Source organism: Nostoc sp. ChiQUE02 (assembly GCF_034531305.2).
Taxonomy (GTDB): domain Bacteria; phylum Cyanobacteriota; class Cyanobacteriia; order Cyanobacteriales; family Nostocaceae; genus Nostoc.
Genome location: NZ_JAVRBN020000023.1, coordinates 57,672 through 115,342, shown reverse-complemented (window position 1 = coordinate 115,342; position 57,671 = coordinate 57,672). Strand labels below are relative to the sequence as shown.

Here is a 57,671-nt window from a genome sequence, read left to right as displayed (position 1 = left end):
GCAAAAAGCACTGCAAGTAGAAAAGGTGGGTATTCACGATAATTTCTTTGATCTAGGGGGACATTCCCTGATAGCTACTCAGGTAATTTCTCGATTGCAAGAAGCTTTTGGAACTTCGTTACCATTACGTTATATCTTTGAGTCACCGACAATTGCCCAGTTAAGTGAGGCAATTTTAGGTGAACTGGAAACTGGTTCAGGTTTGGCAGTACCGGCGATCGCACCCGTTTCCAGAGACGCAGACATACCCCTATCTTGGGCGCAAGAGCGTTTGTGGTTCGTGAATCAGTTAGAAGGCGAAAGCGGTGCGTACACAATAGATTTCACCTTGCGTTTGGTAGGGAATCTCAATGTCAAAGCTTTAGAAAAAGCCTTTGCAGAGATAGTACAACGCCATGAAGTTCTACGCACTCATTTTGAGATCAGAAATAATCAGCCAGTACAGGTAATAGATCCTAATATGACCATCACGTTACCAGTGGTCGATCTCCAGAATTTACCAGAACGCTGGAAACAAGTGGAGCAGCTGGCAACAGCAGAAGCCTGCAAACCATTCGATTTAGCTAATGGCCCTGTGCTGCGAGTCAAGATATGGCAAGTTGCAACTGATGAGCATGTATTGCTATTCGCAATCCACCATATTGCTGCTGATGGTTGGTCAATGGGTGTTTTAATCGGTGAACTGTCAGCCTATTACCGAGCCTTTTCAACAGGAAGTTCTGTTGAGCTACCAAAGTTACCCATCCAGTATGCCGACTTCGCTGTATGGCAGCGCCAATGGTTCACGAATCAGGTATTAGAGCGTCAGTTAAACTACTGGAAGCAACATTTAACGGGAGCGCCACCTCTATTAGAATTACCCACAGACCGCCCCCGCCCAGCCATACAGACTTTTAGAGGCGGTACAGAGCAGCTTAAACTAGATGCCTTGCTAACGCAGCAGTTGAAAAAGCTATCTCAAGAGTCTGGAAGCACGCTGTTTATGACACTGCTGGCAGGTTTTGTGGTGTTACTGTCTCGCTACAGTGGACAAACAGATTTGGTAGTTGGTTCACCGATCGCAAATCGCAACCGCACAGAAATCGAAGGGTTAATTGGGTTTTTTGTCAATAGTCTGGCACTGAGATTCGATCTATCCCAAGAACCGACCTTTGAAGCATTACTAGCGCAGGTGCGAACAGTTACCCAAAATGCCTACGACCATCAGGATTTACCCTTTGAGATGTTAGTGGAAGAGTTGCAACTTGAGCGAAACCTCGATCGCAACCCGTTAACCCAGGTGGTGTTTGCCCTCCAAAATGCTCCCACCTCCCCCTGGGATCTGCCTGATTTAAAGGTTGAAGGGATGCCTTCGGGACTTGACTCAGTTCGGCTTGACCTAGAAGTTTACTTGTGGGATGCACCAGAAGGTCTTGGGGGCTTTTGCTCTTACAACCGGGATTTATTTGATGCGGCAACAATTACCCGCATGATGCAACATTTCAAGACTTTACTTGCGGCAATAGTTGATAATCCACACCAGCCAGTGTCATTACTGCCGTTGCTCACCCAGCAAGAACGCCATCAATTATTAGTGGAGTGGAATGATACTCAAGCATACTATCCGCATCAGTGTATTCATCAGTTGTTTGAGTCACAGGTAGAGCGGACACCTGATGCAGTGGCGGTGGTATTTGAAAATCAACAACTCACCTACCACGAGTTGAATTGTCGTGCGAATCAGTTGGCGCAATACTTGCGGTCTGTGGGAGTGGGAGCAGATGTACTAGTTGGGTTGTGTGTAGAGCGATCGCTATTAATGGCGATCGGGCTTTTGGCAATTCTCAAGGCGGGTGGTGCTTACGTGCCTCTTGACCCGGAATATCCTCAAGACCGTCTGAGCTTTATGCTAGAAGACGCTCAAGTTTGGGTACTGCTAACCCAACAGCACCTTTTTGAGAAACTACCACAAAATAAAGCCAACACAGTCTTTTTAGATGAAATCTGGTCAGAAATTGCCCAAAATAGCCAGGAAAACTTTTCTAATGGGGTGACGGCTTCTCATCTAGCGAATGTGATTTACACGAGCGGTTCCACAGGCAAACCCAAAGGGGTGATGGTTGAACATAGCGGATTATGCAACCTAGCTCAAGCTCAAATTCAGACTTTTGGCGTGGATTCTGATAGTCGCGTTCTCCAGTTTGCCTCCTTCAGCTTTGATGCTTGCATCTCAGAAATCTTGATGAGTTGGGCATCAGGGGCAACTCTTTACCTGGGAACAAAAGACTCTCTCATGCCGGGTACGCCATTAATTGAACGATTACGCGATTATGATATTACCCATGTAACCTTACCACCATCAGCATTAGCAGTTTTGCCTATTGAAGAACTTCCAGCACTGCAAACAATAATTGTTGCTGGAGAAGCTTGTTCTGCTGAACTCATCAAACAATGGTCTACTGGGAGAAACTTCTTTAATGCTTACGGACCAACAGAAGCTAGCGTCTGCGCCACAGTTGCAAAATGTACTCTTGAAGACGAGAAAGTTACTATTGGTCGTCCAATTGCCAACAAACAAATCTACATTTTAGACTCGCATTTACAGCCAGTGCCTATTGGTGTACCAGGAGAACTGCACATTGGTGGTGTAGGGTTAGCAAGAGGCTATCTCAACCGTCTGCAATTGACACAAGAGAAATTCATCAACAATCCTCTTAGCTATGAACCAGATTCCCGACTTTACAAAACTGGGGACTTGGCGCGTTATCTAGCAGACAGTAATATTGAATACCTGGGACGCATCGACAATCAAGTAAAGGTGCGCGGCTTCCGTATAGAACTGGGTGAAATTGAAGCAGTTTTAAGCCAACATCCCTTGGTACAAGAAGGTGTCGTCGTTGCCATTGATAATACTGGTGATAAACAGTTAGCGGCTTACTTAGTGCCTGCTCTGAAAAACCAAGTATTACCTCAGCAGTTGGCTCAATGGCAGAGTGAGTACGTTACTGACTGGCAAACGCTCTATGAACAAGCTTATGGGCAACCTCAAGTAGCCACAGATGATCCCACATTTAATATCAGTGGTTGGAATAGTAGTTACACCAAACAAGCAATCCCAGCCCAAGAAATGCAGGAGTGGGTTGAGAGTACAGTAGACCGAATTCTGTCTCTATTACCGCAACGAGTATTAGAAATTGGTTGTGGTACAGGGTTGCTGCTATCTCGCGTTGCTCCCAACTGTCTTGAGTATTGGGGATGTGATTATTCCAGTGCCGCCATTCAGCACGTTGAGCAAATATGTAAAACGGTGTCAGGTCTAGACAATGTACGGCTACTACACCAAATGGCGGATAACTTTACTCTTATCCCCAAAGGAGAATTTGATACTGTAGTGATCAACTCAGTAGTGCAGTACTTCCCCAGTGTGGAGTATTTGTTGCAGGTACTTGAGGGAGCGATCGCAGCAATTGGCCAAAAGGGAACATTATTTGTGGGGGATGTTCGCAGCTTGCCTTTGCTCGAACCATACCATGCAGCCGTGCAGTTATCCCGCTCTCCTGAAGATAGAACTGTTGAGCAATGGCAGCAGCAGGTACATCAGAGTGTCGCTGCCGAAGAAGAATTGGTAATCGATCCGAGGTTCTTCATCGCCCTGCAAACACGTTTTCCGCAAATTACTTGGGTGGAGATTGTGCCCAAACGCGGTAACAGTCAAAATGAATTAACTCAATTCCGCTATGATGTCACCCTGCATTTAGCTACTGATGTCCAAACACTTGCACTGAGCGGAGCCGTTGGCGAAGCCTCTGCTTCAGCAGAAGTGACAGTAGTTCCTTGGTTAAATTGGCAACTAGATAAGCTCTCGTTGGCACAAATTCAAAATCAACTGCACAAAGAACAACCAGAACTTTTAGGAATTAGGGGCGTTCCTAATCAACGGGTGCAGCAAGCACTACAGATTTGGCAATGGTTGGAAAATTCCCCTAGTGTCGAAACAGTCGCGCAAATGCGGCAATTGCTAGCAAAACAGCCAGAAGTTGGGATCAATCCTGAAGAATTTTACCAGTTAGGGCAGCATTTGGGTTACACAGTCCACCTGAGTTGGTGGGGGAGTAGTCAAGATGGTGCATTCGATGTGGTATTGTGCCGCAATCAAGAACAAAAAGCGATTGCATTTTGGGATAATTCAGCCATTACTACCAAACCCTGGACTGACTACACTAACAATCCCCTATACGGTAAGTTAGTTCAGAAGCTAGTGCCACAAGTGCGGGAATTTATCCAACAAAAGCTACCCAACTATATGGTTCCGCAAGCTTTTGTCCTCCTCAATGCCCTACCTTTAACACCTAATGGTAAGGTGGATCGTCGCGCCCTACCAGCACCGGATACAGCTACTAGAAATCTTGCCACTGGCTTTGTTTCACCTCGCACACCAATTGAAGCTCAACTGGTGCAAATCTGGAGTGAAGTCTTGGGAACCGAACGCATTGGCATCAATGACAACTTCTTTGAACTTGGCGGACATTCTCTACTAGCAACCCAAGTAATATCTCGTTTGCGTAATATTTTCTCGGTGGAATTGTCCTTACAAAATTTCCTTGAGTACCCAACGGTAGCTAACTTAGCCCAAATCATTGAAGTAGTTTCCATAGCACAAGATGGTCAACTATCCATTACAAAAATGCAAGAAGATTACGAAGAAGGTGAACTATGAAAAGCTCTTTACTAAATAGATTTGTTTATTTGTGAAAAAACAACTCATGCAATTTAAACCTGATTAAACAACAACTGTGGGAAGCGGCAAATGAAAGTGGTAGAGTTTTTGTCTTATTTAAATAGTTTAGATATCAAAATTTGGCTGGAAGAGGAGAAGCTACGATATCATGCTCCCAAGGGAGCAATGACAATAGAAATTAAGCAAGAAATCGGAACAAAAAAACCTGAAATTCTCGCCTTTTTAAAAGAAGCGAAAACGCCCTTTAGCTCTGTTGAATCAGCCATTATTCCCGTCGCACGAGATAAGGATTTACCCCTCTCTTTTGCCCAGCAGAGGCTCTGGTTTTTGCACCAGCTTTCACCCGACAGTCATTCTTACAATATGCTGGAAGCTCTGCGGCTAGATGGCTCACCCAATATAGCTGCACTCTCGCAAAGCCTGAATGAACTCGTTCGCCGCCACGAAATCTTAAGAACCAGTTTCCCTACGGTAGACGGAAAACCTATCCAGCTAATTGCCCCTCCCACAGCCTTAAATTTGCCAATCCATGACTTGCAGGGGTTGTCAGCCGAGGAACAAACTGCTCACATTCGAGAAATGGCGAAGTCTATTGCGTCCCAGCCCTTTGATTTGGCTGTGGGGCCATTAATAGAATTTACCCTACTGCAACTGAGTGAACAGGAGTATGTACTGCTGTTGAAGATGCACCACATTATTTATGATGGCTGGTCTTTGAGCATCTTCTTTGGTGAATTATCTCAGTTATATACAGCTTTTGCTCAAGGATTGCCCTCCCCATTACCTGAATTACCCATCCAGTACGCCGACTTTGCCTTTTGGCAACGCCAGTGGCTAACTGGCGAAGTCCTCGATCGCCAACTCAATTATTGGCAAAAACAGTTAGCGGGTGTCCCTCCCGTATTAGAACTACCTAGCGATCGCCCCCGTCCCCCAGTCCAGTCTTTTCAAGGTGCAGTTGAATCTTTTCTACTAGATAGCGACCTCACACAACGCCTTAAGCAACTGAGTCAGGAGTCAGAGACAACTCTGTTTATGACCCTACTAGCAGCTTTTTTGGTCTTGCTCTCTCGTTATAGCGGTCAGTTAGATATTGTTGTTGGCTCACCCATCGCTAACCGCAACAGCAAGAGCGTCGAGCAGCTAATGGGATTTTTTGCCAACACCTTAGCATTAAGGGGCAATCTCTCTGGAAACCCCAGCTTTGCTGACTTTTTAGCGCAAGTGCGGCAAACCACGTTGTCAGCTTATGCCCACCAAGACTTACCCTTTGAAATGTTGGTGGAAAAATTACAGCCAGATCGAGATTTAAGTCGTAATCCCCTCGTACAGGTGCTGTTCTCCCTCCAGAATACCCCACAGTCTTCTAGCAATTTGCCAGGTTTAACTATCCAGAATATGTCCTTGCCAATTGATGTAAAAGTCAGATTTGACCTGGAAGTAAACTTCTGGGAGGTTCCCGGAGGTCTGGAAGGTGTTTGGTGCTATAACACTGATTTATTTGATGCCGCTACAATTACCCAAATCGGCCAACATTTTCAACCTTTAATTAAAGCAATTGTCGCCAATCCGAAAGCGCGAATTTCTGAATTACCACTGTTGAGTGCAGCAGAACGTCATCAATTGTTAGTCGAGTGGAACGACAATCAAACAGACTATTACCAGGATAAATGTATTCATCAGTTATTTGAAGAACAGGTAAAACGCACACCTGATGCAGTGGCAATTGTATTTGAAAATCAACAACTGACTTATGGTGAGTTAAATTGTCGCGCTAACCAGCTAGCTCATTACTTGCGCTCTTTAGGTGTGGAAGCAGATGTGCTAGTTGGGTTGTGTGTAGAGCGATCGCCAGAAATGATTGTGGGAATGTTGGGAATTCTCAAGGCGGGTGGAGCATATCTGCCACTTGACCCAGAATATCCGACTGAGCGCCTGAGTTTCATGTTAGAAGATGCTCAAGTTTCAGTGTTGCTGACTCAGCAATCACTCCAGGGCAAACTACCACAGCATCAAGCACAGCTTCACTTCGGCTCCGCTCAGTACAAAGTTTGTCTGGATACTGACTGGCATTTGATTGCTGAATGTAGCCATGATAATGCGATCGCACTTGTGCAACCGAATAACTTGGCTTATGTGATTTACACCTCTGGATCTACAGGACAGCCTAAAGGAGTTGAAGTTGTCCACCGTGCCGTTAATCGTCTTTTGTTTGGAGTAAATTACGTTCATCTAGATGGAACACAAAGATTTCTTCAGCTCGCCCCAATTTCGTTTGATGCTTCCACCTTTGAAATTTGGGGAGCTTTGTTGTATGGTGCTAGATGCATTCTTTTCCCAAGAAGTATTCCCACATCTAAAAATCTGGGCGATGAAATCCGCAAACATGGCATTACCATTTTATGGCTGACTGCTGCTTTGTTTAACTCCATCATTGATGATGATGAAAAAGCTCTGTCAGGAATTAAACAGTTACTAATTGGTGGCGAAGCACTTTCGGTTACTCACGTCCAGAAAGCTTTGGCATCTCTGCCATTTACGCAAATCATTAATGGATATGGGCCAACAGAAAGCACAACTTTTGCTTGTTGTTATCCTATCCCTAGACAAGTTGAGACAAATATAAAGTCAATCCCCATTGGAAGACCCATTGCCAACACCCAAATCTACATCTTAGACGAGTACCTGCAACCCGTTCCTGTAGGTGTACCAGGGGAATTACACATTGGTGGTGCGGGATTAGCACGAGGCTATCTCAACCGTCCAAAATTGACCAATGAGAAATTTATCCCCAATCCCTTTGAGGAGGAATCGCTTCGGCTCCACTCACCGGACGGAGGCACTAAATTATACAAAACTGGGGATAAGGCTCGGTACTTGAGCGATGGCAACATCCAATACTTAGGACGTATCGACAATCAGGTAAAAATTCGGGGCTTCCGCATCGAATTAGGAGAAATTGAAGCAGTACTGAGGCAACATACCGATGTACAAGTATCTTGCGTCATTGTCCGTGAAGATATCCCAGGTGAGAAGCGCTTAGTCGCCTACGTAGTGCTACAAAAAGAGCAGACTTGTACTGAGCGAAGTCGAAGTACACTTACACCAAGCGAACTGCGTCAGTTCCTCGCTGATAAACTACCTGCATACATGGTTCCTAATGCTTTTGTCATCCTGGAGTCCCTGCCCCTAACTCCTAATGGTAAAGTAGACCATCGGGCATTAAGAGCAATTACCAACATCAGTAACTGCAAAAAATTTGTCGAACCCCGTAACCAATTAGAACTGCAACTAGTACAAATCTGGTCAAACATTCTTAAGGTTGACAAAGTAGGAGTACAAGATAACTTTTTTGACCTTGGTGGTCATTCCCTTTTAGCTGCCTACTTAATGGATCAAATTCAGCAGCAGTTTGGGAAAAATTTGCCCTTAACAACTCTTTTTCAAAATCCAACTATTGAACAGTTGGCAACAATTGTCCAAAAAGAATCGGATGACTCTGATTCATCTTGTTTGGTAGCACTTCAGCCCAACGGTTCAAACTTACCTTTCTTCTGCGTTCCTGGCGCTCCTGGTAAGCCTTTCTACTTCTATCACTTAGGGCGTTATTTAGGGCTAGACCAACCGTTATATAGTTTTGAAAATAATCTTCACGAATTAAAGCCAAACCCCCGACTTGAAGATATAGCGAGTCATTATATTCAAGCCATGCAAGCTGTGCAACCGCAAGGGCCATACTTTTTGGGAGGGCATTCTTATGGAGGTAACGTAGTTTTTGAAATGGCCCAGCAGTTAGTTGCTCAGGGAGATGAGGTTGCTCTACTAGTCGTGATTGATGCATCTGCATCAACCTATAAAGATAAGCAATTCCTGGCTGATTACATTGATTGGGATGATGATATGTGGCTAGCTGAGGTGAGCAAAGGAATAAAACTTTTTTTAGATAAAAACGTTGATATTTCCTACGATACTCTCCAAACCTTGACTACGGAAGAGCAACTAAAATACCTTTTACACTATTTCAAAATGGCAAATATGTTGCCTCCTAATGCTCAAACTACGGAGCTTAAAAATCTCGTACAGGCTTATAAAACTAGTTGTTTGTGTCTAGTTGATTATCTACCAAAACAGATTTATCCAGGTAAACTGACGATTATACGGGCTAAAGAGGATATGCCAGAAGACCCTAATAATCATTTAAATACCGAGGATTCAGAGGACTTATCCTTGGGCTGGAGCGAGTTTTGTACTGAACCAGTAGATATCCATTTTGTACTAGGCAACCATATCACGATTATGGCTGAACCCCATGTCCAAGTTTTAGCCGAACATTTGAAAGATTGCATCAAGGAAGCAGGGAAATAGGGAATTGGAAATGGGGAATGGGGAATTGAAGAAATGACAAATGACAAATGACAAATGACAAATGACAAAAAATGTGAGGAATAATGGATAAAAGCGAATATATTAACCAATTTGACAGTTTAATTTTAAATCCGGGGACTAGAAAGATATTCGGACAAGAAGAGTTTTTTAATGTAGGTTATTGGTTCTCTGATACTCAAAATCAGCAGTCAGCCTGTTTTAACCTGATGGAAAAGCTTTTAACATTTATTGAGGAAAAGAAGGGTACTATTCTTGATGTTGGCTGCGGTTTGGGAGCAACTACCAGTTATCTACTCAAGTATTACTCCCCTGCTGATGTTTTTGGCATTAATATTTCCACCAAGCAACTCGAAAGAAGTACAGCTAATGCACCAGGCTGTAACTTAATTTGCATGGATGCCGTGCAGATGGAATTTGAAGATGATTTTTTCGATAACATTATATGTGTTGAAGCAGCATTTTACTTTGATACTAGGGAGAAGTTTTTCAAAGAGGCAGCCCGGGTATTGAAACCAGGAGGTAATCTGATTCTCTCTGATATTATCTTTGAAAATATACAGTATTTCGGTGATTGGATTGTTACCCCCAAAAATATTGTCAAAGATATTGAGGAGTATAAAAATTTCTACCAAGAGGCAGGATTACAACTTTTAGAAGTTGTAAATGTCACAGATGATTGTTGGAAAAACCATTACCGCTATCTAAAATCTTGGCTTTTAAAGGAATTAGCCGCTGGAGATATAGATGAAGAAGCTTATCAGTTAAATGTGGGTGCTATAGATGGTTTGCTCAATACTTCATCTATAGATTATTTGTTAGTTTCAGCAAAGAAGCCAGTCAAAGTTATTTGAAAAATAACAGTTTTTTTGATTTAAAAATAGATTGCATACTTTTTACTTTTATGGGCAAAACAATGTTTCAGTCGCTATCAGGCAAAAAAGTGGTGATTATTGGCATCAGTTCGGGGGTGGATCTGGCGATCGCTCAAAAAATGCTAGAGGTGGGGGCGAAGGTTATCCTTTGCCACTCATCCCAAGAGAAATTAACTGAGGCGACAGCGTTGATCTCTGGAGAGATTCAGGGCGAAACTGTTGATGTGGTGAACGAGGATTCAGTCAATGCTTTTTTTGAGCAGATCGGAAGCTTCGATCATTTGATTGTAACGGCTATGGGTGACAGAAATATGCCGCGATCGCTTTTAGCAGAAATGAACACACAAACGGCTCAAGGTGCGATAGAAAAATTCTGGGGAACGTTCTTTGCTGTCCGTGCATCGCTGAAAAATATCGCGGCTGACGGTTCTATTACCCTAACATCCAGCGTTACTATCTTTAAATCTTCAAAAATGGGAGGGATTTCTGCGATCGCCGCCGCAAATGGGGCAGTTGCAACTTTTGGGCGATCGTTAGCGTTAGAAATTGCACCGATTCGGGTCAATGTAATCGCTCCCGGATTAATAGAAGATACAAGTATTTGGAGCAGTCAAAGCGAGTCTGAACGCTCAGACTTAACCAAGTGGGCTGAAACATCCTTACCTGTCCAACATCTTGGTAAACCAGAAGAAGTGGCGCAAGCAGTGTTCAGTTTAATAACAAATCCCTACATAACAGGGGTTGTTTTGCCTGTGGATGGCGGTGTAACTTTGCTGTAATCACCATTTACTCAAATTATAAATTATGAAAAATAATTTTTTTTATTCAGCATTTAGGATTCATAATTTATTTGACGATCAGAGATTTCAGTTTATTTCTAAAATATGCCAAGCCAAGTTACTCAAGCTCAACCCCCAACAAGTATTTTTTCAGATTTGGCTCAATTCTGGAAAGATATAAAAGCGATCGCAGGCCCTTACTGGTATCCAACAGAGCCAGGGAAAAGAGCATTTCCAGATGTTCTCCGTGCTTGGGGAATGTTGATTATGCTGATATTACTAATAATCGCTCTTGTAGGTGTAACTGCTTTTAATAGTTACGTTGGTCGCTATTTGGTTGATACCCTTATTCAAGAAAAAGATTATTCTCAGTTCATTGAGATATTATCAGTCAATATTGTTGGGCTGGTCTTGGTAACTTTTTTAGTAGGGTTTTCTAAATTTGTCCGAAAAAAAATTGCTCTAGATTGGTACAAATGGCTAAATAATCAAACTTTAGATAAATATTTAAGCAATCGTGCTTATTATAAAATTAACTTTAGATCCGATGTAGATAACCCAGATCAGCGTTTATCTCAAGAAATTGAACCTGTAACTAGTAGCGCTTTGAATTTTTCAGCTACTTTCCTAGAAAAAGTACTGGAAATGGCAACTTTTCTAATAATTATGTGGTCAATTTCCCAACAGATTGCTCTTATTCTTGTTGGTTATACGATCGTAGGCAATTTGGTTGCTGTTTACTTAAATCAAAACTTAAATAAAATCAATCAAGAAGGGCTTGTATTTAAAGCTGAGTACAATTATGCTTTGAGTCATGTTCGAAATCATGCTGAATCAATAGCTTTTTTTCAGGGAGAAAAACAAGAATCAAATATAATTCAACGTCGATTTAATAATTTGATCAAAAATATAGAAAGTAAGATAAGTTGGGAAAGAGGTACAGAAATTTTTAGCCGAGGATATCAATCTGTTATCCAAATATTCCCATTTTTAGTACTTGCACCTCTATATATTAGAGATGAAATAGATTTTGGACAACTTGGACAAGCCGCTTTAGCTTCTAATATGTTTGCTATTGCTTTGGGCGAATTAATCACTGAATTTGGAACTTCAGGAAGATTTTCTACTTACGTCGATCGTTTAGCTGAGTTTTCAAATGCTTTAGGAGAAGTAACTAAAGAACCAGAGAATGTAAGTACTATTAAAACAATAGAAGAAAACCATCTTGCTTTTGAGCATGTCACATTACAAACTCCCAACTACGAGCAGGTGATCGTTGAAGATTTGTCGCTGTCTGTCAAAGCAGGAGAAGGTTTATTGATTGTTGGTCCGAGTGGTCGAGGTAAAAGTTCTCTGTTGAGAGCGATCGCTGGTTTGTGGAATGCAGGAACTGGTCGGCTGGTGCGACCTCCGTTAGAGCAAGTCTTATTCTTACCCCAGCGTCCTTATATAATTTTGGGAACTTTACGCGAACAGTTACTCTATCCTCAGACAACTCGCAAAATGAGCGATCGCGAACTAGAAGGAATTTTGCAACAAGTCAACCTACAAAACTTGCTTAGTCGAGTCAATGGTTTCGATACAGAAGTTCCTTGGGAGAACATATTATCGCTAGGAGAACAACAACGTTTGGCATTCGCACGGCTATTAGTTACTCATCCTAGCTTCACCATATTAGATGAAGCGACCAGTGCTTTAGATTTGAAGAATGAAGGAAATTTATATCAACAGTTACAAGAGGCAAAAACGACATTTATCAGTGTTGGACATCGAGAAAGTTTATTTAATTACCATCAATGGGTTTTAGAACTTTCACAAGATTCTAGTTGGCAACTTGTAACCGTACAAGATTACCAACGGCAAAAAACAACACAAATTGTCCCTGATCCTCCTCACAATGCTCAAATCGAAATAGATGATTTTTCTAAGAATCAATCTCAATCTCAACCAGAAATAGGGGTACTAAAATTCCCTAGTGAAGGGTTTTCTCATAAACAAATGCAGGCATTAACAGACTATTCTCTTGGAAGTATTAGAAGTAAAGCAAGCCTTGGTAAGTCCATTACTGCTAAGAACGGGTTTAATTACTACTACAACAAAGATCCCAAAGTTTTGAAATGGTTAAGAGTTTAGTGGTTACTTATGCTTTTTAGGTAACACAATTTCAATATTAGGCATAAAAAATGACAACAGTTTTTGTAGATAAACAAGAATTAGCTAAACAAATAGTCCAATTTATTGAGCAAAATGAAATTACCATTGCTGTCAAAAAACTCCGTCAAGAAGCAGCACACTCTTGTGAACTTCCTCCAGCTTGGTTACTCAAAACAGCAGATGCTTTAGAAAATAACGACTGGAGTATTTTGTCTGAAGACTTTATCAATATGGATTTTATTGGTAAAAATGGTTATTTCTTGATCGTCGCACCTTACCAAGTAAATCGACAATGCCAAAGCCAGATAGCTTTAAGTGCAATTTATGGCAAAATGCATGATAATTCTCAGCCATCTATTGAACAATTAGAAAATCTCAGTCGGGAAAAATTTGGAACATTGAGTCAAGCAATTCCTAGAAATCTTTCTTTTACTGAAATTGCTAGTTGTGGTAATACCAGTGGTGAAAGTGGTGAAGCTTTCATCGTCCCAAATGGATGGCCTTTTCCTAACAGTGTTTGTGGCCCAGCATTAAATAATGCTAGCCAGCAACAACGACGTTTTTTAGGTTCTAGCCGCCAATGCATCCAAAAAGTATTTGAATATGAAACAGCTAATTTACTATTAGGTCCTTTAGAAGACGAAATCAATGGTGAACGTTATCGCCATATCGACACTCAAGTTCATGAAGCAGGACATGCAAGTGGTTTGGGATTTGACTTTAAGGTAAAACACAACCTTTTCCAAAACTATTACTATGCTGGTGTAGAAGAATGGCGATCTGATAGTCTAGGATTTGAGTTTGCGGCTTGTATTTTACCTGCACAAGAAGCTGGGAAGTTGGTAGCTGTCAACTTCTGTATTCGCTTTGGCTTAGATGCTCACCGTTTAGGAGGCATAGAAAAAGATACCGATGTATATGCTAGCCTTATCAGCTTAGAATATCTTTTTCAAAATGATGCAATATATGTTACTAAAAATGGTCAATTAGCTTTACGTAATTTGAGTTATTCAGGTTTACTTCAAGCTGTAGAACTCCATCGGGCCCAAGCATTATCTCTGACTCGAAGAGAATTAAACCTTAAAAATCCTACAGGTATTTTTTATCTGTATAAAATCGATATTCATCCATCAACTCAATCAATTTTTCAGGGGCTAGTTATGGAACGCTGTCAAGGGATTTGGGCACAGTTACAATAATTTAATATTATTGCGATCGCAATAATATTGAAGACAACAGCCAATCCAAAATATAAAATACTTGCATTTTACGGAGGTGATATTCGTGGTATTATTCCAGCACTGATATTAACAAAAAAGGAAAAGCGGACACAAAAGGCAATTTTTAGTTTGTGCAATTTAATTACTGAAACAATTCTGGCACGCGAACTAAAGAAAATTTTGCATCCTGATTAGTCTTTTCGTGAACTATGTAAATATTTTAGGTAGCTAAAATGGACAAAAATGTTAAAATTTTAGGCCACATTATATAGATGTTAAGTGGGTTGAGTTGAGTTGAAATTTAAATGTAAGGAACTGGATCATGACTACTTCTAATCAGATTAAATCGGCGCTGTGGGAAAACAAGCAAGAGTATCCCCTAACTAGAGAATCTTTAAAAATGCTGCTTGAACACCGAATTCCTCTAATTCGGTTGAAAGATTTTGCAACGCCCGAAGAGTGTGAGATGTTATATGCTCAATCTCAATTGCTCAATTTTAATGCTTATCAAGATGTGAGTCCTAAAATTGAAAAAGTTGGTATCACAGTATTTGAATATAACAGCATTAGTAAAGGAGATTATTTTAAAGGAGTAGAACAAGCAACTAAATTAAGAGACTCCATTACGGCAGCCTCCTTCAATCCATTGGAGCGCATAATGGCAAAATTCCGAGAGTGTGGTGCGAATGTGCGAATTGCTTCGGAACCATTCTACGGTAGTTATTATGCAGGACTGATCAGAAAAATAGAGCATGGTACTCAACTTCATATAGATTTTGCGCCATTGGAACAATCGGGATGGGAAGTTTGTACAATTACTGCTCAACTTTCCTGGACTTTGTACTTAAAATTGTCTCCCAACAGTCATGGCAAAACGTGTATTTACGATCGCCAGTGGCAACCAGAAGATGAGCAACACAAGCTAGACTCCTACGGATATAGCGATAAAGTGCTTGCAGATGCAGATGCGATCGCTTTCCAGCCTTATGTCGGTGATGTATTGCTTTTCAATACAACAAACTTTCACTATGTTGAGCCAATGCATGGACAACGTGTAGCTTTTACTTCCATGATCGGATTACTTCCTAACGGTGAAATTATTTTCTGGTCTTGAAGTTGATAAGTAGGAGACAAAAGCTATTAAAGATAATTAATAATTTTGTCTACCTACTTATGATTGTTTCGCCTACTAAAGAAATCCTAATTTAGTATTGCTAACTATATTGAGAATAAAACCTTTGTAGGGTAGTTTTTAACTCGGTTTACCATGCAATTAATTGAATAGGATTCCTATAACTCGGTGAGACAATTGGCAATTTAGAAAATACAGTGAGGAAGTGATTCATGCCCTTAGCAGCTGTGATGACTGCACCGAACCAACCAGTTGAAGTGCAACAATTACCATACCCGATTCTGGAAAAGGGTGGAATCATTATTGAAACCTTATATTCTGAGGTTTGTGGAACTGATGTACATTTACTGCGTGGGCATTTAGAGGGAGTACCCTATCCAATTATTCCCGGTCACTTCTGTGTTGGTCGTGTGGTAGAAACAGGAGGGCAGGTTAGTGATGTCAATGGTAAATTAATTCAACCTGGAGCGATCGCCACTTTTTTAGATGTTCACGAAACCTGTTACAACTGCTGGTATTGTCTAGTAGCTAAAGCATCCACTCGCTGTCCCCAACGCAAAGTTTATGGTGTCACCTACTCCGCAAATGATGGCTTACTGGGCGGTTGGTCTGAACTAATTTACCTCAAACCAGGGGTTAAAGTTTTAACTTTACCCGAAGAAGTCACACCAAGACAATTTATTGCTGGGGGATGTGCTTTGCCAACTGCACTACACGCTATCGATCGAGCGCAGATTCAAATTGGTGATGTTGTTGTGGTGCAAGGTTGTGGCCCTGTGGGTTTGAGTGTGGCAATTCTAGCTTTGCTATCAGGTGCGGGCAAAGTAATTGTCATCGATAAATTTGAGAGCCGATTAGTAACTGCAAAATCCTTTGGAGTCGATGAAACTCTTGTAATTAAAGCTAACGATCCACGACAACATATTGAGCGGGTTTTGGAACTAACGCATGGACATGGTGCTGATGTGACTATTGAAGCTACAGGCATTCCCATTGCTGTCAAAGAGGGCTTGAATATGACGAGAAATGGAGGCCGCTATGTTATTGTCGGGCATTACACAAATACCGGTGAGATTCTCATCAATCCCCACTTAGAGATTAATCTCAAACATATTGATATTCGCGGAACTTGGGGAATTGATTTCAGCCATTTTTACAGAATGATTGAATTACTAAAACGTCATAGTGATTCCAGCAAAAATATTGCTTGGGAAAGCCTAATTAGTCGTTCATACACACTACAAGAAATTAATCAAGCGCTGGTAGATGTAGAAAAAGGCTCTGTATTAAAGGCTGTGATTGTTCCAAATCTATCTTGATAACAATAATAGATTAAACGACTTGTGTAATAGGGAGAAAATATGCTCGGAGATTTAGAAATTGCCTTTATCGGTGGTGGGACGATGGGTGAAATGATAATGACTAGATTGTTATCAACGAAGATTGTTTCAAAACCCGATCTAATTATTGTCAGCGATCCGCTTTCTGCGCGATGCCTTCATTTAGAAAAGGAATATGGAATCCGTACTACAACCAGCAATATAGAAGCGGTAAAAGGTGCATCCATTGTGATATTGGCGGTGAAGCCGCAGGTTTTAGGATCTGTTATGGCTATGCTGAAGGATAAAATTTCACCTGAAGCTTTAGTAATTAGTATTGTGGGTGGAGTAAGTATTGCATCTCTGTGCCAAGGGTTGAATCATCCTGCTGTTGTCCGTACAATGCCGAATATTGCAGTACAAGTTGGTCATGGGACTACAGTGTGGAGCGCATCATCAAGTGTAACAGAGATACAGCGATCGCACACCCAAGTTATTTTACAAGCATTAGGCAAGGAATTTGTTACCCAAAATGAACATTACCTTGATATGTCAACGGCGCTGAGTAGCGCGGGGACTGGATTTGTGTTTCTGTACATCGAAGCGATGATTGATGCTGGGGTTCAGATGGGTTTAACTCGCACACAAGCTCAAGAACTAACCTTGCATACAATTGCTGGCAGTGTAGAACTTATGTTTCAGACTGATGAACATCCAGCCGTCTTACGAAACAAAGTAACTAGTCCTGGGGGAGTCACTGCTGCTGGTCTTTACGAATTAGAAAAAGGTGGTATGCGAACTGTCATCTCTAATGCAGTGCTTGCTGCTTTAAGCCGCACTCAAAAAATAGGTGATATCAGTTAAAAAAGTCTGCTCAACTGCAAAGATAGTTCTGAGTTATAAAGTAGTTTTCTTTTGTATGAAGTAGAAAGCTACTAGTTTTGAGGCAGGGAGTAGGAATTAGAAACTCTTTATATCTGATTTTTAATCTGGCATTTTTTACCTCATTTACTTACAAATTGCTGTATGTAAGTACTGATCATAAGTTTCTTATTCGATACTTATTACTGATCATTAAGCACTAAATATTTCTAAATTTAATAAAAAAGTTAGGTTAATTTAAAAATATGCAAACCACAGTTGTTTAACAACTAATAAAAGGTTGCTTTTACTCTATAAATGTTTCTATTATTCCCTATTCTGACAACAGTTTAATTTACAAGAAATTATGAGCGAGAAAATTCCCATGCTAAAAACAATCAAGTGGCAAAAATTAAATGACTGTGAAATGAATAATCAAAATTTCGAAGCATTGCTGAGAAATGAGATTCCATCAATTCGTATCCCTAAATTTGCTTCAGATGAAGAATGTAACAAATTAGCTCTGGCAATTGAAAAAGTTGGCTTTGATTTTTATAGAAATGTGGAACCACCAATAGGAAGAATTGGAATTACCCAATTTGAATATAGAAACCGGGATAAATTGGGATATTTTGATGCGGTTAAAAAAGCCAATACAACTTATAATCAGGTAACTTCTTTATCTTTTGACCCGCTAAAACGCTTGGCAACAACTCTGCGCCAGAATGTCTCAAGTAAAGTCCAAATTGCTTATGAGGATGAAGCTTATGGGGATTATTTTGCCGGATTGATCCGTCAGATTAATATCGCCTTGTTACACATAGACTTTGCTGAATTAGATGCTCCAAATTGGGGAATAGGAAATGTTACCTCACAGCTAGTATGGAATCTCTATGTCAAAGCGCCTAGCCAAGGAGGTATCTGCAAAGTCTACAATCGACAATGGCAGCCCGATGATGAAAAATATAAAACTCCTGGTTCCTATGGCTACGATTCTTCTTTAGTAACTAACTCAGAAGTAAAACATAATATTCCACTTACAGGAGATTTAGTCATCTTCAACAGCCGTAATTTTCATGAAGTCTTACCAGGCATTGGAGAACGTATAACAATTAGCTCTTTTATTGGAAAAATGCCGGGAGGTGATTTAGTTTTTTGGTCGTAAAGGCAATTTATAAACCTGTAAAAGGGTGTAAAGGTAGCTATTGCTACTTTTAAGAATGGATGCCTTTTAATGGTAATACCCAGGACGTATTTTGATTGTTCTATATTGTTTGATGTAGCGCAGGTAAGAAAGCTTGCGCTCGAAATACCCAAATGATAAAATAAGTCGAGTTATATAATATTACTTGCTATTTATATAGTAATATATATTAGAGTTTGAATTTTTTGCTTTATATATTAGTTAAACTTGAATTTTTATTAATACACATAGTATACTATGGCTGAAAATTATCAAGATAGACTCGTATTCCAAGTAAGTAATGAAGAAGTAACTTTACTTGAAGCTGAAACAGATAAAATTATTTTTGAATTTTCTGGTAAGCAGTATTTAAAATACATTGGATGGAAACAAAAGGTGGAAAAGCGTATAGCTATACAGGAATTGGAAACAGGCAAAAGATTTTTTGACGGAGAAAAACTTAGTCAAAATAAATTATAGTAAAATTAGAAAACAATTAGAAACTGGACAAGTAGAAGTATACTATGGAGCGATAGAAGAAGGATATGTTTTTACCTTCTATCCTACTTCTGTAGTTAATATTGTTAAAATCAAAAATACTTTAACAGGAGACGAAATTGACCTCACAGACTATGATAGCTGGTAACGTGTAACAACAGTAATACATTAATATAATCGTGATTTTTAATACAATAATATTCATGATTCGGATTATACTCAGGCGTTTGGCATAAAATCTGGACTGTCATCACTTTGTTAAATAATCGTTCTCAAAGTCAAAAGTCAACTAGAGAGATTTATCTATGTCTACAGTACTTGCTTATCTTGAAGACACGTATAAATTCACTGATAATGCTCACATTGAGTATGTTGCCAATGATGAACGGGGTTCTTATTGTGTACTCGATAGCACTGTGTTTTATCCGCAGGGTGGTGGCCAGCCCTCAGATATAGGCACTATTGAAGCAAAAGGAGTTCAGCTTCCAATCGGTTTCGTAAGCTTTGTAGATGGAGATGTTCGTCATTATGGAGATTTTTCATCTGTATCTTTAGAAAAAGGCGAAGAGGTAAATTTATATGTTGATGAAGCCCATCGTATGCAAAATGCTAAGGCTCATACAGCTGGACATCTTATGTACACCATAATCGAATCCCTAGATAAAAATCTAATCGCAGTTAAAGGGTATCATTTTCCAGATGGTTCCTATGTAGAGTTTCAAGGAAGCCCTTCGTTTGAAAATACGGAGATATTTATTGCTGAAGTTAATACAAAAATTAGTGAAGCTTTAAATGAAGCTACCAGTGTAGAAGTTTCACTGATTACACCAGAAAAATTAGCACTACGTTGGTCTAACATACCCAATAATTTACCTCCAGGAAAACCTTTGAGAGTAGTGACAATTGACAATTTTCACCCAACTCCATGTGGAGGGACTCATTTAAAATCACTTAATGAATTAAAAAGTGTAATAGTTACTAAAGTAAAACGTCAAAAAGGAAATCTCAAGATCAGTTATAAATTTGAGTAGATTTAAACGTATCTCCTTAATAATTCGAGGTAGGCAATAATTCTGGTTGCCATGACCAACCTAAGGAATGAAAAGAAACTTGGAAGCTAGTAATAGTTTTTATTGAATTTACCTGATGTGCTTTTTCCGAAATCCTTTGTGAGTAAGCCTTTTGAGACTTAACGGCAAAAGTCAGAATCCTTTATGAGACTTAACGGGAAAAGTCAGGTTCTAAGATGTATGATAATTTCCCAAACGTCCATCTTCCATATAAATAATACGGTCAGCAATATCAAGAATGCGATTGTCGTGAGTAACCATCAAAACAGCACAACACTGTTCCCTAGCTAGGTGCTGCATAAGTTCTACTACATCTCGACCTGATTTACTATCTAAAGCAGCAGTGGGTTCATCAGCTAAAACCAGTTTGGGATGACTTACCAAAGCACGCGCAACTGCAACTCGCTGTTTTTGCCCACCAGATAAGTCGTCAGGATAGTAATTTATTCTATTTCCCAAGCCAACAGCTTCCAGCATAGTTTTGGATTTAGCTTGAGCTTGTTGATTGTCAAATTCTTTGTGCAACTCCAGCGACATCTGAACATTCTGGCAAGCAGTCAAAAATTGCAGCAAATTGTGAGCCTGAAAGATATAGCCAATATTGCGACGGATTTGTATTAATTGATTATGACTACCTTTATATAGTTCATTTCCTAAAACCTTGAGGCTTCCCTCTTGGACAGACCGCAAGGCTCCTATTAAGGTGAGAAAGGTTGTTTTACCTGAGCCTGATTGTCCCATCAAAATAACTACTTCACCAGGATAAATTGCTAAGTTTATATCAAATAACATTTGTTTACGCAATTGACCTTGACCAAAGTAATGATTGAGATTCCGAATAGCAATAATAGGATTTTCTAACATTTAAAAACTATAAATATATTTGATTTACTTAAAAAATATCTGCTGGGTCTGCGGTTCGCAACTTACGTACAGCAATTGCACCAGAAATAGAACACATTAAAATTGTCATAATAAAAACTAATATAGAACGGCTAGCACTCATAAACATTGGTAAAGAAGTAGCAGCCTTAGTTAATTCATATAAACCCAAAGAAATTTCCAACCCAGGAATGTAGCCCAAAATCGCTAAAATTAGAGCTTCTTGAAAAACAATATTTAATAAATAATTATCGGTAAATCCCATAGCCTTAAGGGTGGCATACTCGGCTAAGTGTTCGTTCACATCTGTAAAAAGAATTTGATAGACAATCACTATGCCAACAATAAATCCCATGCTTGTACCAAGTGCAAACATAAAGCCAATAGCTGTACTGGTGCGCCAATAATCTTCCTCAAAATTAATAAATCCTTGATAAGTAAGCAATCTTACATCTTTAGGAAGTTTTGCGGCTAGATTATCAATAACTTTTTGTTTATCAACGCCTGATTTAAGGTTGATTAAACCAATATTAATTTCTCCCCGACGGCGATTTTTAAATAAACGCAAAAAATTTTGATCGCTAGTAACTACAGTCTCATCAGCAGCAAATGAGGGACCGAGAGTAAACAAACCAACTGTTTTAATTCTATAGTTACTGATTTCTGTCACTACCTGTTTTTTACGCTCAAATTCAGCAGCAATTGAACCATACTCTGAGCGAGAAGAACGATCAAAAAGAACAGTATCAGGAAGTTTTAGCTTATTTAAATTTTGATTTACCTCTGGTATGGTAAAAATAGGTTTTTCTGGTTCAAAACCGACTACAAATATCGCTCGGTAATTGCCCTTAATAGGATTTTTCCATCCAGTTGAATGGGAAACAAGCAGACTATCGATTGGTAGATATTAACGGATTAAAAGTTGATGGAATCAAGCAACCTTTTTTTGTCAAGGCTATCTTTTCGCTACAACAAGAATTACCTGACTTAGTCGCTTATGTGATTGCTAAACCGGAAGTAAATTTAGATTTAAAAAATAAAAGTTTCCGGTTTGTGGGTGCGAAACCAGCCAAAAAATCACCGCAAAGAAAGAAGATTGGGCAATTAGGAACTACCGGTAACGATCTCAGTCTTGCTGCTGCAACAGATCCTTCGGGCAACGTTTTTATAACAGGATATACCACTGGGCCTTTGTTTGGAACTAATCAAAGTTCTACAGATGCCTGGGTAGCCAAATATGATAGTACAAAAAGATGAAACTTATAATTCCTGGTTAGCAAAGTTCGACACCCAAGGTAATAATAAGTGGATTCAACAGTTTGGTAGCAAAAATAATCTTGACTATCCTTCGGGTGTGACTGCTGATAACCGTGGTAAGGTTTATGTGACGGGATTTACTGATGGGTTACTGGGTGATGTGACTGGATTGGATAGTTCGGCTGTAGATGCTTGGGTGTCTCAATTTGATGCAAAGAAAGGAAGGCTGCTGAAGTTTATTGGTGATGATACTAATAATAGAATCAGCATTGCCGAACCTAATGCAATCTCCACCCTTGATGTTAGTAATGATATTGTTACTGATGAGAGATTACCAATAGGCGATAACATCATTAAGACTACTAAGGGAACCAATACAAACGTTAGTGTCGCAAGTTATGGCAAAATCGCTTCTAGCCTTGGCAAGATTTTCAACCCTAATATCAAAAACTCTTTTCCTAGAGTTTTAGCTAAGGAAATTGATAATGGTAATATAGCAATACCAAAAACATAGAAGTCTGAAAAGATAATGACGGAATTTTATCGGATTAGGATTGATTTTTGAAAAAACTCCGTACATCTGGAGAAAGATGAAATCAAAGGTAGTGTTTCGGATAAACCATTCAAACATCCATTTTAAGTAAGCAATGCTCCAGACAAAATTAGCCAGCAATAACGCCGTAAGGTTGTAGGTTTTGGTAATTAGGATGGGATTTAATTACAGCCGACGAGAGTCCTAACGTTGAAATAAAGGTGTCGAGCAGATGGTCATTGAGTGCCCATCGCTCGACACTCGCCATTGAAAAGACAAGGGATTTTTGACCCGACTGAACCCCTTTATGGCGTGGCTCCATTGAAGCGCTAAAACCATAGGGAGGCGCGGTAATTCTCCCAACTTTGAACTGAGGCGCATCATCGCATACCAGAGTTCGCACAGGATGTCCGTGATTTCAGCAGAAACAATTCTATTGCCCTGAATACCTTCAAACACCTATTTTATCGTAGACTAAGATTGCGATCGCCTATTCAATCTGAATCCCTCAAACCCATTCACAATAAACATTTACGTTTTGCGGATAAGTCTAATGTTTCCAGCATCGACACTTAATTCTTCAACAATGTCTTCTTGCACCAGCAAGTCAAAGTTCTGGCAATGTACCAATCGTTGTTGACTGCTATGGGAAACTTGTACACCCGTAAAATACTCAATATGACCAGGGGTGAGAATTTGTTGTACCGCCTGCTGTTGTTGTTGAACGTGTAGCTTGCCGCCGATTTGTACAGACTGGAGCAATCATTCTACCGCGTGGCTGATGCGTCATCGCCTGGGACTCAGAGTGGTGTTGATGGATCTGCTGGCTGGCGTTGAGATTAAAGGGGGACGAAGCAATGATTCAGGTTTTGGCATTCTCCAAACGCAACGTATCTCACGTTAAAGGTATCTTCAATCTGAACATTCCCCTTGAGTGGCAATTTTTTTGTAACGAACTTATGCAAAGCTGTAAAAGAAAAATGCTTTGTTAAACATTATCTATGAATATCCATAAAGTCTCTACTACTCCGTTCAGTGACCAAAAACCAGGTACTTCTGGGCTGCGGAAAGCAGTTAGAGTTTTTCAGCAGCCCCACTACCTGGAAAATTTTATTCAATCCATCTTCGATTCTGTGGGGGACTTGCGCGGACAAACCTTAGTCTTGGGTGGTGATGGTCGTTATTACAACCGCCAAGCTATTCAAATCATTTTGAAAATGGCTGCGGCCAATGGCATTGGGCGGATTAAAGTTGGTCAACGGGGTATTTCGTCTACTCCTGCGACTTCCGCGATTATTCGCAAGTACCAGGCTATTGGTGGCATCATCTTGTCTGCTAGCCATAATCCGGGCGGGCCAAATGGTGACTTTGGTGTGAAATATAACATTAGCAACGGTGGCCCAGCGCCGGAAAAGGTGACAGAGGCTATCTACGATCGCAGTAAAGTCATCGATAGCTACCAAATTCTGGAAGCACCAGATGTAGATTTAGAAACCTTGGGTGAGTCACATTTAGGAGAGACGGTAGTTGAGGTGATTGACTCCGTACATGATTATCAAGAGTTAATGGAGTCCCTGTTTGATTTTGAACGGATTCACCAACTGTTAACAAGAGGAAATTTTCGGTTCAGCATTGATGCCTTACATGCCGTGGCTGGCCCCTATGCCCATGCCATTTTCGAGCAACGTTTGGGTGCACCAGTGGGAACTGTGCAAAATGGTACACCCCTAGAAGACTTTGGGGGCGGGCACCCTGACCCCAATCTGGTTTATGCTCATGAGTTGGTGGATATTTTATACGCAGAGAATGCACCAGACTTTGGGGCAGCTTTTGATGGAGATGGCGATCGCAATATGATCTTAGGGCGTAAGTTCTTTGTCACTCCTAGCGATAGCCTCGCAGTTTTAGCCGCAAACGCCAAGCTAATCCCTGGCTATAGTGAGGGTTTAGCCGGGGTAGCGCGATCAATGCCTACTAGCCAAGCAGTAGATCGAGTTGCTGCTCAGATCGGGATTGAATCCTATGAAACACCCACTGGCTGGAAGTTTTTCGGCAATCTCTTAGATGCGGGTAAAGCTACTCTCTGCGGTGAAGAAAGTTTTGGTACCAGCTCTAACCATATCCGCGAAAAAGATGGGCTATGGGCTGTGCTGTTTTGGCTAAATATCCTAGCAGTCCGGCAACAATCTGTTGAGCAGATTGTCCGGGAACACTGGCAGACTTATGGACGCAATTATTACTCCCGCCATGACTATGAAGAGATACAGACAGGACCTGCCAACACTTTGATAGAAAGGCTGCGTTCTTTATTGCCAACTCTCAAAGGCAAGCAATTCGGTAACTATCAAGTTGAATACAGTGATGACTTTAGTTATACCGATCCTGTTGATGGTAGCATTAGCGAGCAACAAGGTGTTCGCATTGGCTTTACCGATGGTTCTCGAATTGTGGTGCGACTTTCTGGTACGGGAACTCAAGGTGCAACCCTAAGGGTTTATCTAGAAAGCTATGAGCCAGATCCCGCCAAACATGACCTTGATCCACAGGTTGCACTTGCTTCTTTAATCACTATTGTCCAGGAGATAGCCCAGATCCGCGAACTGACAGGACGAGAACAGCCAACTGTGATCACCTAGTACTTTGCTTGCGCTAGTTTTGAGGTTTGTAGTCAGCACAAAGCGTGCTTAGAAAATAACGATGCTTTGTGCTTACTACGAACTTGCTTACCATTGCTATTATTTGGTGAAGCCCAGATATTAGATGAAAATGAACGTATCAATAGTAAAATTGAATTGGCGCAAAAGTTCTAATAGACTCTTTCAGATTTCGGCAATTTCTTTAGCCAGAGTAATATCTGTGACAGTCTGAAAAACGTCAATTAAATTAAATAAACTTCGTAGTAATATTTATCAACTGCAATTCTCAAGACTTTGTTCATTGCCAGAAACTAAAGAAAATCTAGCGGTGAATATCAGTAAGTTTATTGTTGCAAGCATATCAAAAACTCAAAATTTACCCTATATTCTGATTCTCCAACGCTAGTTACAACGAGCTTTGTGGTGATTCTCACCACATTTTTTTTGTTCATCCTCTTGACATAGTTGATGATGACACGTTATAAACTTTGAAGATAAATAAAGTCAGTCTGCCTAATCCACTATAATTACCTGAAACATTTTGTGAGTAAGGGTAAACCGGAGCGGAGGAACCAAGTTTGGGGCGTATCTTGAAGAAAGTTAGGAGTTAATGGTTGAGGAGTTAGAAGTGACTAAAGTATATAACTCAGAACTCATAATTTTCTAAAGAAGGACATCTCTCAGTCCTAGCCCGTCAGCTAACTTCGTCGGCATTGAGAGGAGACTGAACGAGCAGCATTCTTACAAGTAATGCCTTGTTCTCGTCAGTGTCCTTTGGCTGGTAACTTTGCGGTTCGTTGTGCCTGCCTCGGCCTTGAGAGAGGATAACAATATCTTGATTTCTGGCGTCTGAGGCAGGATTATTTGCCTTGAGGTGAAAATCAGCTATGTTGTTCCAGAATAAGAAACATCGCATTGCCCTAATTTCTGTTGATGGAGACCCAGCGGTTGAAATTGGTCAAGAAGAGGCTGGAGGTCAAAATGTCTATGTGCGTCAAGTAGGTTATGCCCTAGCCCAGCAAGGTTGGCAAGTGGATATGTTCACTCGTCGTAGTAGTCCTGAACAAGCTGCGATCGCTCAACATAGTCCAAATTGTCGTACTATTCGGTTAAAAGCTGGCCCCGCTAAATTTATCGGGCGAGATAACTTATTTCACCATCTACCTGAATTCATCAGAGAATTCCAGCAATTCCAGGAGCAACAAGGCTTCCATTACTCCCTAATTCATACCAACTACTGGTTATCATCTTGGGTTGGCATGGAATTGAAAAAGCAGCAACCGCTGATTCAGGTACATACTTACCACTCTTTAGGAGCGGTTAAATACAGAAGTATTGGTGATATTCCCGTAATTGCAGCCCAGCGATTAGCTGTAGAAAAAGCCTGTTTAGAAACTGTAGACTGTGTAGTTGCAACTAGTCCGCAAGAACAAAAACACATGCGGATACTCGTTTCCAGCAAGGGGAATATTGAAATGATTCCCTGTGGCACCGATACTGATAAATTTGGAAATATTCAACGGTCTGCGGCGCGGGAAAAGTTGGGAATTGCACCAGATGCCAAGATAGTTCTCTACGTTGGTCGCTTTGACCGACGCAAAGGAATTGAAACTTTAGTACGAGCCATTGCCAAATCTAGTTTAAGGGGTGAGGCTAACCTCCAACTAGTGATTGGGGGTGGTAGCCGTCCAGGTCAGAGTGATGGAATTGAACGCGATCGCATTGCCAGCATCGTTACTGAACTTGGATTAGAAGATTGTACAACCTTTGCTGGTCGCCTAGATGAAACTGTCCTTCCCTTCTACTACGCCGCCGCTGATGTCTGCGTAGTACCCAGTCACTATGAACCTTTTGGTTTAGTTGCCATTGAGGCAATGGCTAGTCAGACTCCAGTCGTAGCTAGTGATGTTGGTGGGTTGCAGTTTACTGTTGTACCAGAAGTCACAGGGTTACTTGCCCCTCCCAAAGATGAAGTAGCTTTTGCTGCTGCCATAGACCGGATTCTCATCAACCCAGCTTGGCGAGACCAGTTAGGTGAAGCGGCTCGACAACGAACAGAAATTGCCTTTAGTTGGTATAGTGTGGCATTCCGACTAACTCAGCTATACACTCGTTTGCTGGCTCAAACAGCACCCAATACCCGACCCCGGATTGCAGCTTAACTTCTACAGTTTTAAGCGTGCAGCTAAATAATCATCAGAGTCAAACACAAACTACTCAACCTGCTTAATTAGAGGGTCAGAATTATGCTGAATATTGGAGATTATGCTTTGCATCAAAGAACAGGGCAGATTGGTCAAGTTTTCGGTTATGGACATCAGGTAATGGATGGAGTTTACATAACCACTCTCAAAGTCAGAGTAAGCAAGCATAAAGCAACTAGTCGTCAAAGCAGATTTATCGAGGATGCTTACTCTACTTGGACGCAGACAGAGGAAGCATAAATTACTTGATTGCTCATTAACCCCAAACAGCCAAAGCAATACGATTCAGTTAAGGCTAAAACTCTTTATCGAAGTTCAAACAACAACTCTAAAAAGAGTTGTTGTTTGAACTTTGGGGTTTTCAGCTAGTGGTCTGTCCCATTAATTTTGCGGGGTAAAAGGTAATTAAGCCCTTTCCCTTCCCCTATTTCACTTTGGCGCGGAAGCGAACAAAGCCATAGGAATTTGCTGGTGTACCGGAACCAGTGGCTGCGGGTAGATTGGGTAAAATTGGGCTGCGTGTAATATCTACAGTTACAGCCCCATTAGTGTTAATACCACATTGCGATGGTGTGGCTGCATCATTGGCTGGATAAAAACGCCCGCGATCGCTGGCATCTTGTATATTGCTAAGATAAACCGTGGGTGTATTAGAACCAACAGCCAAGGCAATACCTTGATCTGCTCCTGCTAACCCACCATCACCAGGAGTTTGACCATTAAAGGCAGTAGCAAGAAAAGTAGTATTGCTAGGAACTAAGTCACAGAATTTGACATTAGTAGCATTACTCGGCCCCTTAGAGAGGAAATAGATAGTGTATTCCACCTCATCCCCTGGCTTCACAGTGCCAGCATTAATCAATCCTCGCAAGTAGCCAGCAGGCCATTTGTCATCACTATCATCAGAGGCATAAGGTTCTGGTACATAGTTTGCAGCATTACTAGGAACATCGCTACGACCATCCACAATATCGGTCAAATCTTGATTATTAATGCGGGTGATGCGTTTAATTAATAAAAGCTTTGCATTAGCAGTCATAGCACCGTTATTGTTTTCACCTACGCTGGTAATACGACTACCGATAGTATCAGTATCTCTAGTTGGCAAGTAGTTTGGACACCGTGCGCTGGCATTCTTACTGGTACTAGCTTCCCAGCAAGCACTACTATTACTATCTTGACCATTTGGGGTCAAGCTGATAGATTGTCCATTGCTGCTTCCAGCTAAAGAGGACTGATAGGTATTGTCCCAGAGATTCAAAGAACTTGGGGGAGGCGCATTTACCCCACTACCAGCACCATAGGCAACATAGTCGATAATTTTATTTTGGTTATCGTACAACCAGATATCATCACCAGAGTTATTCAGCTTAGGAGTCTGTCCTAACCAAGTTTGAAAAGCTGCTGCTGTTGCTTGCTGGTTGGGTTTATTATTCCCAATCCAAATCACAGCATATTGCCCTGGTTGTAAAGTTGTACCATTGGGAAATGTATAACTAAACCCGCCAGCACCATCACTACTACCAACAATGAGGTTGCCATCTGTGAGCTTCACACCACTCAAATCTACAGCAGATGCAGAAGCATTGTAGAGTTCAATAAACTCATCATTCGTGTCAGCAGCAATAGTATTACCTGTTTCATTATATAGAACTTCGTTAATGATAACTTTGCCTGCTAATGGTGAAACCTGATAATTCAGAGCATTTAATGCTGTGAACAACGTCGGGTCATCATCGTCAGTTTTACTAGGATCATTTCCTAAGTTCACCTTATCATCAGTTGTTTGTAAGAAATTATTGCCTGGGGTGGGAGAGTTAGTAGTACCACCAGCAGAGTCTGCATCTGTGAATACCTTACCAACTGTTCCTGTAGGGTTATCTGGAGTATTGAACTCAGCACTTGCTTGGTTACTAATAGAATTGCCACCATTAGCATCGTTAATTGTGGCAGTAATTTTAATGATGATGGTATCGCCTACACGCAAAGTACCAGAGTTAGTAACAGCACCAGAACCGTTGTAACTAGGATTGAGAGTGATGTTATTTCCCGCAGTAACAGTTGAAATTACCTTACTTACAAAGGTTAGCTGTGAAGGCAAGGAATCGTAAATAACAAAATTGATTGCGTCGCTGTTACCTGGATTAAGGTTGGAATAAGTGATAGTGTATTCGACACTATCGCCCACAGTGACTGTACCGCTACCATCATTGTCAGTCAGGAAGCGAACAGATTTAGTTCCTTTCACATTTGCCTGCTTGTTTGCGGTAATAACTAAGGGAGCAAGTACTGCTTGACTAGGGAAGTACGTCCAGGTGTCTATTCCCTTAAAGTCACCGTAGATGCTACTAAACTCATGCTCTCCTGTTGCACTATTTATCCCTCTGGAGGCATTACGGGGGTTAGTAGCTCCCGTACCACCTAAATTAATCGATGTTCCATTGGCGGTAGTATAATTATTGTCATTGTAATAAACCGTCGTAGAGCTAATCTGCTGTCCATTTTGATCCGTAAGATTAGGAAATGTAGCAGGCGGGTTCTCCATCGTAATTTTGAACCCCAGAGGATTATTCTCAGCGTCCAACATAGGAAAGTGATATTCACCCGCTCTGGTCGTGATTTGGGCATTGTAGGATGCATTATTCGCTAGGGGTTGTAGATTAATCCCATTGGCATCTTTGCCATCCCAAACTACCACATTAGACCCAGAAGATAGTATGTTCTGTAGCACGCGATCGCTACTGGGGTCATAAATGCCATCATTATTAGTGTCAATGATGATTTGATAGCTACCACTAGAAGCAGAATTAAAGCTAAAATAGCCCCCAACCCCGACATAAGTTTGGTTCCCACTCCCTCCATTTGCTCCAGTGAATTGAAAATTAGTCGGTGCTGCTGGAATAATTGGTGATAAAGGAATACCTAAACCTGAGAGCGTTATAGTGTCGGGTCGGTTGAAAAAAACTAGGTGGGTAATGTCCGTTGCAGTATCGGCAGCACTCGGATCCTGGACTCGCACATTGCCAGCAAAGTTGAGGTTGTTATCAGTAGCACCGCCAGCAGAACGGTAAAGAGTACTGTTATTGGTTTTGTCAAGATATCCCCGATTATTAGCAAAAAAGATGAAGCCAAACGGATCGACTCCATTCATATCGGTTTCATACCGATAACCATCTTTAGTTTGAATATAAAGCTTAGAGTTAAGTGCTAAATCAGCAGGAGCGCCATTCTGCCCAGCATTTCCTCCCATATTCATAGCGATATAGTTGGTAAATACCCGCCCTTTTTTGGCAACACCGTTACTATCCCGAACTGTAATATCCCAAGCAGCTACTCCGCCATTTTGGCTGCTATCTGTAGGGAATGCCGCAGTAGTAGTTCTAGGCGGAGGATTGTTAGTGGTGCTAGGGGCATGAAATTCAACTGTGTAAATACCAGTTTCTGTAGCAGTGAAGCTACAAGGACTGTACCCACCTGCACTGGGTAAGGGGCCAGCTAATTCCTTGGTAAGCGTATCAATCAAGCCAAAGCCAGAGGCCAAAACATCACAAGACCCATTTTGACCTCCGAGGGGACTACGGTAAACGATATCTTTATTACTATTAGCACTGGTAGGAACACTAGAACCAAGATTAACAATTTCTCCTGCTTGGACATAAACTTGGAGTGTTGTTTGTCTGGTAATACCCGCAGTGGTTGTACTTGCCCATTCTAAGTAGGGTCGATACCCACCATCGGCGACTAACTCTTTGCTGCCCTCAGCCCAGCTAGGTTGTATCCCTTGTCCTAAGGCACACAGAACAAAGGCGAAGCTACCTAGTAGTTTTCCTTTTACAAAAGTCCTTCTTTGCGCCTTTGCGCCTTTGCGTGAGCTTTTCATACTGTCATTCAGCAACGCCAAAATATTTATGTGAGAAGTCTATTTTAATTAGGGCATTCAGAGGTTTCATTAGCTTTTGCAAAGCGATCGCCCGCTTTGAGTTTGCCCAAAGTGAGGTAATATCTACCATCTGGATTGATATTCACTGTGGCGATTGTTGTCAAATACGTAAACAAAGATTTCATGGTTTAATTCCTGACTCGTAGGCTCGACGTTGCATTCTTGAGTCTATTGACCAAGGTTATTGATTCCTTTTGCTGCGGTGGTGGAATTTTTTGCTGTCCAAAGCCGTCAAATAATTCGTTGAGCTTGACCGTAAAGCCCAAATATGCCCCACCTGCGGAACGTGTCCCGGAAAAATCTCGGTCATCGACTTTACCAAAAACGTATCCAGCAGAAAGACGCAGATTAGGAGTGAGGTAATAACCTGTTTCCACAACAAAGCCTGTCTCACTGTAGTTTGATTGACCAATCCAGCGAGCCTCACCAACTAAATCCCAGCTATATCCCAAACGATAAGTAGCTCGCAATTGTCCCAGATTAACCATACTTGTACCAACTAAATCGTTAGCTAAATAAGAAGTACTGTTACGCAAAGCATATTTACCGTAGAATTCCCATTGCCAGTTAGGGGCATAGATAGCTTCTAAGGCAAAGGTATGGTCTTGAGAACCTGTACCACTGCCTAACAAAATGGTTTCAGGAATAATTGCCGGATTTTGGCGATATTCATAACGCAACAAAGCATTAAATTTATCGCTATTGGGGTCGCGGTAGGCTAAACCCAGCTTTAGATTAGCGGTATCTCCCAATCCTGAAAGCTTTTGATTAGAAGAGTTTGCTTGTTGATAACGTACCAGAGCCGTAAGAGCCGGAGAAATTTTACCTGTTATCCCTGCGGTAATTACTGTATTGCTACCACCAGAAGAAGAGCGATGTTCGTACCGAGCACTGGCTTGGAACTGAGGATTATCAGAGTATTCCAGCCCAACACTGTAACTATCGCCACCATCAAATCCGATCGCAGATGCTGCTTGACCAAAGGCGTAGGGTTGGGCATATTGTTGACCCGCCGCAGTTCGTCCAAAGAAGTTGCCAAATACGTGTTCGTAAGCTAAATTCAGCCGCAATCCCGAAGCAATAGTCCAACGGTTATTTAGACCAATTGCACCTTGGGTAGTAAGTTCATTTGCACCACCCAAAATTGAGTAACGACCAGTCAAGGTGGTATCACTACCGAGTTTGTGTTCACCATTGACACTTAAGCTGGTGATAGAATTACCCGAAAATTGACCGCCAGTGTAAAACTGTTGAGCCAGACTGACGCTGACACCAGGAATTACTGCCCAGTTCAACCCTAAAATAGTACGGTCTGGATAAACAGTATCTTTTTGGGAAGATAAACTGAGTTCATTTTGCGCCTGAAAAGTCAGGTTTTTGGCGATGGGAACTGTAAAGCGCGATCGCAGTTGATTAGAATTACTACTCAGGGCGTTAGTAGAGATCCGGTCTTCTCGACGACGATGAATCCAATCCAGATCCAGAATAGCTTTACCCAGGCGTTGTTGAATTCCAGCAGAAATCGTCGTCAGTGAATTATCAACTTTGCTCCCAGGTATCGACTCATAACGGGGTGCAAACAGTTCTTCAAAGGTATCTAGGGGTTGGGGAGCAATCCCAAAATTGTCTTCGTGGTCGTACTGCGCTCTGACGTTGGTATTTGAGGTAACTTTAGCTGTAACCTGTGCTCCATAACGGGTTTGTCCTGGAACAAAGCTGATAGTGGCATTATTGGTAAAACCCGTATCAGCAAAGCGATAATAAGCCCGGCCTTGAATACCGTTGGCAATTTGCCCCTCAACTTCCAAGCGGTAGGCGTCACCCCTGACTTTTCCCACAACATCAGAATCATTACTGGAATGGGCATATTCTGCAATTAACTTCCCCTTGTCACCCAAAGCTATCAGCGCATCTGCACCGTAGAGTTGAAAGTCACGCACCCCCTGACTTTCTTGGACATAAGTTGCTCCTATCCAGCTTTCCTGGTTAAGTTTGCGGGAAAGGTTATATTGCAAACGACCAGCAAAGATGTTGCCGTCAGAGTCTTCACTGTCATATTGATAGCTAACAATAATCCGGCGTACTAACACTTGTCCGGTTTGATCGATATCGGTGCGAAGAATCGGTTCGCGGAATATTAATGTACCGCGATCGTAGTCGATTTCATAGTCTGGGCCTCGGTTAAGCTGCTTGCGTTTTAATACAGTCCCAGGACGATTGAGTTCTTCTAACTCAATAAAGACATTTTCACTACCTGGTTGTAGTAGTCTGCGAGAGAGAAAGTAATAACCACTAGTACCATCAGGGGCAATGGTATCCCGTTGAAACCCTTCTAAGTGGTTGCCATAGAAACCTGTAATTTGTAGGTTTCCTAAGTTGTAGTTAGCTTTAAAACCGTGGAGTTGACGGGTGATAGAAGTAAATTGCTGCGATCGCCGCGCAAATTCTTCTGTGTTATAGTCACCCCACATCGCATAATCAGGATCGGAGCCAGGGATACGACTTGAACGCTCAAAACGCAGAAATACACTGTCAATGGAAGGAGCGACTACATCAACTTTTGAGCTATCGCCGTAGACAGGATAATTTTGCTCACTAAATTGGTAAGTTCTAAACAGGCGATTATCGCAGTTGCAATCTTCATTGAGGTTACGAGAACTGTTGTATGCGCCTGTAAACAACCATTCCCCGATCGCACCAGTGGCAAATATCGCTGAATGGAAATCTAATTGCGTTCTATTGTCTTTGTCAGGAGGAAGGAAATCACGGAAACTGCCGTAATAATTTGTACCTCTAGCGCCCAAACGTAAATCTATTACTCCTGTTAGCAAACTCGGACGTAGTGCTGTTTCAAATTGCAGTTGAGTAAAAGCTTCTAAGTCATTAGCGATCGCACGAATTGTGACAGTTTCGGCTTTCAGCTGCGATCGTAACGTCGCTGTAAATTGCCCCGCTTTCGCCTCCACTTGAAATCCGGGTTCATCAGGTTTGAAGTCTTTCCCGACCAACTCGCCAGCAGTAGGTATCAAAGTGACAACAGCATCACGGTTAGAACGATTGCCATTTGCATCGATCAGTTGACCCCGGATTGTCGCTGTGGAACGTCCATCTGCTGGGATACGGGACTCAACTGTTTCTAAAGTTAGTTGCTGCGGCGCTCCCCGGACTGCGACTTGTACCGTTATAGGGGGTTCTGTTCCGCCAACAACTTGTGCAGAGATGGTGTTTGCACCTTCTTTTAACGAGACACCATACCATGTCTGCGTTACCAAGTTGGTGGTGGCATCAGTTTCCGTCCGCCCCACTAAGGAAGGGTCTACCAACGCACCATTTACCCGCAATTCAATTTGACTACCAGCGGGAAACTGCACAATTACCGTGGTAGCTTGTACATCTACAACACTGTCAGCCGTTGGAGTCAGGATTTTGATTCCTGTAGAAATAGGGAGAGTGGGGGACACGGGAAGATTTTCATTCACCTCTTGTCCCCGCGTCCCTGCATCCTCTACTCCTGCTATTTTGCGTAAGCCTCTGGGCAAACCTACAGAAGTTGCTGGTTGAAATGGTTGTATTTCCGTTGGAGAAGCTTGAAACTGTGTCTCACTATCTTTGCGTCCGTCGTTCTTGTCCTTTATTCCTGTTATTTTGCGTAAGCCTCTGGGCAAATCAACAGAAGTTGTTGGTTGAAATGGTTGTATTTCCGTTTCACTTGGTTGAACATCTGAAATTGAAGTATTAGAGGGAAGTTCGAGGGGTGAAAGTTGCTTGTCAGAACTTCCCAAAAGATGGGGAGAATTTGAATTCGTACTTTTTTCAAGCACTTTGTTCTGATCTGCTTGAACTTCGACCTGATTTTTCACATCATCTGCAACAACCAAAGCCAAACCTAACTCCTCATCTCCCTTTCCTACAAGGGAAGGAGAAGAATTCAAAGCCTCTCGCCTAGAAGGGGAGAGGTTTGGAGAGAGGTTTTCCACACCCTTATCTGTTTGCAAAGGAGAATCAGGGAAAAGTAGGTTTTCACCAGTGAGTTCTGCTTTGACCATTACAGGGTACAAAACAAGGCTGAGAGCTACCGGCATCGCCCCCATCAATCTCAGGTTCAATATAGTTGTACAGTGCAGTCTGGGTTTCATTTCTTGACTGGCTCCTGAAATGTGGGGGTGACAGCGAAGTTCATACGTACCAAGCCACCAGGCTCTAAATGCACTAAGCGAGATTGGCTATTGCGTTCGCGGAATTTTTCGTTATGAGCTAGGGTGTAACCGGGTACACTGCTGAGGTCTAGTACACCTGTGTGGTATCCAGGTAAGGCATTAGCTAAGGAGAACAAACCATTTGGATCTGTAGTGATGCGGTTACCATCCTCCAGAAAAATCACTGCATTTGGTACTCCAGGCTCACCACGCTGTTGTTCACCGTCAAAGTTTTTATCAACAAACACCCGACCGATAATCGTGCCACAGTCAGAAACGATTCCTGGACGAATTTTCAACTGGTGGGTTGCTGGGCCATCCTTGGTGCTAAAACGGTTATCAGCTCGTTGGGCATTAACGATCGCACTGTTACGACCATTACCACGCAGCGCATCGGCTGTTAGTTGAGCCGCGTAGGCAATATTCAGGATTTTCTCTGTGGGAATCGTTACGTCTGTGCGGAATGTCACCGTGTTACCGTTGCGTTCTGAAGTGATAGTGACTGGTTGACCGTCCAACTCTCCTCGCACAGATTTCGGCAAGAACTGAAATCCTAAAGGTAGGTTGTCGGTGACAAATATATTATTCAAACCACCATCAGCAAGATTTTTGATCGACAGGCGGTAGATTACCGTATCTCCAGGTTCAGCAGCAGCGCGATCGCCTGTTTTGATAATCTGCAACTGATTGGCTTGACACAAATTTGTGGTGAATTCAAAAGCTAATAAATCCAGTCCCACAACTTCTGCATTAGGAACCAAAACAATTGTTTGCTCTACCCTGGTTTCGCCTGTGAGACTGATTGGTTGACCATCTAAAGAAGTAGCAACATATCGCACGACATCATTACCTTGTGTGCCACTGCTGGCAAGGATTTCAATCTTGACCCGCCGCTGTTTGTAGATAGAATTTGGTGGTGGATTAACTACAAAAATATAGGTTCTACCTGGATCAGTTTGACCCTTATTTGGATCGAGTAGGAAATTGTAGACACCCGCAGGGTTATTCGTAACGAAGTAGGGGTTACTATTCTCGGTATTTGGTGATTTACCACCAGGAATGTTGTTATTAGGAATATCTGGTAACTCTGTTCGAGTCAAAGCAACCAAGCTGCCCAATTCTGTCCCCGTTGGGTCGCTAGAGTTAGGTTCGTATACCCCAACTGAAAAACCTGTATAGTCAGGTAAAATTGTGCCAGCGCAACCTAAGATCCGCCCTAATGGATCGAGTAATGGGTTAGGAGTAACATTGATCTGACTAGAACTTCCTTGATATTTATAATTACTGGTAGAATCTGTATAAGTATAAGTAGCTTGATTTATTAACGGCAAAGACGCAACCGGATTGTTAGTCTGTTGCGCGATCGCTGATATGGGTATAGTACTATGCAAAAAACTTCCCAGAAGAAGAGTAGCTGTTAACCGTCGCCACCAGCTACTGCTAGAAATAATTTGCTTTTGGTTTTGAGGACGGTTCACTGAATATATCTCCTCTGGGATATAACTTTTTTGTTAAAAAACACTTCTTATCTGTGGAAGATTTTGGAATTTCATACTTCAATTCAGCAACGTCAACCTATCCTCGAGAAAACCCTGTGCCCTCTTGAATCAGCGCACTTGGGTTTGATAAGTCGCTTTGACTGTTGTCTTAGCTGGAAGTGACGGAATCTGCAAACGGATATGGGTGTAAGCAATGGCTGGTGCTGGTTTTGTTTCCACTTTGCCGCCAGGAAGAGTAACTTTCACAGTGGGATTTTCGACAAAACTCCGCCCGCCATCAATGCTATAAGTAACTTTGGCATTGTTGGCGACATTGGCAGATTTCAGCACGTACACCATTCCTTTGGGGATTGGTTGATTAAGAGTCAAATTCTTCACTAGGCGATCGCTCTTATTTTCGCCACTCAAGGTATATCGCAACACATCACCTGGTCGCACCACAGCTTGACCTTTCAAAGGTTCCCATTTCTGGCTTTGCTTACCCTGCTGATCCTGCGCCACCACTTGCTTTTCTGCTTCTAAGCGCAATTGTATTTGCCCTTGAGTTTTGATATTCTGTGCAACAGCACTTCCTGAATGCCATACGTTTACAACGCCTGGAATTTGACCAACAAATGCAACTGTAGCTATCAGGGCGAACGCTCCTAACCCTGCAAGAGAAACACGCTTCATATAAATCACCTCAAAAAACTTCCAGAATGTTGATTGTTGACTTATCTTTCCCTGGTTTTGCTAAGAAAGAGTCACTCCCCTTTTGCTTTCTGTTTAGGGGTTGGGGAGTGAGGTCAACTGGTTCGCAAACTTGAAAGTCTGCGAACTTCAAAGTCCTCAATCCCAACGAATTAGTTCACCTTGCGTTGGAAGGTAAATGTTCTTTGAATACCCGGTGCGATCGTGCCAGTCACAGTATCTACATATTTAGTAATATCAGTGTTTACCGTAGTTCCTGTCTGGTCGATGCCAGAGCTAGTAGCTGGATTACCACTGAAGAATTGAATGGTTGCACTGCCAGAATCCTTAGCTGAACCAACAATGTTGCTAGTATCAATTTGACCGCTAGCATCGTTGTCTTTCGCCCAGTTGTTGGGGTTTTGTGTACCATCTTCAATAATCACAACTTTGTCAGCATTCAAGATCACGTTACCGGTTCCAGATTGAGGTTCAGAAATATTTGTGTACTGAATTTGGTACTCAATAATGTTTCCTGGTGCAGGCTTCTTCGGATCGGTACTGAATGTGCCATCATTCCCCTGGACTACTGGCCCAGTTCCTTGTAAAACTCGTGACATTTTCAGTAGTTTCAGGTAGCCAGTGTACACGCGATCGATAGTGATGTTGGATGAATCAAAAGTATTATCGGTTCCAGTATCCTTGATTCCATCGGCATTACTATCCGTCGTGTAGTTATCAATAGAAGCAGTGATGGGTACTGGGAAGCCTTTATTAATATCAGTGGATAACTGCGTACCTGGAGGTAAATCAACTTCTACACCATAGTTGATAGTTGCATTAGGAGCAAAGTTGGGGATTGTAATTGCTGCACCAGGTGTTGTAAACGCTCCATTATTGTAAGTATAGACAGCAGACTGACTATTATAGGTAATAGTCACCTTCGTACCATTTGGTAAATCTCCTGGAATTGTTGGTGGCGTTGGCTCTATCTTCAAGAGACCTGGGTCAGTACCACTATTCTTAATTGTGTTGGTGAAACCAACTGACTGGGGATCAAGTGTACTACCAGGTGCTGTACCAGCAGGAACGAGAGAAGATTTGTTGGTGAAGTCATCATTGGTCAGACCAGATGGACCAGTAGCATCCGGGGCATTTTGCGGTCCGTTGAATACCGCTGAAGCAACAGGTGCTTGTACTGTGAAGACGTTCGCCTCACCGCCTGTACCAGTACCACTGTTGTTATTACCCGTGTCAGTTCCAGTTTCTGGAGTTGCTGGAGTATTAATATAGCCATCATCAACGTTGGCGGGCGGTAGAGTATCGGGAATACCATCACCATTGGTATCTGTACCTACAGGAGGTGTCATACTGCCTGGGGAACCGTCGTAATTACTGGGATTTTGGTCGCCGGATTCGTCATAAACTGGGAAGTTGCTAGTAGGCGTTTGACCAAACAATTGAGCAATGTTAGCGACGGTTAAGGGTGAAGTTGCAGTTGACTCAACGGCTAGCTGAATCGAGAAGCCATTCACCGTTGTACCAGGAGCAATGGAAGTAATGGTTGCTGGATTATTGATAAAACCAACGCGAGTGACTGAGGCTAAGGGTGGTGCTGTCGTAGTCCAACTAGCTGTATTAGCATTAGTTCCAACTGGAGTGGTGGTGTAGACAGTTTGCCAACCAGGAGGGGCAGTTGGTGCTACTGCTAAATCTGTACCCGCAGGAATCGCATCAGAAACCAAGATATAGTTGCCAGCAGCACCATTAACATTAATGCTTGTACCCGTCAAAGCTGCTGGTGTAATTCCCAGCCCTGTGGGATCGTTAGACTCAACTCGCAAACTCAAATCGTAAGTCAGCTTGTCATCTGTAATTGCAGTCGTGCCAGCATTGTTATAGCCACTGCGAGTTTTGAGAATGGTGGCTAAAGCATAGGTTTTCACCGTTAAACCAACCTTAATTTGCTCGGTGGCGCTAGCTTCCCGTGTACCATTAACCGGTGCGCCATTGACCTCACCAACAGCACCACCATCAGCGTTATCTACGGTATAAACGTCACCACCGTCTGGAGTTCGCAGTTGATTTTGAGCATTACCAGGAGTATTACCAAGGGTAACGGTAATTATGTCATTGGTTTGAGCGCCAGCCTGTACGGTAACTGGCACACGCACCAATACTGTACCACCAGGCGAAACCGAGGGCGTGAATACTTCAGTGCTAGTGATATTTTGCCAGGTTTGACCGCCGTCAATGCTGTATTGCAGGTTATTAGCTGTACCACCATTTGGTAATGTGCCAGAAACTGTACCCGGCCCAGTTGTTGTAGCTAAGTTAGGAATTCGGAATTGGGTGGGGTCGTTACCTACGTTCGTCAGAGTGTAGGTGTAGATGAGTAAGTCGCCAACTTGAACTGTTGTATTGGTAGGGCTAGAAGTGGCATCTGTGACACCAGACGCACTGACGGTGATACCAGCAACCTCTGCCACGGTGACAACGACAGTGTTAGAAGTGGCGTTGATTGTTGTCCCTGGACTGTTAGGATCTTCGTAGGTTGCTGTCGCGGTGTTACTGATAGATGTACCCGCAGTAGTTCCGTCAGCTAATACAGGTGCGACAAATTGGAAAAGGCTACCAGTTAATAATGCTGTTGCTACTAGAGATTGGTAAGGCTTACGCTGCTGGTTGATAGATTTATTTCGGTTTACCATAAAAGTAGTTTATTTATTTGCTGAACTTGTATCTTGAGTTTTGAGACAGGATAAAGTTCGGCAATTCTTTAAAGAATTACCGATTACATCTCCCCAAAACCTTCATGTTTCGGGGAGCGTATATTTGATTTATTAAATTATTGACACTCCTTAAAATTACATTGAGGCAATAAGCAGAAATAACTTGGCTATTTGTTTTACGCTTACCCTTGAGACTCAAGGCTGGCAATCGCAAATATGTGTAATTTATTACTGTATTTTGCTAGATTGTCGATGTAAATAGCAATGTAGCTTTTGTAGCAGAAAAAATCTTCAGTAGAAATAAGTAACTTCTCTAGCTATGAATGAGTGCATCAAAGCTGAAAGATTAACTTTATTTTGGCAACACACATCGCAATTTTAGCGATTTAATCAGAGGCTAAAAACATTAAAACTTATATTTAAAAATGCTTTTCAGCTTTTGACAGCATATATGCATACTACCCTGTGGAGTCATTTAGATAAAAAAATACAAGATTAATTTAGTGATCCATATCACTTAAAAGGGATAGTGATTTCAATAAATGCAAATACATCATAACTATTATGCAATTTAATCATATTTTTTCTAAGTGTTAAAACTGAGTAACTGAAGCTATTATTTTGTTTTATAACAGGTATGACATACGTGTAAATACTAAATATAGTAATTACTGACATTAAAGTTTTACAAATCCTACCCCTTACTGATAATACCCGATAATTTTTGTCGGGTATGTTTGACTGGTATTTTTGCTCGTGTTAGTATCAGGCGACAGCCGACAGACAAACAGGGAAAGCTAGTTTATGACTCAGGCAATCACCACCCAAACCAAAGCCAGCACTGCCTACTTTCAAGCCTTGAAGTGTAAGGAATGTGGTGCGGAATATGAACTCAAAGCCAGTAATGTTTGTGAGTTATGCTTTGGACCACTAGAAGTCAAGTATGATTACAGCGCCCTACGTCTAACTGTCACTCGTGAAACAATTCAAGCCGGGCCCAATTCAATTTGGCGCTATCGTCCCTTTTTGCCTGTCGCAACTGACAATGTTATAGATGTGGGAACTGGTATGACTCCCTTGGTTCGTTCCCACCGTCTTGCCCGTCGCCTGGGTCTAAATAAGCTTTATATAAAAAATGATGCCGTTAATATGCCCACCCTGAGCTTTAAGGATCGGGTGGTATCAGTTGCCCTCTCCAGGGCGCGGGAGTTGGGTTTTACTACTGTTTCTTGCGCTAGCACTGGTAATTTGGCAAATTCTACAGCTGCGATCGCAGCTCATGCCGGTTTAGACTGCTGTGTGTTCATCCCCGCAGATTTAGAAGCGGGTAAAATTATCGGTAGCTTGATTTACAGTCCCACCCTGATGGCCGTCAAGGGTAACTACGATCAAGTCAATCGCCTCTGTTCGGAAGTTGCTAATACACATGGCTGGGGTTTTGTCAACATTAATCTGCGTCCTTATTACTCTGAAGGTTCTAAGACGCTAGGTTTTGAAGTTGCTGAACAACTAGGCTGGGAACTACCCGACCATGTTGTTGCTCCCTTGGCATCTGGTTCGCTCTTTACCAAAATTTATAAAGGGTTCCAAGAATTCATCGAAGTTGGTTTGGTAGAAAACAAGAGCGTCCGTTTCAGCGGTGCTCAAGCTGAAGGTTGTTCACCCATCGCCCAAGCCTTCAAAGAAGGACGCGACTTTATTAAGCCAGTAAAACCGAATACAATTGCTAAATCGCTAGCGATCGGCAACCCAGCAGATGGCATTTATGCTGTGGAGTTAGCTCAGAAGACTGGTGGTAACATTGAATCAGTCAATGATGCAGAAATTATTGATGGCATCAAGCTACTGGCAGAAACCGAAGGCATCTTCACAGAAACTGCTGGTGGTACAACCGTGGCCGTGCTGAAAAAACTGGTAGAAGCTGGCAAGATTGATCCAGATGAAACCACCGTGATTTACATCACCGGCAATGGTCTGAAAACCCAAGAAGCAATCCAAGGCTACGTTGGCGAACCCTTGACTATTGATGCCAAACTCGATAGTTTTGAACGTGCGCTAGAGCGATCGCGTACTCTGGATCGTTTGGAATGGCAACAAGTCCTCGTTTAGTTCTGAGTTAGGAGTTATGAGTTTTTTTTATTCATAACTCTTTACTCTTAACTTTATTCATAACTCTTCACTTTTCACTTTGTACTTCTATGGCTGTAAAAGTTTTAGTTCCTACGACTCTTCAGAGTTTTACTAATAATCAAGCTACTCTAGAATCCAGCGGTAGCACCATTGCTGAATTGTTGGACTCCTTAGAAAAAAGCTTTCCTGGTATTAAATCGCGGTTGTGCGATGAAGAAGGTAAGCTACGTCGGTTTGTAAATTTTTATGTTGATAGCGAAGATATCCGCCATTTAGATGGTATCAATACAACTCTTAAAGATGGCGATGAAGTAAGTATTGTCCCGGCTGTCGCTGGTGGTTAATACAGAGAACACCAAATAAAGTAGAAGCCTTACTAGACAAAGCTTTGAGAGATTACCTCGTTGCCTCGTTCCCAGTCTCAGACTGGGAATGCCCATTAATAGGGCTGCCGCCTCCCTTACTCATGACAGAGACGATGTAGCGAGCATTTCCAGGTATAACCTGGAAACGAGATTTTCTCCCATATTTTGGCTTAGGTTGCACACCAATGCTCCAGTTGTGGGGCTGATTTTATTTAGCTAACTATGCAGCAATTATCTGAGCAAGTCTTTGTTGCCAAGACTCATTGTTGTCAATAGTTAAGATAATTCGCTTGTAGGATTCATCTCGCAATTGAATGGTTAAATAATTTGTCTCTCGATTTACATACCAAAACTCTTTACCCCGATTAGTGTAATAAGTTCCAGCCTTAATCACTCCAGGAACAAAGCTACCAGGAGCACGCAATTCTTGCCAATTACTTTGGGGTTCGGCTGTCGTAACTTGTTCAATATGGGCTAGTGAGATTTGCCAAAGTTTATTCAAGCGAACAGCTAGCAGTTGCTCTTTAAACGTAAATTCTATCTGCAATTTATCATCAACTATACTTAGGTTCATAATGAACTTTGTCGCCAGTAATTTTTTCTCTAGTATTACCCATAAAAGTCCTATCATAATCAGCATTTACTGAGGATTGGCAAGTGCCAAAATTATTCACTATTACTGTAAAAATATTTGTAAAAAACTACAATATTATACAACATAGAGAAGCCGTAAGTATATCCAATTGATGGTGCTATGTCTGCAACGGGCTACGCCCAAGCAGGATTTTTTGGTGTTCCAGAGCGGCACGCCCTATACGATATTAATTAACGATAGTAAAATTATATTTTATTGTTGCAATTCATAAGTATATTCTTCTAGTAGCTATTAATTTCTGTTGAGAGTAAAATATATAGCTGATAAAAATATCCAATTACAGATAAATTAATATTTATCTTCTATTGGTAAGGATTTGGCAATTTGGCAGATTGTGATTAGAGTATTTTGATATATTGCAGAAATTACCAAGATGTTTTTACTTATTATACAAAGGACGGGCTAAACCCCGTCTTTTTTATTGCTGATTATTTGGCATTTTGGCGTTACATTACAATCAAAATATGATACCTTCGCTAAAATGCAAATAAATAAAATATTAAAAGTAAGCTCAACTACTATTTTTTTTGTTCAGATTATTTGCTAATCTTACAACCTATTAAGTTTTATTTGTGCTATTTTTTCCATATTCCAAGGTATATTGCCACTTTCAAGCTATTTAGACGGGATAAATCATCCCGTCTTTTATTTTGCTTGCTAGTTGGAAAAATCGTTTTAATGCAAGTTCTGGATATAAAAATACTTCTAGTTATTTTACTAACTTTAACATCTAAATTAATTTGTCATAGCCTCTAGCCTATGGCAGATTAATTTTATATTTTAGGTATTCCAGAATACTGGGGTAATGTGGTATCAGGTTTTAGAGTATTTGCACACATCCTATAGGAAGATGCCCTATGAATATAATAATGAGTAAATTAATTCGGGATGTTGTTATGCACTGGATTTATATAGAGGTTTGGCTCACCGCCAAACCTTTTTTTATATCTATTGAAAATCGGGTATGGGTTATGGGAGATTGGGGATGGGGTATTGGAAAAAAGATTTTCAAGAGTTTGTTGTGTCCAATAGGGGATAAGCATCTGTCAAGACTTAAGCCGTATAATTATTTATGTAGAAGCAGAATTAAAAACTAAAAGTACTCCGCAGAATGCCGATAGTAACTGAGTCACTATCTGGTGTGTGACCAGGCTCCAAGATATGAATTATTCCTGGTGTAATGCTGATGTTATTTGTTAGCTGGAAACGATAAAATGCCTCAATTTGAGTGGTCGTCCCTGGTTGTCCACCTGCACGTCCTAAACCTGTATTGACAAAATCTGGGACATTATTCCCTACAGGTAAGTCGCTACTGGTGATTTTAGGAGGTTGACCGACATAAATTCCGCCTAAATTTCCTTGAGCAAATAAATCAGGGAAGTTTAGAAACACCATATAATTCGTCGTCTCTACATTTCCTGAACGCCCCGGAATGTAAGATTTAGTATAACCACCCCACGCACCTGCCGTAATCCGGGGCGAAATTTGCCAAGTTACAGTTGCACCCACAGCGTTGGTTTGCAGCGGTGCTGATTTCCCAGTAGTCGTATTAACTGTAGTTAAGCATTCATCGCCAACAAAGGTTAGTAAACAACCATCTGAAGAGTAATTATTAACGTAATACAAACTCACATCTAGAGTATCGCTTGGTGTCAGCAGCAATTGCACACCTGTAGTGGTGGTTCCATCAAATAAACCGCTACCTTTACCAGGATTCCCTGGCTGATAACTAGTATAAATTGCCTGCAAACTAGCGCGTTTAGCAAATTGCCAATCAATAGCTATACCGCCGTGACCGTATCCCATATTTAAAATTGGGTTTCTTTGGGCAAAATAAGACAAGGGCCCTGTTGCAGCACTTTCTACCCGATTAGGTCCTCGGAAAGCAGCTGGCATACTTACGCCTTCTGTTCCTATCATTACCGCTAATTTATCTGTGACCAGCCAATGAAAATTGAGGTCACTTACAATCAAGTTATCTGTAGGAAATTCGTAGCCAAGTAAAACATCATTGCGAGAAACACTATTGGTAAATCTAGGCCCACTAGTACCGTTACCATCTAAAAGACCTGTAAACAAGTAACTACTGGGAGTGATTTGACTAGTTAAATACAGCTGCGCCAAGGATATAACATCAATATTTGTCCCTCCATCATCTGTATCTTTTTGTCCATCTCTAGGATTAACATCACCACGATTATTAGTCCGTCCTTGAATACCAACTATCAGTAGTCCACTGAGTTTGGTTGTTGTTGAGAATTGGTAGGCTTCGATTTCACCAGTTCTGGCTTCTAAACTATCGATACGACCCCGCAAAATTGCTAATTCAGTGGCAAATTCTGACTGCAATTTTTGTAATATTGCTAAATCTTCGCGAGTGACTAAATCATTGGTAGCTGTAGTGATTAATTCGTTGACTCTATCTAAACAAGCATTCACACCGGCGGCAAATTCATACCGAGTTAAGGCGCGATTACCGCGATAGCTGCTATCTGGATAGCCGGCTATACAGCCATAGCGTTCTACCAAAGACTGTAATGCTTGAAATGCCCAATCGTTGGGTTGTACGTCCTTGAGTTGAGAAACCGATGTAACTTGCGCCATTGGTTCTTCTGGGGAGAGGAGAGGGGAATTTAAATTTATACTCTCCTGCGCCTGAGTAGTTCCTGTGGTTGTGTACTCTTGTGCTAGTGCTTTTTGTGCAACTCCATTTACTCCCGCAATTAGTAACCATGCGAGCATCCAGGTTTTGCGATAACTGCGGCTAATAAGTCTACCTTTCAACTTTTTACACTCTGCTCACATACTTAAGTGAAGAGTGTATTCGCGATCATCTAGCGTTCACATGGGGACATTTACGGATTTTGTCCCAAATTAGACTTAATGCTTCTGGGCAACTTCTGAAAGGGCGAGTATAACAGGGTATTAGAGACTGGGGCTGAGGGCTAAGTACTGGAGACTGGGGTGAGGAAGAAGCAAGGGAGTAGGGAGCAAGGGAGAAGAGTTTTCCCCTCTCTTAAGAGCATCCCGCCCCTCTGCCTCTTTTCAATCCCCAATCTCCAATCCTCAATCTCTAATCCCCAATTCCTAATCCCCAATCCTCAATCTATGGCAAATCGCTCACGCAAGCTGACGCCAAAAGCCTCTAAACTAAATAAACCTCATGCAGGTGTAAGGAAACGCGTTGTTAAAAAACCCCAGAAAAAGCTAAAACGGGGAAGTTGGTTGTCGTCAACGCTAGCGATCGCAATTCTGTTGAGTAGTGCTAGTCTAATTATGGCTTTTGCCTGGATTAGCGTTCTCTTTATCTTCAATCCAGATCAGGTAAGCTGGCTAAATAAAATTTTACCTGCATGGGCACAAATCCCCCTTGGTAACCACGAACGCCCCCAAACTCTTAAACAAATTCAACTCGATTTGAGTAAAAAAAACCAAATAGTTGGGAAAACTCTACCTTTACATCAGGATGTAAAAAACTCGTTTTTACTGCCAGTTTTTCAACAGCGTGCTAATTGCCAATCTGATTGTGAAGAACTTGTGGAACTCAGGGTTTACCAGCGCTCAGAAGAGTTAGAGTTTAAATCTCAGTCAGAAAATTACTACTATCTAGCGACTCAATTACCTGTAGCTGGGCCAGAAGAATCCTTTGTGATTTCTTCCTTACTTGATGGGACATCAGAACCTCAGGATATCAACACTCCCCTACCTTTAACAGAAGTACAACGCTTTGAAGGTGGGACACCATCACCAGGAGTTTGGTTTAATTTACGGGGTCAACGCCAACAAGGAACTGGTGCGATTACCTACGGTCAAGTCGTATACTACAATCCAGAACGCACAAACTTACTACAAATGTTGTCTTGGACTAGTCCTAATGGACAATTGCCCAAATGGCAGCAGGTAACTGGTGATGCTAAAAAAGAGTTAGTTGTCGATCAAACTATAGGTTTAGAACCGCGCTTACAAGTTTACCAAGTCAAGCCTCTGAAGTTATTCCTCAAACCAATTCAATTGGAGGCGATTACCCTCAAATCACCAACTCTCAAGGATTCTGCATACCAAAATGCCCTGTCAATTGCCCGTAGTGGACTGTGGACACCAGCCTTTGAATGGTTGAAATTCATTAAGAAACAGCGCAAAGGAATTTTACCAGAGGCGGCGCAAGCGCAAATGGATTTGATTCGCTTGCATTCTCAACTTACTAAAACCCAAGCCCAGAAAAATTGGGCAAGTCCTAGTCAAGAAGTGCTGGCAGATTTGATTGATGGTCGTTGGGAAAAAGCTTTACAGGTGTTTGAAGCGTCGCCACATAATGCCCAAGAAATTGCTACCCTACTCAAAGCTGATGAAAAACGGTTGTGGAATCGCACAGCAACGGCGTTGCGAGTGAACCCAAATAGACGAGAGGTGCAAGCTTGGTTCGCTTTGATTTTAGCGGTTCAGCGGGGAGAAGGACATGCTAATTTCTGGTTGAAGGCGCAACCTCAAATTACAAAAGAGAATCTTGCTTATATTCAAGGTCTGTTAGCAAGACTCAATAATGAGGGTACAAAGTCGCAAATATCCTCTACTCACCCTAGTCAGATTGTTGGTACAGTCCAACCAATCACTCAAGTTACCAACACCGAATGGCTGCAACTAAATTCTTCAACAGACTTGAAACTCACGGATAACCAAGTTTGGTATCAGGTGGAGGTGAGTGCATTTAATGACGGGAAACGCTGGCTAAATTCTCCCTTTGAGAATTTCAACCCGCCCAAAACTGACGCCGCCAAATTTTTCTGGAAAACTTTGGGAATCACTTCTGACCCTGAAATCCAGATTGTGGTCTGGCTACCAAATGGAGAACAACAAACTACTATAGCCGCTATCAAAGCGGTGCAACTACGGGGTAAAGTTTTGCGCCTATTAGCTGCTGGCCCAAAAATTCCAGAGAATCAAAACGATGTTCTCCAACCCAAACCTTTAGCCTTGACAAATACAGCACTGGAATGGGTACAACCATCTCCCATTACTCTAAAAGAACTGCATCAACAAAATCCCCAAGGGGTCAAGGTAATACTATCGAGTGTGTGGAAATCTTTACAACAATCCGGTGAAGTTCCGGCTGGTGCAATTCCTAGCTTTGAGCAGATGCAGGAAAATTTGGGTGATTGGCCTGTTCAAGTAATTGATTTAACAAATAACGCTCAACCAGAAATAATACTGACTATCTCAGCAGGAGCAATAGCATCCTTGAATCAGCCTACACCTGAAAGTCAGGCGGAAAACACAGAGCAACGCCGTGACCGGACTATAATTTTGTCTGATAGCAATGAAGTGATTTACACTGATTTTACAGGAAATTACTTACAAAGACTCTCAGCGATCGCCAAGCTTTCAGGCGTGCAATCTTTAGCTTTACTAGTAGAAAATGCTCATAACTACAGTTTGAGGCGCTGGTCAGAGAAAAATCAGCGCTTTGAATAGCACGCCCATAACTCAAGCTTACCTCTTACTCAAATTTAAATTAGAGAGGGGAAAAGCGTAGGCGTAGCCCGTCGTAGACATCACTATCTCCAAGACTGACTTATTCTTTTTGGTTGGTTTCGGCTAGACGTTGGTGCTTCAGGTTTTCCAGCTGCTGCAACAGGGAGTCTACCTCTGCTTGTAAATGCATCAATTTAGCTTGCTGATCGTCTTGGTAATAAGACTTGGTTAACTTACTGACCCAGTTAGTCTGGGACTCGCGATCGGAAACACTAGATAAACAAGTAGGCATCGCTAATTAAATCCACAACTTAACTCACACCATTAGAAATATTATAATAATGCTCTTTTAAGCTTTATTAAATTTTTGTATATTTTCAATCAAATACTCTAATGGATTTTAGGTTCAATCATAAGAGACGGTGATCATAATAGCTGTGTTCCAAAAAGAAAACATCGCCCCAAGTGTGCAAAGCTTCCGTCCACTCAACGGTACTTAGCAGTACTTAGTTGATAACCTATCAATTATGGCTGTATGAATTATTATCGCTGTTTTTAGGGAATTTACGCAAGAAATTATATGTAGACTATATCAAGAATTACGCCAAATTATGAAAAAACACAAGGCAAAGCACTTACGATACACCTATGGTAAGCAAGCTAGGCGCGTTCTATTGTAGGAAAGGAAAGAGAAAACTCCCACAAATCTGTTGCGTATTCTCACAGAGTAGTTGGAGACACAGAGATGCGATCGCTGAATGGACGCATCAGAAGTGGCTTTCAGCAGGTTAAAAATAAGAGTTTCATGGAGTTATTACGTAACGACCGTATAATTTTTGCCGATCATTTTTCATCCCCTCAGCATCCCCAAGCTAATTTTTTGAACCGAAGGTCGCTGTGGCGGTTATGATAAACTGACGTTCTAAACTAAATAAAATAAAAAATAGCAAGTGAAACACCTGCACCACAAAAAATAATATTCTTTTGAAATTAAGGGACTCTTAACTGGGAACTGGCAAAGAAAAATTCACTTTCTTCCTCTTCCCAATTATGTGCTTCCCTATCCCACCCTCTCTAAATATCCGATCCTTAACATTAAGAAATTTTAAATCCCGTGACTTTGAGCCTGTCTGTTGCTACATCTCATCGCCAACCCTGGCCCGGACTGATAGAAGCCTATCGCGAATACTTACCTGTCAGCGAAAAAACACCGATTGTCACTCTGTTGGAGGGCAACACACCTCTTATACCAGTGCCAGCGATCGCAGAACGGATTGGCAGACAAGTGCGTGTTTTTGTAAAATACGACGGTCTGAATCCCACCGGCAGCTTCAAAGATCGGGGGATGACTATGGCAATTTCCAAGGCCAAGGAAGCAGGGGCAAAAGCAGTAATTTGTGCCAGCACGGGCAATACCTCAGCCGCCGCAGCCGCTTATGCAAGACGTGGGGGGATGAATGCCTTTGTACTGATTCCCGATGGTTATGTGGCACTGGGCAAGTTAGCCCAAGCGTTGCTATACGGGGCAGAAGTATTGGCAATTAAAGGTAATTTTGACCAAGCGCTAGAAATTGTCCGCGAAATGGCCGAAAGCTATCCGATCACTTTGGTAAATTCAGTCAATCCCTACCGCCTAGAAGGGCAGAAAACAGGAGCCTTTGAAATCGTCGATGCGCTAGGTGATGCTCCAGACTGGCTGTGTATCCCTGTGGGCAATGCGGGAAATATCACAGCATATTGGATGGGATTTTGTCAATATCATCAAGCCAAAAAGTGCGATCGCTTACCCCGAATGATGGGATTCCAAGCCGCAGGTGCAGCCCCCCTAGTACACGGTCAGCCAGTGGCGCATCCCGAAACCCTAGCGACAGCAATTCGCATTGGCAACCCTGCTAGCTGGGACTTAGCGATCGCAGCGCAGACCGCAAGTCAAGGAAATTTCCACGCTGTTACCGATGCAGAAATTCTTGACGCTTATCGACTTTTGGCAGCATCTGAAGGTATCTTCTGCGAACCTGCTAGCGCCGCTTCTGTAGCCGGGTTGTTGCAAGTGAAAGACCAAATTCCCACAGGGGCAACAGTAGTTTGCGTCCTCACAGGCAACGGTCTAAAAGACCCAGACACAGCCATTAAACACAATCACAGTCAATTTAAACAGGGTATTGCAGCAGAATTGGGTGCAGTAGCTGAGGCAATGGGATTTTAAGAGTTGGAAGTTAGGAGTTTGGAGAGACGCGATTAATCGTTTGGAGAGACGCGATTAATCGCGTCTGTACAAGAGTTAGGAGTTATTTCTCTTTCCCTGCTCCACTGCTCGTTCGCGTGTCAAGCTATCAATAGCATCACCCAAAGCAGTAGTCAGGCTATTGCGGGTTTGGGCGTGGTTATCCTGCTCAGTTTTCAAAGCTTGCAAAAGGCGATCGCGTTCTTTCATTACGGCGATGACTTTAGCTTGCAAGTCTTCTACAGATTTTAGTTGTTCTATTTCTTGTTGGATCGCTGTTACTGGTGTCCCAGCAGCCAGTGTCTCTACCTCAAGACCCTGGAGTTTATGCAAATCTGCCTTGAGGGATGCGATCGCCTGTTGGGACAGTTGGGCATCTGTGCGGCGTTGTTCTGCCTCTGTGTTATAAAGCTGACGCCATTTTTGGGCACTTTCCCAAGCAGCATCGCGTTCGTGTTGCAGTCCTGCCATCTGCTCTTTGATTACTTGGATTTCTGTCAACCACTGTTGTGTTAAATCTTGATTCATAAATAAATAGTCATTAGTCATTAGTCATTAGTCAATGGTCATTAGTCAAGAGTCATTAGTCAATGGTCATTAGTCATTGGGCATTAATATTAAGTTACTTATTCTTCCTCTGCTCCCCCTGCTTCCCCTGCTTCCCCTGCTTCCCCACACTCTCCACTCGGTATTCTTGCGGTAAAAAGATAAATGCGATCGCTACGCAAAATTTGGCACAGTAGTTAAGAAACATCACCAGTTTTAACTCTAAATCATGCCAAAGCCTCGCTTTTTACGCTTCTTTCGCCACCTCAATTGGCGCACGCTTAAAAAAACTTTTGCCAGGACAATTGAAAGGCGACTTTTCGGACTCGCCTCGGAAATCGCCTTCAATGCCATGCTATCGCTGTTTCCAGCAATTCTTGCTATCATCACAGCCATTGGCTTATTGGCAGAATCTTTACAAAACACCTTTAAGCAACTGGCGGCGCAACTAAGTCAAGTCCTACCTGAACAAGTCCTGGATCTGATTAGTGATTTTGCCACCACAGAAATTACCAATTCTAGAAATAGCGGTTTGTTTTCTTTGAGCTTTATATTAGCAATTTGGACTGCTTCTGGGGCGGTGAGTACTGCTATGACAGCCTTCGACCAAATCCATCAAATTCCTTCCGAAAACATCCGCCCCTTTTGGAAAGCCAAGCTCGTCTCTCTGGGATTAACAGTCGGTACTATGTTGCTTTTAGTGTTGGCTTCTTTCTTAGTGTTTACCAGTGACTGGCTGTTGGGAATGGTAGTAAGCGGAAATGGTTCTTTGAACTTCTTGTTGCATCTTTGGGAGCTGTTACGCTGGCCTTTAGCTTTAAGTATTGTTGCTGTCGCTTTTAGCTTTGTCTATCGCTATGGCCCAAGCCAGTGGAACTCAGGCACGCCAATTATGCCTGGAGCAATTTTAGCAGCTGTTTTTTGGGCGATATTGTCTGCCCTATTTCGGCTTTATGTGGCGAATTTTGGCAATTATAATAAAGTATATGGTGCTGTAGGGGCTGTGATAGTTTTAATGCTCTGGCTGTCGATGAGCGCTGCTGTTCTGTTAATCGGCGATCAGTTGAACGTGACTGTCGGCGAAGATATGCGCTTAAAGAGCAGTCGCAATCTAACGAAAAATATTAATTAGTAAATTTCTGAGAAAATTTTTCCAAAAGCTCAGTAGGGGAGTAAAATGTCTAACGATTCAATACAAAGTTAGCGATCGCCTTCATGCCTGATTCTCCTCCTCGATTTTCGATGATTGAACCTGATGCCAAAGCACCCACCTTAAAGCGCCTGCGTCAGTTAAGTCGCCTGCTGGATAATGTTATTACCATTCCTGGCACGCAGATTGGTTTTGGTCTAGATCCAATTTTAGGACTCATACCCATTGGTGGTGATTTTTTGGGAGTGATGTTTTCTTGCTACATCATCCTAGAAGCAGCGCGGCTGGGTGTATCTAGAGCCACTTTAGGGAAAATGGTTGTGAATGTGATCATTGATAGCTTGGTAGGCGCTGTCCCAGTTTTGGGAGACTTTTTTGATTTTGCCTGGAGAGCTAACACTAATAACATCAAGCTATTAGAAGAGTACTTAAAGTTTCCTAGCGAGCAAAAGAGTGCAGACAAGTGGTTTATCTTTGCCGTTTTGGCTGGATTGTTATTAATCTCTATTGTTTTAGTAGCGTTGCCCGTGATCCTAATTAGAATCCTGTGGAACGCCTTAACAGGCGGTTAAATAGTTTATTGATAAAAGAATGAAAGATTGGTGGCAAGCTACTTTTCCTAAAGGGCGGCAAAGTCTAATTATTACTGATGCTAAAGGGTATCCTGTACAAATTGCTTATGGCGAAAAAGGCAGAGGTAAACCGCTAATTTTATTACATGGCATGGGTAGTTGGAGCTATAATTGGCGTCACAGTATAGCACCATTATCTAAATATTATCGGGTAATTTGCTTTGATGCTAAAGGTTTTGGTTTTTCCGAAAAACCACTATCTCGTAGAGAACACAATGGTCATCAAGTTCTTGAGTTTAAAAGAGTTATTGAGGCATTATGTGATGAACCAGCAGTGATTGTGGCTGAATCACTGGGGGGATTAGTTGCCCTTGCCCTTGCTCAAGAAAACCCGCAGTTAATCGGGCGGCTTGTAGTAGTAAATGTTCCTATTTTTACCGAACGTTTACCCCATTGGGCTATGTGGTTACTTGCTCAAACGCCCCTGGAAATAATGCAAACAATAGACTCCTTACGTCTGGCATATCTGTTTGCACCTCTATTTAGAGAAGTTATGGCAATAGAAAGACGTGGGGTATTATTTGATTCCTCAATTTTGACACAGGAAGATATATATTGGATAACTTATCCGTTTATTGAATTGCCTGGTACAGTTGCAAAAGTTGCCGAAGAGTTACAAATAGCAGCGCGGGAAATTGAAAATTGGGAAGCAAATAAACCAAATATGCTCACCAAAATTCAAAATAACCTGAGTGCAATTAAGTGTCCTACACTAATTTTGTGGGGTGAGCAAGATAGTTGGTTTCCTGCTAGTCATGGCGAAAAATTGCATCAACATATCCCCAATTCCAAATTACAGATTTTGTCTAACTGCTGTCATGATGCTTCAACTGGTGCTTTTGAGGTGCTGAATACAGCGATTCTTGAGTTTTTACAAGATACTCACTTTTAAAGACAATTCATGTTTTGAGCGGAGCATTTCAAATATGCAAAAATACCTGACGATTAAAAATCACTAAATAAAAAGAGAGTGGGAGGAAGCATATCCGTCAGCTTTCAAACTCCCACTCTGCCATTTGCTACTGAAGTGAACAGGAATGTATACAGACGTTGCCCGTTATTTGGGGGCTAATGCGTACTTCAACAACAACGCCCGTACGCATTTAATATTCCTGTTGCAGCAAATGCCAAACCTGATTATTGATATTTTGCTGAGAAAAATACTCTGCAAATAATTGGTAGAGATAGTTTTTTGTTTTTGCAAATCACTTAGTAATTAGTGTTTTACAAAAGGAATTTGCTTACGTGGTAGTCCCTGATAACAAAACCCTTGAAGTCGTTTATCTTCATATAATTTAACTTGGTTAATCAAAAGCTGGTTGCCATTTTGGCAGTTTTTTAAATTTCCTAATTGTTCATATCTAACTTTTTAAAAGCAGTTAAGCCGCTACATAGCATTCAGGAGGACGTTTGCCGAACGTCCTCCTGCCTTCTCTGATAAATTATTCGTACATAACAAGATTCCCAACTTCTTAGAGAAGTCGGGAATCTTAGCCAAGCTAATTGGCAAAAAGTGTTAATTTAACCGGGTTTTACCTTACAGTAGTATTAATACTGGCGTAAAATTGCAGACAATGAACTATTTTTACGAAGATCCATTAAGTCTGCTAAAGGCTCTGTGCGCGTATCCAGGTGGTGCTTGTGTTCTGCTGGTAGAACCGTCACCAGATGCTTTGTTTTAGGTTGCATCTGCATAATGGGCATCAGTTGTGGCTGTGGCACAAAAATTGGCTGGTTTTTGGGAAGGCGTGGTTCCAATCTTTGGTAGTGGTTCTGTGCCAAGCGTGCCTGATGGCGGTTAACCTGTTTTTGGACTTTTTGTGGTTGCTTTGTCTGGTTGAGCATTCGGAAAATGAGCAAGGAACCACTACCACAGCTGAGGACGATCGCAGCCACCATCCATAAAGGTGTAGGATTACTATTCTCAGAGGGCGCATTGATTGGTTCTTCAACTATAACCGGAATTTTTTCTGGTTCTTCTTGTGTTACCTGTCCAGCATTACCTAAGCTATACAGGGCAAAGGCACCACCTCCTAAAAACATGGCTAAACACCCAGTTAACAATAGCCAAGGATGATGTGCAACCAGATATATCAGAACGTTCGAGCTTTGTTTTAATCTCGATTTCCTATTTGTCAGCTCTGGAGTAGCCCTTCTGAGTTGGGTTGGCTCGCGCTGTACACTCTGACTTTTTTCCATGATTACTTTCAGATTTGTACCCCTCTAGTCAATAAATTGTACTGGAGGAGTCAAGCATCAGGTATCCGTAACAAAAGTTCAGATTCAAGTAGCTTTTTGTAAAACAAATGCTACCAAATCTGGCTAACTTTTGCCAAAAATCTGTATTTATTGTGACTTTTTGCTATAAAAATCTAGAAATCAGTTCGCTTATTCTCTTCGTCAGCTAGGAGAATGCCTTTCGATCGCAAGTTGAATTAACCGATCGACTAATTCCGGAAAGGAGACTCCACTCTGGGCCCAGAGTTGGGGATACATACTCGTCGCAGTAAAGCCTGGCAAGGTATTGATTTCGTTAATCAAAACTTCTTGTGTCGCTTCCACGTAGAAAAAATCTACCCTTGCTAACCCCGCAGCGTCAACAGCTGCAAAAGCTTGCAAAGCCATGTCCTGAATTTGACGGGCGATCGCATCTGGAAGTGGTGCAGGGATCAGTAAATCTGCGCGACCCTCAGTATATTTAGTTTCATAATCATAAAAATCGCTGTCATAAGTAATCTCTCCAATGACAGAGGCTTTGGGTTGGTCGTTGCCTAAAACAGCACACTCGACTTCTCTAGCTACGACACCAGCTTCCACAACCAGCCTTCGATCATAACTGGCAGCATTATCTAAAGCGGCTTCTAATTCTTGGCGCGATCGCACTTTGGCAATGCCCACTGATGAACCCAAATTAGCAGGCTTGACAAAAGCGGGATAACCTAATGCTGCCTCAATTTCATCACACAATTTCGGAAATACGCAAGGATTAGACCAAACTTGCGTTCTAGTTATCGCCTTGTATTTTACCTGTGCTAGTCCCGCTTGCTCAAAAGCCATTTTCATGGCAATTTTATCCATCCCCATTGCCGAACCTAACACCCCAGAACCAACAAAGGGGACTTGCATCAAAGTTAGTAACCCTTGAATTGTCCCGTCTTCACCGTTGGGGCCGTGGAGAACGGGAAACCAAACATCTACTTCCGCAACTTGAGAGGGAGATTGCCACTTGCTGAGGGTTTGGGCTTGAGGGTTGGATGTCAGATGTCCAACAGATGTTGATTGTTCAGATTCCAGTAGCGGGTTGCCGGTTCCTAAAACCTTTTGGGGTGCTTCTCCTGCTAGCCAGCGTCCATCTTTTTGGATGTAAAAAGGCAGGATTTCGTACTTATTAGCATTTTGCTCTGCACTCAAGGCTTTAGCGATCGCCCGTGCTGAATTTATCGAAACTTCATGTTCTCCCGAACGACCGCCAAACAGTAACCCCACGCGCAGCTTTGCCATTTTCGGTTCCTCGACACTCCTAAAGCAGATAGCGTATCACAACCTACAAAAGTTGCCATATTTTTCTATATTATTTTATTGCCTGTTCAAACCCTACTTAGAAAAACTCTACTATTTGAGGTGTCAAACTAACCATTGAGGAGTTAGTCAGCGATCGCCCATCTGACATAAGGGCGGGAAGCCACTACACTTTTGTAAGTGATTAGGCGAGCGGGTGCATCAATTTTTCGTAAATCCACACGGAAATAAGCTTTTTTATTC

At 41.9% G+C, this 57,671-nt stretch carries 43 protein-coding genes, 1 pseudogene and 1 riboswitch (2 of these 45 cut by a window edge); of the genes and pseudogenes, 27 read left to right on the top strand and 17 right to left on the bottom strand.

The annotated features are described in order from the left end of the window. The 13 genes from RM347_RS22575 to RM347_RS22515 form a co-directional block, all read left to right on the top strand. On the top strand, nt 1-4,696 hold part of the coding region annotated (locus RM347_RS22575) for an amino acid adenylation domain-containing protein (RefSeq protein WP_428850597.1) (this coding region is incomplete at its 5' end). Its footprint begins 2,205 nt before the window's first position; 4,696 of 6,901 annotated nt are visible. A 90-nt stretch (nt 4,697-4,786) separates the two neighbouring features. After that, nucleotides 4,787-9,082 (top strand): amino acid adenylation domain-containing protein, encoded by a 4,296-nt coding sequence (locus RM347_RS22570; RefSeq protein WP_322718364.1) that lies wholly within the window; start codon nt 4,787-4,789, stop codon nt 9,080-9,082. Nucleotides 9,083-9,165: 83 nt separating this feature from the next. Next, complete coding sequence (locus RM347_RS22565; RefSeq protein WP_322718365.1) at nt 9,166-9,954, top strand: class I SAM-dependent methyltransferase; 789 nt, start codon at nt 9,166-9,168, stop codon at nt 9,952-9,954. 62 nt (nt 9,955-10,016) lie between these two features. Beyond that, entirely contained in the window at nt 10,017-10,754 is a 738-nt protein-coding gene (locus RM347_RS22560; RefSeq protein ID WP_428850596.1) for an SDR family oxidoreductase, read from the top strand. Between the two features lie 105 nt (nt 10,755-10,859). Continuing rightward, the gene (locus RM347_RS22555) at nt 10,860-12,887 is read left to right on the top strand and encodes an ABC transporter ATP-binding protein/permease (RefSeq protein ID WP_322718367.1); all 2,028 of its coding nucleotides are present in this window, start codon (nt 10,860-10,862) and stop codon (nt 12,885-12,887) included. A gap of 50 nt (nt 12,888-12,937) precedes the next feature. Beyond that, on the top strand, nt 12,938-14,107 hold the full coding sequence (locus tag RM347_RS22550) for a DUF6014 family protein (protein ID WP_322718368.1): 1,170 nt from the start codon (nt 12,938-12,940) through the stop codon (nt 14,105-14,107). 27 nt (nt 14,108-14,134) lie between these two features. Next, on the top strand, nt 14,135-14,323 hold the full coding sequence (locus RM347_RS22545; RefSeq protein ID WP_322718369.1) for a hypothetical protein: 189 nt from the start codon (nt 14,135-14,137) through the stop codon (nt 14,321-14,323). Between the two features lie 127 nt (nt 14,324-14,450). Further along, nucleotides 14,451-15,242 (top strand): hypothetical protein, encoded by a 792-nt coding sequence (locus RM347_RS22540; RefSeq protein WP_322718370.1) that lies wholly within the window; start codon nt 14,451-14,453, stop codon nt 15,240-15,242. 230 nt (nt 15,243-15,472) lie between these two features. Then, nucleotides 15,473-16,579 (top strand): zinc-binding dehydrogenase, encoded by a 1,107-nt coding sequence (locus tag RM347_RS22535; RefSeq protein WP_322718371.1) that lies wholly within the window; start codon nt 15,473-15,475, stop codon nt 16,577-16,579. Nucleotides 16,580-16,621: 42 nt separating this feature from the next. Beyond that, nucleotides 16,622-17,443: a pyrroline-5-carboxylate reductase gene (proC, locus tag RM347_RS22530; RefSeq protein WP_322718372.1), complete on the top strand. Its 822-nt coding sequence runs from the start codon at nt 16,622-16,624 to the stop codon at nt 17,441-17,443. A gap of 364 nt (nt 17,444-17,807) precedes the next feature. Next, complete coding sequence (locus tag RM347_RS22525) at nt 17,808-18,605, top strand: hypothetical protein (protein ID WP_322718373.1); 798 nt, start codon at nt 17,808-17,810, stop codon at nt 18,603-18,605. A 276-nt stretch (nt 18,606-18,881) separates the two neighbouring features. Then, nucleotides 18,882-19,103 carry a hypothetical protein gene (locus RM347_RS22520; protein ID WP_322718374.1) on the top strand — a complete coding sequence of 74 codons (222 nt, stop codon included), beginning with the start codon at nt 18,882-18,884 and terminating at the stop codon, nt 19,101-19,103. Nucleotides 19,104-19,426: 323 nt separating this feature from the next. Further along, complete coding sequence (locus tag RM347_RS22515) at nt 19,427-20,152, top strand: alanine--tRNA ligase-related protein (protein ID WP_322718375.1); 726 nt, start codon at nt 19,427-19,429, stop codon at nt 20,150-20,152. 210 nt (nt 20,153-20,362) lie between these two features. Here RM347_RS22515 and RM347_RS22510 read toward each other — a convergent pair whose 3' ends face one another. Together RM347_RS22510 and devC are read right to left on the bottom strand one after the other, a co-directional pair. Next, nucleotides 20,363-21,055 carry a DevA family ABC transporter ATP-binding protein gene (locus RM347_RS22510; protein WP_322718376.1) on the bottom strand — a complete coding sequence of 231 codons (693 nt, stop codon included), beginning with the start codon at nt 21,053-21,055 and terminating at the stop codon, nt 20,363-20,365. 28 nt (nt 21,056-21,083) lie between these two features. Further along, a complete protein-coding gene (devC, locus tag RM347_RS22505; RefSeq protein ID WP_428850598.1) occupies nt 21,084-21,905 on the bottom strand; it encodes an ABC transporter permease DevC in 822 nt (273 codons plus the stop codon). Nucleotides 21,906-21,943: 38 nt separating this feature from the next. Between devC and RM347_RS22500 the strand changes: the two genes are divergently transcribed. Further along, a complete protein-coding gene (locus RM347_RS22500) occupies nt 21,944-22,330 on the top strand; it encodes an SBBP repeat-containing protein (protein WP_322718377.1) in 387 nt (128 codons plus the stop codon). Further along, nucleotides 22,311-22,844, top strand: coding sequence for an SBBP repeat-containing protein (locus tag RM347_RS22495; RefSeq protein WP_322718378.1), 534 nt, complete (start codon nt 22,311-22,313; stop codon nt 22,842-22,844). The genes RM347_RS22500 and RM347_RS22495 overlap by 20 nt, the downstream gene beginning before the upstream one ends. Before the next feature lie 148 nt (nt 22,845-22,992). On the opposite strand, the gene RM347_RS22490 is transcribed toward RM347_RS22495, so the two are convergent. Beyond that, the gene (locus RM347_RS22490; protein WP_322718379.1) at nt 22,993-23,265 is read right to left on the bottom strand and encodes a hypothetical protein; all 273 of its coding nucleotides are present in this window, start codon (nt 23,263-23,265) and stop codon (nt 22,993-22,995) included. A 143-nt stretch (nt 23,266-23,408) separates the two neighbouring features. Continuing rightward, a pseudogene (locus RM347_RS22485) lies at nt 23,409-23,540 on the bottom strand (ISKra4 family transposase); the annotation flags it as partial. Between the two features lie 103 nt (nt 23,541-23,643). Between RM347_RS22485 and RM347_RS22480 the strand changes: the two are divergent. From RM347_RS22480 to RM347_RS22465, 4 genes are all read left to right on the top strand, one after another. Continuing rightward, nucleotides 23,644-23,766, top strand: a complete 123-nt coding sequence (locus RM347_RS22480; RefSeq protein ID WP_322718380.1) for a hypothetical protein — start codon at nt 23,644-23,646, stop codon at nt 23,764-23,766. Between the two features lie 97 nt (nt 23,767-23,863). After that, nucleotides 23,864-25,498, top strand: coding sequence for an alpha-D-glucose phosphate-specific phosphoglucomutase (locus RM347_RS22475; RefSeq protein ID WP_322718381.1), 1,635 nt, complete (start codon nt 23,864-23,866; stop codon nt 25,496-25,498). A 518-nt stretch (nt 25,499-26,016) separates the two neighbouring features. After that, nucleotides 26,017-26,226: riboswitch (cyclic di-AMP (ydaO/yuaA leader) on the top strand. Between the two features lie 162 nt (nt 26,227-26,388). After that, on the top strand, nt 26,389-27,660 hold the full coding sequence (locus tag RM347_RS22470) for a glycosyltransferase (protein WP_322718447.1): 1,272 nt from the start codon (nt 26,389-26,391) through the stop codon (nt 27,658-27,660). Between the two features lie 84 nt (nt 27,661-27,744). Continuing rightward, entirely contained in the window at nt 27,745-27,942 is a 198-nt protein-coding gene (locus RM347_RS22465; RefSeq protein ID WP_322718382.1) for a hypothetical protein, read from the top strand. Nucleotides 27,943-28,126: 184 nt separating this feature from the next. On the opposite strand, the gene RM347_RS22460 is transcribed toward RM347_RS22465, so the two are convergent. The 6 genes from RM347_RS22460 to RM347_RS22435 form a co-directional block, all read right to left on the bottom strand. Next, complete coding sequence (locus tag RM347_RS22460) at nt 28,127-31,582, bottom strand: lamin tail domain-containing protein (protein WP_322718383.1); 3,456 nt, start codon at nt 31,580-31,582, stop codon at nt 28,127-28,129. Nucleotides 31,583-31,626: 44 nt separating this feature from the next. Then, nucleotides 31,627-31,767, bottom strand: coding sequence for a hypothetical protein (locus RM347_RS22455; protein ID WP_322718384.1), 141 nt, complete (start codon nt 31,765-31,767; stop codon nt 31,627-31,629). Nucleotides 31,768-31,770: 3 nt separating this feature from the next. Continuing rightward, the gene (locus RM347_RS22450; protein WP_322718385.1) at nt 31,771-35,778 is read right to left on the bottom strand and encodes a TonB-dependent receptor; all 4,008 of its coding nucleotides are present in this window, start codon (nt 35,776-35,778) and stop codon (nt 31,771-31,773) included. Next, nucleotides 35,775-37,316, bottom strand: coding sequence for a hypothetical protein (locus tag RM347_RS22445; RefSeq protein WP_322718386.1), 1,542 nt, complete (start codon nt 37,314-37,316; stop codon nt 35,775-35,777). Before RM347_RS22445 ends, RM347_RS22450 begins: the two co-directional genes overlap by 4 nt. Nucleotides 37,317-37,445: 129 nt before the next feature. Then, the gene (locus tag RM347_RS22440; RefSeq protein WP_322718387.1) at nt 37,446-38,009 is read right to left on the bottom strand and encodes a hypothetical protein; all 564 of its coding nucleotides are present in this window, start codon (nt 38,007-38,009) and stop codon (nt 37,446-37,448) included. 170 nt (nt 38,010-38,179) lie between these two features. Next, nucleotides 38,180-40,717 carry a beta strand repeat-containing protein gene (locus tag RM347_RS22435; RefSeq protein ID WP_322718388.1) on the bottom strand — a complete coding sequence of 846 codons (2,538 nt, stop codon included), beginning with the start codon at nt 40,715-40,717 and terminating at the stop codon, nt 38,180-38,182. A gap of 825 nt (nt 40,718-41,542) precedes the next feature. Here RM347_RS22435 and thrC (RM347_RS22430) point away from each other — a divergent pair. After that, nucleotides 41,543-42,847 (top strand): threonine synthase, encoded by a 1,305-nt coding sequence (thrC, locus tag RM347_RS22430; RefSeq protein WP_322718389.1) that lies wholly within the window; start codon nt 41,543-41,545, stop codon nt 42,845-42,847. 89 nt (nt 42,848-42,936) lie between these two features. Continuing rightward, the gene (locus RM347_RS22425; RefSeq protein WP_322718390.1) at nt 42,937-43,212 is read left to right on the top strand and encodes a ubiquitin-like small modifier protein 1; all 276 of its coding nucleotides are present in this window, start codon (nt 42,937-42,939) and stop codon (nt 43,210-43,212) included. Nucleotides 43,213-43,453: 241 nt separating this feature from the next. On the opposite strand, the gene RM347_RS22420 is transcribed toward RM347_RS22425, so the two are convergent. Both RM347_RS22420 and RM347_RS22415 read right to left on the bottom strand, forming a co-directional pair. Further along, on the bottom strand, nt 43,454-43,807 hold the full coding sequence (locus tag RM347_RS22420; RefSeq protein ID WP_322718448.1) for a hypothetical protein: 354 nt from the start codon (nt 43,805-43,807) through the stop codon (nt 43,454-43,456). Between the two features lie 1,167 nt (nt 43,808-44,974). After that, a complete protein-coding gene (locus tag RM347_RS22415; RefSeq protein WP_322718449.1) occupies nt 44,975-46,630 on the bottom strand; it encodes an iron uptake porin in 1,656 nt (551 codons plus the stop codon). A gap of 366 nt (nt 46,631-46,996) precedes the next feature. Between RM347_RS22415 and RM347_RS22410 the strand changes: the two genes are divergently transcribed. Next, nucleotides 46,997-49,357 (top strand): hypothetical protein, encoded by a 2,361-nt coding sequence (locus tag RM347_RS22410; protein ID WP_322718391.1) that lies wholly within the window; start codon nt 46,997-46,999, stop codon nt 49,355-49,357. 100 nt (nt 49,358-49,457) lie between these two features. Here RM347_RS22410 and RM347_RS22405 read toward each other — a convergent pair whose 3' ends face one another. Next, nucleotides 49,458-49,649, bottom strand: a complete 192-nt coding sequence (locus RM347_RS22405; protein ID WP_292714917.1) for a hypothetical protein — start codon at nt 49,647-49,649, stop codon at nt 49,458-49,460. Nucleotides 49,650-50,102: 453 nt separating this feature from the next. Here RM347_RS22405 and RM347_RS22400 point away from each other — a divergent pair, with 453 nt between their 5' ends. Both RM347_RS22400 and thrC (RM347_RS22395) read left to right on the top strand, forming a co-directional pair. Then, the gene (locus RM347_RS22400; protein ID WP_322718392.1) at nt 50,103-50,267 is read left to right on the top strand and encodes a hypothetical protein; all 165 of its coding nucleotides are present in this window, start codon (nt 50,103-50,105) and stop codon (nt 50,265-50,267) included. A gap of 204 nt (nt 50,268-50,471) precedes the next feature. Beyond that, nucleotides 50,472-51,563 (top strand): threonine synthase, encoded by a 1,092-nt coding sequence (gene thrC / locus RM347_RS22395; protein ID WP_322718393.1) that lies wholly within the window; start codon nt 50,472-50,474, stop codon nt 51,561-51,563. A 75-nt stretch (nt 51,564-51,638) separates the two neighbouring features. Here the strand turns inward: thrC (RM347_RS22395) and RM347_RS22390 are convergent, their stop codons facing one another. Then, nucleotides 51,639-52,109 (bottom strand): hypothetical protein, encoded by a 471-nt coding sequence (locus RM347_RS22390; RefSeq protein ID WP_322718450.1) that lies wholly within the window; start codon nt 52,107-52,109, stop codon nt 51,639-51,641. 247 nt (nt 52,110-52,356) lie between these two features. Between RM347_RS22390 and RM347_RS22385 the strand changes: the two genes are divergently transcribed. The 3 genes from RM347_RS22385 (at nt 52,357) to RM347_RS22375 (ending at nt 54,801) form a co-directional block, all read left to right on the top strand. Then, on the top strand, nt 52,357-53,259 hold the full coding sequence (locus RM347_RS22385; protein WP_322718394.1) for a YihY/virulence factor BrkB family protein: 903 nt from the start codon (nt 52,357-52,359) through the stop codon (nt 53,257-53,259). 83 nt (nt 53,260-53,342) lie between these two features. After that, nucleotides 53,343-53,849, top strand: a complete 507-nt coding sequence (locus RM347_RS22380) for a DUF4112 domain-containing protein (RefSeq protein ID WP_322718395.1) — start codon at nt 53,343-53,345, stop codon at nt 53,847-53,849. Between the two features lie 19 nt (nt 53,850-53,868). Continuing rightward, on the top strand, nt 53,869-54,801 hold the full coding sequence (locus RM347_RS22375; protein ID WP_322718396.1) for an alpha/beta fold hydrolase: 933 nt from the start codon (nt 53,869-53,871) through the stop codon (nt 54,799-54,801). A gap of 656 nt (nt 54,802-55,457) precedes the next feature. Here the strand turns inward: RM347_RS22375 and RM347_RS22370 are convergent. The 3 genes from RM347_RS22370 to RM347_RS22360 form a co-directional block, all read right to left on the bottom strand. Next, entirely contained in the window at nt 55,458-56,108 is a 651-nt protein-coding gene (locus RM347_RS22370) for a hypothetical protein (RefSeq protein WP_322718397.1), read from the bottom strand. A gap of 201 nt (nt 56,109-56,309) precedes the next feature. Next, nucleotides 56,310-57,410, bottom strand: a complete 1,101-nt coding sequence (locus RM347_RS22365; protein ID WP_322718398.1) for a D-alanine--D-alanine ligase family protein — start codon at nt 57,408-57,410, stop codon at nt 56,310-56,312. A 143-nt stretch (nt 57,411-57,553) separates the two neighbouring features. Beyond that, nucleotides 57,554-57,671, bottom strand: partial view of a hypothetical protein gene (locus RM347_RS22360; RefSeq protein WP_322718399.1) — the 3' portion only. 380 nt of this gene lie beyond the right edge of the window; 118 of the gene's 498 nt are visible here — the last part of the coding sequence; its start codon lies off the right edge, out of view; its stop codon occupies nt 57,554-57,556.

Bases quoted from the DNA above. Each gene is read 5' to 3' on its own strand.
- RM347_RS22510 (WP_322718376.1), bottom strand. From the start codon at position 21,055: ATGTTAGAAAATCCTATTATTGCTATTCGGAATCTCAATCATTACTTT.
- RM347_RS22540 (WP_322718370.1), top strand. From the start codon at position 14,451: ATGACTACTTCTAATCAGATTAAATCGGCGCTGTGGGAAAACAAGCAA.
- RM347_RS22480 (WP_322718380.1), top strand. From the start codon at position 23,644: ATGCGTCATCGCCTGGGACTCAGAGTGGTGTTGATGGATCTGCTGGCT.
- RM347_RS22560 (WP_428850596.1), top strand. From the start codon at position 10,017: ATGTTTCAGTCGCTATCAGGCAAAAAAGTGGTGATTATTGGCATCAGT.
- RM347_RS22535 (WP_322718371.1), top strand. From the start codon at position 15,473: ATGCCCTTAGCAGCTGTGATGACTGCACCGAACCAACCAGTTGAAGTG.
- RM347_RS22565 (WP_322718365.1), top strand. From the start codon at position 9,166: ATGGATAAAAGCGAATATATTAACCAATTTGACAGTTTAATTTTAAAT.
- RM347_RS22435 (WP_322718388.1), bottom strand. From the start codon at position 40,717: ATGGTAAACCGAAATAAATCTATCAACCAGCAGCGTAAGCCTTACCAA.
- RM347_RS22450 (WP_322718385.1), bottom strand. From the start codon at position 35,778: ATGAAACCCAGACTGCACTGTACAACTATATTGAACCTGAGATTGATG.
- thrC (WP_322718389.1), top strand. From the start codon at position 41,543: ATGACTCAGGCAATCACCACCCAAACCAAAGCCAGCACTGCCTACTTT.
- RM347_RS22400 (WP_322718392.1), top strand. From the start codon at position 50,103: ATGCGATCGCTGAATGGACGCATCAGAAGTGGCTTTCAGCAGGTTAAA.
- RM347_RS22525 (WP_322718373.1), top strand. From the start codon at position 17,808: ATGAGCGAGAAAATTCCCATGCTAAAAACAATCAAGTGGCAAAAATTA.
- RM347_RS22475 (WP_322718381.1), top strand. From the start codon at position 23,864: ATGAATATCCATAAAGTCTCTACTACTCCGTTCAGTGACCAAAAACCA.
- RM347_RS22460 (WP_322718383.1), bottom strand. From the start codon at position 31,582: ATGAAAAGCTCACGCAAAGGCGCAAAGGCGCAAAGAAGGACTTTTGTA.
- RM347_RS22440 (WP_322718387.1), bottom strand. From the start codon at position 38,009: ATGAAGCGTGTTTCTCTTGCAGGGTTAGGAGCGTTCGCCCTGATAGCT.
- RM347_RS22410 (WP_322718391.1), top strand. From the start codon at position 46,997: ATGGCAAATCGCTCACGCAAGCTGACGCCAAAAGCCTCTAAACTAAAT.
- RM347_RS22555 (WP_322718367.1), top strand. From the start codon at position 10,860: ATGCCAAGCCAAGTTACTCAAGCTCAACCCCCAACAAGTATTTTTTCA.
- RM347_RS22550 (WP_322718368.1), top strand. From the start codon at position 12,938: ATGACAACAGTTTTTGTAGATAAACAAGAATTAGCTAAACAAATAGTC.
- RM347_RS22405 (WP_292714917.1), bottom strand. From the start codon at position 49,649: ATGCCTACTTGTTTATCTAGTGTTTCCGATCGCGAGTCCCAGACTAAC.
- RM347_RS22420 (WP_322718448.1), bottom strand. From the start codon at position 43,807: ATGAACCTAAGTATAGTTGATGATAAATTGCAGATAGAATTTACGTTT.
- RM347_RS22570 (WP_322718364.1), top strand. From the start codon at position 4,787: ATGAAAGTGGTAGAGTTTTTGTCTTATTTAAATAGTTTAGATATCAAA.
- RM347_RS22455 (WP_322718384.1), bottom strand. From the start codon at position 31,767: ATGAAATCTTTGTTTACGTATTTGACAACAATCGCCACAGTGAATATC.
- RM347_RS22370 (WP_322718397.1), bottom strand. From the start codon at position 56,108: ATGGAAAAAAGTCAGAGTGTACAGCGCGAGCCAACCCAACTCAGAAGG.
- RM347_RS22495 (WP_322718378.1), top strand. From the start codon at position 22,311: ATGATAGTACAAAAAGATGAAACTTATAATTCCTGGTTAGCAAAGTTC.
- RM347_RS22390 (WP_322718450.1), bottom strand. From the start codon at position 52,109: ATGAATCAAGATTTAACACAACAGTGGTTGACAGAAATCCAAGTAATC.
- RM347_RS22385 (WP_322718394.1), top strand. From the start codon at position 52,357: ATGCCAAAGCCTCGCTTTTTACGCTTCTTTCGCCACCTCAATTGGCGC.
- RM347_RS22415 (WP_322718449.1), bottom strand. From the start codon at position 46,630: ATGCTCGCATGGTTACTAATTGCGGGAGTAAATGGAGTTGCACAAAAA.
- RM347_RS22365 (WP_322718398.1), bottom strand. From the start codon at position 57,410: ATGGCAAAGCTGCGCGTGGGGTTACTGTTTGGCGGTCGTTCGGGAGAA.
- RM347_RS22380 (WP_322718395.1), top strand. From the start codon at position 53,343: ATGCCTGATTCTCCTCCTCGATTTTCGATGATTGAACCTGATGCCAAA.
- RM347_RS22375 (WP_322718396.1), top strand. From the start codon at position 53,869: ATGAAAGATTGGTGGCAAGCTACTTTTCCTAAAGGGCGGCAAAGTCTA.
- RM347_RS22515 (WP_322718375.1), top strand. From the start codon at position 19,427: ATGTCTACAGTACTTGCTTATCTTGAAGACACGTATAAATTCACTGAT.
- RM347_RS22520 (WP_322718374.1), top strand. From the start codon at position 18,882: ATGGCTGAAAATTATCAAGATAGACTCGTATTCCAAGTAAGTAATGAA.
- RM347_RS22465 (WP_322718382.1), top strand. From the start codon at position 27,745: ATGCTGAATATTGGAGATTATGCTTTGCATCAAAGAACAGGGCAGATT.
- RM347_RS22425 (WP_322718390.1), top strand. From the start codon at position 42,937: ATGGCTGTAAAAGTTTTAGTTCCTACGACTCTTCAGAGTTTTACTAAT.
- proC (WP_322718372.1), top strand. From the start codon at position 16,622: ATGCTCGGAGATTTAGAAATTGCCTTTATCGGTGGTGGGACGATGGGT.